The sequence below is a fragment of the Pseudomonas sp. HN2 genome (genome assembly GCF_020736465.1).
GTDB lineage: Bacteria > Pseudomonadota > Gammaproteobacteria > Pseudomonadales > Pseudomonadaceae > Aquipseudomonas > Aquipseudomonas moraviensis_A.
Genome location: NZ_CP085885.1, coordinates 5,335,760 through 5,391,680 on the forward strand (window position 1 = coordinate 5,335,760; position 55,921 = coordinate 5,391,680).

Consider the following 55,921-nt stretch of genomic DNA (forward strand, 5'->3'; position numbering starts at 1 on the left):
TGACGTACGGCCCGACCTTGCCGCCGCCCTGCTGCCACAGTTGCGCGAGCTTGCGCTGCTCGTCGCTCAGCGCCAGCTCCGGCGGTAGATAACGATTGGACAGACCGTTGCTGCGCAGCCATTTGTCGTCATGGACTTTCAGCGCTTCGTTGGCGGCAAAGCGCACCAGCCCGGCACAGTCCTGCTGATACCAGCGCGGGCTCGGGCCTTGGCTCAGTTGCTCTTGAGCGATGCGCACGAACCAGGCGCGGAATACCTGGGATTGCGCCGGATCGAGCGCCGGCGCATCAACTGCGCGCGCACCTGCGCTCAGAAACAGCGCGAGCAGGCCAAGGCTGCGGATCAGTGCGCTCACAGCGCTTTCCATTCCAGCGGCAGCCATTGCCAGTGGCCCTCCGGCTCACTGCCTTCGGGCAGCGTCAGGGCATATTTGCCGTAGCCACCCAGGGTGCGCAGTTTCGGCATCAGGTAGGTTTGCGCAGCGTTGAAGAACACCGGTTCCATGTCCTGCGGCAGGCTGTCGAGGGTTTCGCGCTGCATCAGTTGCGCCATCGCGTCGGGGCCGAAGTAGATCGGCATCAGCACATCCTTGGGCAGCACGTCGGCCATCGGCGGGAAACGCTTGTCGAGGGTGCCGAGGGCTTTGTCGACGAGTTTGTCGTCGAGAGAAAACAGCAGCGTCGAACCATGACGGGCGAGGCTGACTTTCATGAACGCTTTGCCGGAAATCGCCTCCGGGTTTTCAGCGGTCTTCGCCGCGTACGGACCGAAACTGGAACTGACCTGACGCTGCCAGACGTGGCTCGAGCCTTCCTGCTTGTCGATCACCGGGAATACTTTCTCGGCGACGTTGGCTTCGAACGCGCCGACCATCGAACCGAACAGTTTGCCGAGATCACCATCAAGCTTGCTGCTGTCTTCGTCTTTGAGGCTGGCAACCAGCAACGGCGTGTACAGCCGCGAGTCGGCGTACCAGCACAGGCCCGCCGCGCCAGCGACGTGTTCGGTGAGGGTTTGCGCCACCGCTTCGTCGGCGCCGAGTTTGATCAGGATCGGCTTCTGCGGTTCGGCCGCCACCGGCAGGGTCACGCAAGCGCTCGCCCCCAGCGGCATCGCTTGCCAGACCGGTTTGAAATCGAAGTCCGGCTGATTTTCCAGCTCATCCATGGCCAGATAGCTGTGCCAGCCCTTGTCATCCATGTCGAAACGCAACCCGGCGAAGTTCGGGATGAAGCGCTGATAGCCCATGGCGAGGACACTGGAATTGACGGACAGACGCTGTTTGGTTTCCGGGCTTTTCTCTGGCAGGCCGAACGCTTCCGGGAATAGCTTTTCGCCATTGAGCAATGCCGCCAGCGCTTGCGCGGAGACGCGGCCCGACTCTTCCGAGACGCCGCTTTCCGGGTCGTAGTACTTGGCTGGATTGGACAACACCACCAGTTTGTCGCCGCGGGACGCGAACAGCAGCGATTTGCTCGCGTTGTAGGTGAGCTGATACAGCGGCACTTCGTCGCTGCCGACTTTGAGATTGCCGAAGACGCTGAGCTGGGTGTCATCCAGCGCGACTTTGGCCAACGGCTCGAGCAACTTGGCCAGGCCGCCACGATCCATTACCAGCAGGAAATCCTTCAAGCGACCATCGGCGCCACGCCATAGCGCAACGTCGGCCGGTTGATCGAAAAGCTGCTCGATCAGGCTGTCCTGCAATTTGAGGTCATGCTCGTAGATGATCCGGCGCAGACTGCCGATCAGGCCGAGGCGGTCGGCGTGGGTTTCGTAATAGAAGACGAAATCTTCGGTCAGCGTCGCCTTGAGAAACGGCACCGTCAGCAGATCCTTGGGCAACTGGCTCAGTGAACGGGTTTCGAGCAAGGCGTCCGGACGGCCAAGGCCGAGCTTGTCACTGGCAAGTGTCGCCGGCGGCGCTTTGGGCTTGAGCAGCAGCCAGCCGAAACCGCCCGCCACACCGGCCACCAGGCACAGCCCGAGCACGACCAGCGGCCAGCGCCGCGAAGGTTTGGCCGCCGGTGTCGCGGCAGCTGGAGTCACAGTGTTATCGCTCATGTTCACAACATCCGAGTTCATCCGTGGCGGGATGCTTAATAGTTGAAAGTCTTGACCAGCAACAGATCACCGATCGCCCGCAGAGGCACGATGAAGGTTTCGCGTTTTTCGTCGACGTTGTTTTCGTTCAGCACCAGAGTGATCTGCGAGGTGATCACCTCGTTCTGGTTGCTGGTCTCCTCGAAGTTATAGCCGCCATCGCCGTAGTTGCCCCAATAGTTGACGTAGACCAGATAGGTGCCGTGCAGCGGCGCGGTCATGGTGAACATTTCCGGGCCGGGGCCGTCGACGCCATCCGGGTCGAGGCCGCCGCCATTGCTCAGTGCTGGCCGCGACCAGAACGCATGCTGACCGTCGGGTGTGACAATGTGCAGATCCAGCTCGGCTTTCGGGTCGTCCCATCCCAAGACAAGACGAATACGCGCCGGCGTGCGCAGATTATTTGCTTCATAAAATTGCACGCGCTTGAGCGACTGGCCTTCGGCGCTGATCACTTCGACGCTGTTGGAACCCGCACCGAATGCGTAGGGCCGAGCGAAACGCCCCTGATCATCGGTGTACAGATTCAATGGATTGCCGTTGACGGCGAGGCTGTGCGGCGGGCGCATGTGCCCCAGGGCCTTGAGCTGGCCCTGGATCATCGTGCGATTGCGCTGGATGCCGCGATCGATCGGCGGCGTCGGGTAGGCGACCTGCGGATTTTCCGAGCGATCGAGCAAGCCGTGATAACGCCAGCCGCCGACCGGCTCGGACAACTCTGCAGTCGGCGCCGCCCACAGCGCAGGCGCGCAGGCGAGGCCCATCAGCAGCAAAAGAAATGAACGCATGTGACGCCTCCTGCCATGCCTTGAACGAAACCTTGCACCCGATCCTCGGTACTTCACAGCGGTGAACTGCGTTTCGTCTGAATGACCCGCAACTGTCGGGCCGTAGAAGCTGCGAAGATTAGCGATTCGGCAGTTTTTTAACAATCGGATACATGTGTGATTGCTGTAGGAATTGCGCTTTCGAGAGGGCGTGAGCCGAATAGCGAAGTTATTCGGCTCACAAAATGAGCCGAACAAGCCTATATGGTCCTGAGTCACCAAAAATCATGTGGCGAGGGAGCTTGCTCCCGCTGGACTGCGCAGCAGGCCCCGACCGCCAACCACGGCTCACCTGTTGATCGCGGTGGCTGATTTTGGGGTTGCTGCGCAACCCAGCGGGAGCAAGCTCCCTCGCCACAGCGTCTATCCGGGTCTTGGCGGTGTCTGCGCAGCCCCCTCATTTGCCCATACCCCCCCTATCTGCTAGTGTCGCGCCGGTTTAACGTCTACCGGAAATTGCCGCCATGGCCCGCAAAAAAGCTGCACTGGATTTCGAACAATCCCTCGCCGACCTGCAAACACTGGTCGAGCGTCTGGAGAACGGTGAATTGTCGCTGGAAGACTCGCTGACCGCTTTTGAGCAGGGCATCGGGCTGACCCGGGACTGCCAGGCGGCGCTGGCCCAGGCCGAGCAGAAAGTGCAGGTGCTGCTGGAGCGCGATGGCGAGCTCGCCGAGGAACCCTTCGACGCGGATGAGCCAGAATGATTGCGGCGTATTCGGCGAGCAGTCAGGCCCGGGTCAATGCGGCGCTGGAGACCCTGTTCAACGCGCCGTTGCCGGAACTGGCGCGGCTCTACGAAGCGATGCGCTACAGCGTGATGAACGGCGGCAAACGCGTCCGTCCGTTGCTGGCTTACGCCGCGTGCGAAGCCCTCGGTGGTCAGGCCGAACAGGCCAGCGGCGCGGCGTGTGCGGTCGAGTTGATCCATGCCTACTCGCTGGTGCATGACGATCTGCCGGCCATGGACGATGACGATCTGCGTCGCGGCCAGCCGACCACCCACAAGAAATTCGACGAAGCCTGCGCGATCCTCGCCGGTGACGGCCTGCAGAGCCTGGCCTTCAGCGCCCTGCTCGATCCGCGCCTGAGCGATTGCAGCAGCGAAATCCGTCTGCAGATGGTCACCGCGCTGGCCCAGGCCGCCGGTCCGGCGGGCATGGTCGGTGGCCAGGCCATCGATCTTGGTTCGGTCGGTCTCAAACTCGATCAGAAGGCCCTCGAACAGATGCACCGGCACAAGACCGGCGCGCTGATTGAAGTCAGCGTCAAGCTCGGCGCCCTGGCCAGCGGCCGCGCCCAGCCCGATCAGCTACAGGCCTTGCAGACTTATGCACAGGCCATCGGTTTGGCGTTTCAGGTGCAGGACGACATCCTCGACGTGGAAAGCGATACCGCCACCCTCGGCAAACGCCAGGGCGCCGACATTGCCCGGGACAAGCCGACCTACCCTGCGCTGCTCGGCCTCGATGCTGCCAAGGCCTACGCTTTGGAACTGCGCGACCAAGCCCTGCAGGCACTGCGACCGTTTGACGCGGCAGCCGAGCCTTTGCGCGAGCTGGCCCGGTATATCGTCGAGCGACGCAACTGACGGCGTATCGGCCAAAAAATACCAACGCGTGGGCAGGGGGCGATGCATCAGGTAAACTGCCGCATCTTTTATACCTATAACGATTCGCCTGATGCCCACGACGTTTCATGAGATTCCCCGCAAGCGCCCGACCACGCCCCTGCTCGACCGCGCGAACACGCCGGACGGCCTGCGCCGGTTAGGCGAAGCCGAGCTGGAAACCCTGGCCGATGAGTTGCGCCTGGAATTGCTCTACACGGTCGGCCAGACCGGTGGGCATTTCGGTGCCGGCCTGGGCGTGATCGAGCTGACCATCGCGCTGCATTACGTCTTCGACACTCCGGACGACCGTCTGCTGTGGGACGTCGGGCATCAGGCGTATCCGCACAAGATCCTCACCGGTCGCCGCGAGCGCATGGCCAGCCTGCGTCAGAAGGACGGCATCGCCGCTTTCCCGCGTCGCTCCGAGAGCGAGTACGACACCTTTGGCGTCGGCCACTCCAGCACCTCGATCAGCGCCGCGCTGGGCATGGCCATTGCCGCCCGCCTGCAGGACAGCGATCGCAAGGCCATTGCCGTGATCGGCGACGGTGCGCTGACCGCCGGCATGGCGTTCGAGGCGCTCAACCATGCGCCGGAAGTCAACGCCAACATGCTGGTGATCCTCAACGACAACGATATGTCGATCTCGCGCAACGTCGGCGGGCTGTCGAATTATCTGGCGAAGATCCTTTCCAGCCGCACCTACGCAAGCATGCGCGAGGGCAGCAAGAAAGTCCTGTCGCGCCTGCCCGGCGCCTGGGAAATCGCCCGTCGCACCGAAGAATATGCCAAGGGCATGCTGGTCCCCGGCACCCTGTTCGAAGAGCTGGGCTGGAACTACATCGGCCCGATCGACGGCCACGATCTGCCAACCTTGATCGCCACCCTGCGCAACATGCGCGATCTCAAAGGCCCGCAATTCCTGCACATCGTCACCAAGAAAGGCAAAGGCTTCGCCCCGGCGGAAGTCGACCCGATCGGCTACCACGCGATCACCAAACTCGAACCACTGGACGCCCCGGCCGCCGCGCCAAAAGCCACCAGCGGGCCGAAGTATTCGGCGGTGTTCGGCGAGTGGCTGTGCGACATGGCCGCGGCCGACGCGCGCCTCGTCGGCATCACTCCGGCGATGAAGGAAGGCTCGGATCTGGTGGCGTTCAGCGAGCGTTTCCCCGAGCGTTATTTCGACGTGGCGATTGCCGAGCAACACGCGGTGACGTTCGCCGCCGGCATGGCCTGCGAAGGCGCGAAACCGGTGGTCGCAATCTACTCGACGTTCCTGCAACGCGGTTACGACCAGTTGGTGCACGACGTCGCGGTGCAGAACCTCGATGTGCTGTTCGCCATCGACCGGGCCGGTCTGGTCGGCGAAGACGGCCCGACCCATGCCGGCAGCTTCGACCTGTCGTACCTGCGCTGCATCCCGGGCATGCTCATCATGACCCCGAGCGATGAAAACGAACTGCGCAAGATGCTCACCACCGGCCACCTCTACAACGGCCCGGCGGCGGTGCGTTACCCGCGCGGCAGCGGCCCGAATGCGGTCATCGAAAAAGATCTCGAAGCAATCGAAATCGGCAAGGGCATCGTCCGTCGCCAGGGCAGCAAAGTCGCCATGCTGGTGTTCGGTGTGCAACTGAGCGAAGCCTTGAAAGTCGCCGAGAAGCTCGACGCTACCGTGGTCGACATGCGTTTCGTCAAACCGCTGGATGAAGCGCTTGTGCGCGAGATCGCCGGTAGCCACGAATTGATCGTGACCATCGAAGAGAACGCGATCATGGGCGGCGCCGGTGGCGCGGTCAGCGAGTTTCTCGCCCGCGAGAACATCCTCAAGTCGATGCTGCATCTGGGCTTGCCGGATATCTACGTCGAGCATGCGAAACCGGCGCAGATGCTCGCCGAGTGCGGGCTGGATGAGGCCGGGATCGAAGCGTCGATTCGCCAGCGACTGGCCTTGCTCAACAGCTGACGCAATCCCTTGTAGGAGCTGCCGAAGGCTGCGATCTTTTGATCTTGCTCTTCGGCAGCTCCGGAACCTTTAAAAAGCAAAATCAAAAGATCGCAGCCTTCGGCAGCTCCTACATGGTTTTGCAAAGACCATAGATTGCCATGAACCTCTCTCGCCTCGCCCTGCCCTTCCTCCTGCTGCCAACCGCCAGCGCTGTCGCCGACACCTTCGAGCGTGATCAGGCGCTGAAGCTGCCGGACACACTGATCAGCGCCAATCGTCAGGTCGAGGCGCGCAACGACAGCAGCGCCGCCAACACCGTGTTCACCCGTGAAGACATTGATCGCCTGCAACCAAGCGACGTGCCGGATCTGCTGCGTCGCGTGCCCGGCGTGCAAGTGGCGCAGACCGGCGGGCGCGGCAGTCTGCCGGGGATCTACATCCGCGGCACGCAGTCGGCGCAGAGTCTGGTGCTGGTCGATGGCCAGCGCATCGGCAACTCGACTTCCGGCGACAGCAATCTGCAGCATCTGAACATCGAGCAGATCGAGCGCGTCGAAGTGCTGCGCGGCTCGCGCTCGGTGATTCATGGCAGCGATGCAATTGGCGGGGTGATCCAGATTTTCACCCGGCGCGGCACTGGGCAAGGCTTGCAGCCACGCCTGCACCTCGGCTTCGGCAGCCAGCAGACTTGGCAGCGCAGCCTCGGTTTATCCGGCGGTGACGACAAAACCCGTTTCAACCTCGGCGCCAGCCTCGACGAAAGCGCCGGGATCGACCGCACCCACGACTCGTTTCCAAGCGATGGCGATCATGACGCCTACCGCAACAAATCCCTCAGCCTGAGCCTCAGCCACGCGCTGAACGAGGACATCGAAGTCGGCGCCAACCTGCTGGATAACCGTGGCAAGGGCGAATTCGACAACCCGTTCGGTCGCTTCGATATGGACACGTTCGAGTCGGTGCAACAGCAGCCGTACAGCGACTTCAATATCAGTAGCGTGAGCAGTTACATCGATGCGCGGGTCAACGAAACCTGGAAAACCCGCGTCGAATTCGGCCACAGCGAAAACCGCGAGAAGACTTTCGACAAGCTCAGTGACGAGCGCACGGTGTTCAACACCTATCGCGACTCAGTGAACTGGCAGAACGACCTGACGCTCGACGCGCGCAACAGCCTGATCCTCGGTGGTGACTGGTACGAAGACCGGATCAACAGCAGCACTGAGTTCGACAAGGACAGCCGCTGGAACCGCGCAGCCTTTATCCAGCATCGTTATCAGGCGGACAGTTTCTCCACCGAGATCGGCCTGCGCCACGACGACAACCAACAGTTCGGTACCCAGAACACCTGGAGCGGCACCTTCACCCTGCCCCTGAATTCGGATAACGATCTGCTGCTGAGCTACAGCGAGGGTTTCCGCGCGCCGACCTTCAACGACCTGTACTACCCGAATTTCAGCAATCCCGACCTGAAACCGGAGACCTCGAAAAGCTACGAACTTCAATGGCGCATCCAGTTGAGCGACAGCGCGCGGCTGGAAGCCTCGATTTACCGCACCGATCTGGAAGACGCGATCATCTTCGGCAGCAACTCACGCCCGCAGAACGTTGCGTCGGCGCGGATCAATGGCTTCGAAGCGGCGCTCAAGCATGAGCTGTTCGGCTGGCAGAGCAATCTTGGCGTGGCAATCATTGATCCGCGCGATCGCGATACCGGCCACACACTGGCGCGACGGGCGCGGCGCACGGCCAGTTGGGATGTGGATCGGCAGTTCGATCGTTTGGGGCTCGGCGCCAGTTGGCAATTGGTCAGCGGCAGTTACGATGATCTGAACAACACCCAATCGCTGGGTGGCTACGGCACATTCGGACTGCGCAGCAGTTGGGCGTTGAACCGTGAGATCAAGCTGGATCTGAAGGTCGACAACCTGCTGGACAAGGGTTACAGCCGGGCGAATTACAGCTATGACGGCGCGCAGTATGGCTATCGCGAGGAAGGTCGGGCGTGGATGTTCGGGGTGACCTGGACCCCTGAACTCTGAGCTGAGATTTTTTTGGCGGACTGGCCTCTTCGCGAGCAGGCTCGCTCCCACAGTAGATTGAGTGCGGCCACATTTTGTTTTCACCGCAAGTTCAGTGTGGGAGCGAGCCTGCTCGCGAATACAGGCGATACGATCTACCGATCCGGCGCGATCAATTGGCAAAGCTTGGCAGTCGCGCTGATCATCTGCCCGCTCGGTCGCTCGAGGCCTTTATCAGTGACCAATAGCAGCCTCCCCTGCCTGACCGCCGCCACCTGCGGCCAGACCTTCCATGCCCCAAGCTGGGCCTGATCACTGGCAACAATCACCTCGGGATCTCGCTGCAACACTGCCTCGATGCTCACCTGCGGCGCCGGCAGATTCAAGTCGGCGAACACATTGCGTGCGCCGCACACTTCAAGTGCATCGCTGATGATCTGTCCGCCTCCGACGGTGTACAGCGGCTTGTCCCAGACCTGATAAAACACACGCAACGGTACATCACGCTGATAACGCTGACGCATACCCTCCAGCTGCGCGCGCAATTCGGCCGCCCGTTTGGCCCCACGCTCAGGACGCCCGAGCTGTTCGGCAATGGCTTCGATCTGCGCGGCGAGTTGCGTCAACGTATGCGGCTCGGCGATGAAGGTGGGAATGTTCAGGCGCTTGAGCTGATCGCGCTGCCCTGCGCCAACGCTGCCGGGCCAGAGCAAGAGCAGATCCGGTTTGAGACTGAGCAAGCGCTCCATGTCCAGCTGGCCATAGCGGCCCACGGACGGAACATCAGCAATCGCCGCTGGACGCTCGCCCGCATCCAGCACGCCGACCAGCAGATCGGCTGAATCCAGTTCAACGACAATTTCAGTCAGCGACGGCGCGAGGCTGACTACCCGCAATCCGGCCAGCGCCGGGCTGCTCAGGGCGAGCAGCAGAACCGCCAGCCACAGGCGACGCATCAACCGAGTTGACGCGGGATTCGGTAGAGGTAGAACAGCACGGCGGTGGACAGCGCCAGCAGCATCAACGGCACGGCTTCGAGGCCGACGAATACCGCCAGTGCGCCGATCCACGCCGGCAAAGATGCCACCAGCAACGCTGCGCGCCGACGCGCCGCCAAGGCGATCCACGCAGCGGGTTCATCGGCAGTATCGAGGGCTTTTTGCGTGGCGATCAGCGCGTGTTTGTAGCGAGCGAAATATTTCAGGCTGCCAAACATCGAGGCGACGCCGGCGATGAACAAGGGCATCGCCAACACTGGCAACAGGCCCTGGCCTTCGCCAAACAGCGCGTTGAGCACGAACAGCGGCAACAGGGCCAACGCCAGGTATTGCCACCAGGCCACCGACAGCCGACGTCGCACCTGGCCGCGAGTCACGCGCGGTCGGCCTCGCCCTGATGCTCGTTGCCCATCATGTGGTCGAGCTTGCTGGCCTTGGTGGCCAGGTAGAGTTTGTTGTGCGGATTGTGGCCGGTGTGCAGCGGCACGCGTTCGGCGACGACGATGCCCATGTCGGTCAGCGCTTTGACCTTGCGCGGATTGTTGGTCATCAAACGCAGGGATTTCACGCCCAAATGCTCGAGCATCGGCAGGCACATGGCGTAATCACGCTGATCGGCGGCAAAGCCCAGACGCTCGTTGGCTTCCACGGTGTCGGCGCCGCCGTCCTGCAACTCGTAGGCGCGAATCTTGTTCAGCAGCCCGATGCCGCGGCCTTCCTGACGCAGATACAGCAGCACGCCACGGCCTTCGCGGGCGATCGCCTGCAACGCGGCTTCCAGTTGCGAACCGCAGTCGCAGCGCTGGCTGAACAAGGCATCGCCGGTCAGGCATTCGGAGTGCAGGCGGCCAAGTACCGGGGCGCCATCGGCAATTTCACCGAGGCTCAGCACGACGTGCTCACGCCCGGTGCTCTCATCGAGAAAGCCGTGCATGGTGAATTGCGCAAAAGGCGTTGGCAGCTTGGAAGCGGCGACGAAGACGACAGGCACCGATGTGCTCCTGATCTAGAAGACTGAAAATTCGCAGGCCGGCATTGTAACAGCAGGTTCCTGTGGACGCTCAGGCTGAATTATCGGGCATAACGATCAAAAAGTTTGATGACAGACTGCCCTGCATCGGTTCCTTGTAGGAGTGAGCCTGCTCGCGATAGCGGTTGATCAGACGACATCATTGCTGAATGTCAGTCCGCTATCGCGAGCAGGCTCACTCCTACAGGGGGTTTGTGTTGGGCCTCAGTTCGGGTTGAACGGATATGGCTGCTGCCACTTCGCGAAGATCGCCTTCAACTCTCCGCTCTTCACCAACTCCGCCATGCGCCGGTCATACAGCGCCATCAACGTCCGGGCCTGTGGGGTATCGGCGAAACCGAGAAACAGCGGCAATTCAGCCAGATGCGAATAACGGTACTGCGCCGGATCCGCCGCATCGCGCATGACCGCCTGAATCTCGGTCAGCGCGTCGATGTAGTAGTCGGCCCGCCCCTGCTTGAGCATCAGCAGAATGCCGGTGCGCCGTTCGATCTGGTTGAAGCGTTTGATGTTCGGCAGGTAGTTGTCGTAGCGGTAGCCGCGCACCCAGGCCAGGCGGTATTTGCCCAAGGTTGCCTGAGTCGGTGGCGGGCTGCTGGCCAGGCCAAGTGCGTAAACGTGATCGGAGTCGAAATTCCATTGCGGGTACAACACGTGCTCGGCTTCGTCGCGGTAGGAGCCGACCTGCGCGTCGACTTCCTTCAACTGCACCAGCCCGATCGAACGGGTGTACGGTACCGTGCGGATATCCAGCTTCACCCCGGCCGGCTCGAAGACTTTGCGCAGCACGTCCCAAGCCAGACCATGGCCATCGGCGGCGGTGTAGTCTTCCCAGTCTTCGCTGGCCAGATGGATGACCGCGGGTACAGGCGCGGCGGCGTGCGCATGGGCGAACGTGCCCAGCAGAGCCAGAACCAGCAGGGCCAACCCGCGTCGCAGCATTGCTTGTTTCCTCACGTGAATCGAATCAGGCGAATACCCAGACCAGCCCTTGCATCGCCAGCCAGGCGAAGACACCGGCGAGCACGTCGTCGAGCATGATGCCGACGCCGCCATGCACATGCTTATCGATCCAGCGGATCGGCCACGGCTTGAGAATATCGAAGAAGCGGAATACCAGAAAACCCGCGAGCAACCAGTACCAGCCTTCCGGCACCAGCCACAGGGTGATCCACATGCCGACCATTTCGTCCCAGACGATGCCTTCGTGGTCATGCACGCGCAGGTCGTCAGCGACTTTGCCGCACAGCCAGAAGCCGAACAGCATGGTGATGCCGAGCATCAGCCAGTAACCCCAGTCGGGCAGCATCTGCCACAACGGAATGAACGGCAGCGCCACCAGCGAGCCCCACGTGCCCGGCGCCTTGGGCAAGGTGCCGGAGCCGAAGCCGAACGCGAGGAAATGCCACGGATTGCGCCAGACCGAAGGAGGCACGAATTCGGCAGGGACCTGTTTCGGGTGATCTGTCACGGTGTCTCCTGAAAGTGTTGGTAGCCGCGGATTTGCGGAGTGATGTCGCGCCCGTCACGATCCAGCAGGACCACGCCCTGGCCCGACGCCACGCGCCCGATCACATGGATCGGCCAGCCATCGCCCAGCAGTGCCGGCAACGCGGCGGACGGCAAGGTGAAGGCCAGCACGTAGTCGTCGCCCCCGCTCAATGCCGCGCGCTCGGCACCGCGCTGACCGAGAAACGCGACTAAAGCATCCGACAACGGTACGCGCTCGCGTTCAATTTCAAGTCGCACCCCGGAGGCCAGCGCGATATGCCCGCAATCGGCGAGCAGGCCGTCGGAGATGTCCAGCGCCGCCGTGGCCTTGCCGCGCAGAGCCTGACCGAGCGCCAGTTGCGGCTGTGGTGACCAGTAATGATCGAGCAGCGGCTGGCCGACCTCGGGCGCGGCAGCACGCTGGCCCAGCACCAGCGGCAAGGCGCCGGCCGCATTGCCCAGTTCGCCACCGACACAGAGCAGATCACCGGACTGCGCGCCGCTGCGGGTCAACGCCTGCCCTGCAGGTACGCGGCCGAACACGGTGACCGTCAGGCTCAAAGGCCCGCGCGTGGTGTCACCGCCGACCAGTGCCACGCCGCAGCCTTGCGCCATCTGGTTCAAACCACGGGCGTAGGCTTGCAGCCAATCGGCAGTCACCGTCGGTAAAGTCAGGGCAAGAGTAAAGGCAACGGGCGCGGCACCCATGGCGGCCAGATCGCTGACCGCGACGGCCAGCGAACGCTGACCGAGCAGAAACGGATCGCAGGGGTCGGCGAAATGCACACCGGCCACCAGCGTATCGGTGGAAACGGCCAGCTGTTCCCCTGCGGGAACTGCCAGCAAGGCGCAGTCGTCGCCGATCCCCAAAGCAACGGCCTCGCCGCCCTGCGCACAAGGCGCGGCGGCGAAGAAATTGCGGATCAGCTCAAACTCGCCCATGGCCGAGAAAAAGTATTCAAGCGCCGATCAGCGCTTGAACGCCTTCACTTCAGCTTCACGCAGGCGCGGGGCCAGCTTGTCGAGCACGCCGTTGACGAACTTGTGGCCGTCGGTCGAACCGAACACTTTGGCCAGCTCGATACCTTCGTTGATCACAACACGGTACGGCACGTCGACGCGCTTGAGCAGCTCCCAGGTCGACAGGCGCAGAACCGCCAGTTCAACCGGGTCCAGCTCTTCGATCGTCAGATCCAGGCACGGCGTCAGGGCGGTGTCGATTTCGGTCTTGAACTGCGGAACCCCGTGAAGGATTTCGCGGAAGTAGGCACCGTCGACATCGGTGAAATCGTTATCAACGCGAAACTGCGCTTCGATCTCGTTCAGCGATTGCTTGGCCATGTGCCATTGGTACAGCGCCTGGGTCGCGAGCTGACGGGCTTCACGACGCTTGGCGCTTTTCGACGGCTTGCCGGCATCCGCAGGTTTCGGATCGCGCGGGTTGAAACGATCGCTTTCGTCGCTAATCACTTGGCCTCCAACTGCGCCAGCAGGCTGACCATTTCCAGAGCGGACAGGGCAGCTTCGGCACCTTTGTTACCGGCCTTGGTGCCGGAACGCTCGATGGCTTGCTCGATGGAATCAACGGTCAGTACGCCAAACGCGACCGGTACGCCGAACTCCATGGAGACCTGGGCCAGGCCTTTGGTGCACTCGCCAGCCACGTATTCGAAGTGCGGAGTACCGCCACGAATGACCGCGCCGAGGGCGATGATGGCTGCGAACTCGCCTTTCTGGGCGACTTTCTGCGCAACCAGCGGGATTTCGAAGGCGCCCGGTGCGCGGATGATGGTGATGTCGCCTTCGCTCACGCCGTGGCGAACCAGGGCATCAACGGCACCGCTGACCAGGCTTTCAACCACGAAGCTGTTGAAACGGCCCACTACCAGAGCGTAGCGGCCTTTAGGGGCGATGAAGGTACCTTCGATGGTCTTCAGGGTCATTCGTCAGTTCTCTTAAAGAGCCGGGACGCGTCTCGTACGCATCCCTCAGTGATATAAGCCGCGATTTCATGGCCGGAAACACCGCATTGCTGCTCGATGATGAACGTGTGGCGAGCAATCTCCCTCACCACAATCGATCTACGTCAACAATGCCGAATTCACAGGGTCATTATTCGGAGGGCACGTATTCTACAACTTCCAGATCGAAACCGGATATCGCATTGAACTTCATCGGTGCCGACATCAAGCGCATTTTGCGCACGCCGAGGTCACGCAGGATCTGCGAACCGGCACCGACAATGCTGTAGGTGGTCGGTTTTTTCGGCGCTGCCTGCTCACCGGTTTCACGGATATGCGCCAGCAACACGTCGCCATCGAGCGGGTGACCGAGCAACAGCACCACACCGCTGCCGGCCTCGGCGACCGCAGCCATGGCGGCGCGCAGGCTCCAGCGGCCCGGTTGCTTGACCATCAACAGGTCGCGCAGCGGGTCCATGTTGTGCACGCGAACCAGGGTTGGCTCTTCGGCGCAGACAGTGCCCAGCGTCAGGGCCATGTGCACGTCGCCTTCCACCGAATCACGATAGGTCACCAGGTTGAATTGGCCCAGTTCGCTGTCCAGCGGCTGCTCGGCAATCCGCTGAACGGTACGTTCGTGGATCATCCGGTAGTGAATCAGGTCGGCAATGGTGCCGATCTTGATGTTGTGTTCAGCGGCGAATGCTTCGAGTTCAGCGCGACGGGACATGGTGCCGTCGTCGTTCATCACTTCGCAGATCACTCCGCTCGGCTCGAAACCGGCCATGCGCGCCAGGTCGCAAGCGGCTTCAGTGTGGCCGGCGCGCGCGAGGGTGCCGCCGGCCTGGGCCATCAGCGGAAAAATGTGGCCCGGGCTGACGATGTCTTCAGCCCTGGCGTCTTTGGCGGCAGCCGCTTGCACGGTGCGCGCGCGATCTGCAGCGGAAATACCGGTGGTCACGCCCTCGGCGGCTTCGATCGATACGGTGAACTTGGTGCCGAAACCGGAACCGTTGCGCGGCGCCATCAGCGGCAGCTTCAACAATTCGCAACGCTCGCGGCTCATCGGCATGCAGATCAGGCCACGGGCGTGCTTGGCCATGAAGTTGATGTGTTCGGCCTGGCAGCATTCGGCGGCCATGATCAGATCGCCTTCGTTCTCGCGGTCTTCGTCATCCATGAGGATGACCATCTTGCCTTGGCGGATGTCTTCAACCAGCTCTTCGATGCTATTGAGCGCCACAAGGCACCCCCTTCTTTTAAATTATTTGAGGTAGCCGTTTTGGGCCAGAAAGCTTTCGGTGATGGTGCTGCCGGCGGTCTTCTCAGCGGCTTTGTCGCCCAGCAGCAAACGCTCCAGATAACGCGCCAGCAAGTCGACTTCCAGGTTCACCCGGCGGCCCGGCTTGTACGCAGCCATGATGGTTTCGCTCAAGGTGTGCGGAATGATCGTCAGCATGAATTCGGCGCCATCGACTTCGTTCACGGTCAGGCTGGTGCCGTCGACGGTGATCGAGCCTTTATGGGCGATGTACTTGGCCAGTTCCTTCGGCGCGCGGATGCGAAATTCCACGGCGCGGGCATTGTCACTGCGCGAGACCACTTCGCCGACACCATCGACGTGACCGCTGACCAGATGCCCGCCGAGACGAGTGGTCGGGGTCAGGGCTTTTTCAAGATTGACCGGGCTGCCGCTTTTCAGGTCATTCATGGCGGTGCAATCGAGGGTTTCGCGGCTGACGTCGGCGGCAAAGCCGTCACCGGGCAACTCGACGGCGGTCAGGCAAACGCCGTTGACCGCGATGCTGTCGCCCAGTTTGACGTCGCTCAGGTCGAGCTTGCCGGTTGCGACGTGCACCCGCACATCACCACCCTTTGGGGTCAGTGCGCGGATACTGCCGATGGATTCGATGATGCCGGTGAACATGGGGTTCTCCTTGAGAACGGGGGCCAGCGCTAACGCGATGGCCGGGAATTATACGCGGGCTGAAGGGACAGGGATCGCAGTGACTCGCCAGTCATCGCCCACCGCGCGGATTTCAGTGATTTTCAGCTCCGGCGCGTCCTTCATCTGCGCCAGCGGCCAGTCGAGCAATGGACGCGCCGTGGAGCCGAGGAACTTGCCGGCGATGAAGATCACGAATTCGTCGACCAGACCGAGTTGCGCAAAGGCGCCGGCCAGACGCGGACCAGCCTCGACCAGCACCTCGTTGGTGCCACGATCGGCCAGTTCGATGAGCAACCGATGCAGATCGACCTGGCCGTCTTCACCCGGCACGATCAGGCATTCCGGGCCGTTGGCGTATTGCTCTTCGACCGCAACACAGGTGGCGACCAGCGCCGGCCCGGCCTTGAAAAACGGCGCATCCAGCGGCACCCGCAGGCGGCCGTCAATGAGCACGCGCAGCGGCGGACGACTCATGGCCAGCGCAGTTTGTTCGCTGTCGAGACCGAGTTCGTCAGCGCGCACGGTCAACCGCGCACCATCGGCCAGCACCGTGTCGGCGCCGGTCAGCACCACCGCCGCTGCTGCACGCAACCGCTGCACCGCAGAACGCGCCGCCGGGCCGGTGATCCACTGGCTCTCGCCGCTTTCCATCGCTGTGCGACCGTCGAGGCTCATGGCCAACTTGACCCGCACGAACGGCAAGCCGTGCTCCATGCGTTTCAGAAAACCTTGATTGAGCTTGCGCGCTTCCGCTTCCAGCACACCACTTTGCGTGGCGATACCGGCCTCGGCCAGGCGTTGCAAACCGCGTCCGGCGACCTGTGGATTGGGATCACGCATCGCCGCCACGACCCGGGCAACGCCGGCGGTCACCAAGGCATCGGCGCACGGCGGCGTGCGCCCGTGGTGGCTGCAGGGTTCGAGAGTCACGTACGCCGTCGCGCCCCGGGCCTGCTCGCCGGCGGCGCGCAGGGCGTGGACTTCGGCATGGGGTTCGCCGGCGCGCTCATGCCAACCTTCGCCGACAATCTGCCCGTCACGCACCAGCACACAACCGACCCGTGGATTGGGATGGGTGGTGTAGTGGCCCTTGCGCGCCAGTTCCAGCGCGCGCGCCATGAAATGCGCGTCGAGGATCGCCTGCTCGGCGGCGATGGTCATTCTTTCACCGGTTCGCGGGCGAGGCGGTCGATCTCTTCGCGGAATTCATTGAGGTCCTGAAAGCGCCGGTACACCGAGGCAAAACGGATATACGCGACCTCATCGAGTTTTTGCAGCTCGGCCATCACCAGTTCGCCGACCACGAGGGATTTGACCTCGCGCTCGCCGGTGGCGCGCAACTTGTGCTTGATGTGGACCAGAGAGGATTCGAGGCGCTCGACGCTCACCGGACGTTTCTCCAGCGCGCGCTGCATGCCGGCGCGGAGTTTTTCTTCGTCGAACGGTTGGCGGCTGCCATCGGTTTTGATCAGGCGCGGCAACACCAGTTCGGCCGTCTCGAACGTCGTGAAACGTTCGCCGCAGGCCAGGCATTCACGCCGGCGGCGCACCTGTTCGCCCTCGGCGACCAGACGCGAGTCGATGACCTTGGTGTCGTTGGCACCGCAGAAGGGACAGTGCATGGTGGCTGGCAACAAAAAATGGGAGGGCCATGGTAGCGCATCCCCGTGGCAAGACAAGCCATAGGCTTTACGGTATACAGAACGGCATGATCGTCTGATCCATGGAATTCATTCTGCCGGAGCCTCCAATGCCGTTACGTCCGCTCGTTTTGCTCAGTCTTTTCAGCCTGCTGGTGGCCTGTGGCAGCGACGCACCCAAGCCGCAACCGCCGACGCCAGGCCCTGCGCCGCAGCAGGCGCAGAAAAAAGCCAAAGAAGCCGCCGAACTCGGCCCGCTGCCGGCGCATCAGCGCGAACTGAGCGGCACCCTGCAAGGCGTGCCGGCCGGCGCCGAAGTCGAACTGGCGCTGCTGGTGATCGACGAAAAGGACCGCCCGCAGCAACTGCTCGCCAGTTCCAGCCTGATCGGCAACAACCAGATCCTGCCGTTTCACCTGCGCTTCAACCCTGAGGCGTTTCCGGCTGGCGCACGGGTTGAGCTGCGTGGGCGCGCCAGCCAGTCCGGGCAACTGATTCTGCACCTGCCGTCGCAGACCATCACCCAACCGACCACTCAGGCTTTGGGCCAGCTGCAATTCGTCAAAGCGCCATGAAGGCACCGCTCGACCTGCAACAGGCCTTGGGCGAATTGCTCGGCGACGCCAGACTGAAAGCCTGCGCGTTGCCCGGCACCGATTTGCAGCTGTGGCTGATCGACGGCGACAACATGGCGCGCGAGTTCAGCCAGGAAGAAACCCAGCGCATCCTGCATGAACCGCCCTATTGGAGTTTTTGCTGGGCCAGCGGTCTGGCGGTGGCGCGCTATCTGGCGCGGTTCCCCGACTGGGTGCGGGGCAAGCGCGTGCTGGATTTCGGCGCCGGTTCCGGGATTGCCGGGATCGCGGCGCTGAAGGCCGGCGCGCTGGAAGTGGTGGCCTGCGATCTCGATCCGTTGGCGATCGCCGCGTGCCGGGCGAATGCCGAGCTCAATGATGTGCAGATGAACTACTCGACGGATTTCTTTGCCGAGGCCGATCGCTTCGATCTGATTCTGGTCGCCGACGTGTTGTACGACCGGGCCAATCTGCCGCTGCTCGATGCGTTTCTCAGTCGAGGGCGTGAGGCGCTGGTGGCGGATTCGCGGGTGCGCGATTTTCGGCATCCGCTGTATGAGCGAATTGAAATGCTCGAGGCGATGACCTTGCCGGATCTGGCCGAGCCGGAAGAATTCCGACATGTCAGCCTCTACCATGCGCGGCGTGACTGACGCCGCCAAAAGATCGCAGCCTTCGGCAGCTCCTACTCTGGATAGCGTTCCCATGTAGGAGCTGCCGAAGGCTGCGATCTTTTGCGCCACCCCTTATAGTGCGTTCATTGACGCTTAGAGAGATCCCCCATGAGTCAGCAAACGCCGTACATCTTCGACGCCACGACTGCCGATTTCGACCAGTCGGTGATCGAAGCCTCCTTCAACAAACCGGTGCTGGTGGATTTCTGGGCCGAATGGTGTGCGCCGTGCAAGGCGTTGATGCCGATGCTGCAAGGCATTGCCGAGAGCTATCAGGGCGAGCTGCTGCTGGCCAAGGTCAATTGCGACATCGAGCAGGACATCGTCGCCCGCTTCGGCATTCGCAGCCTGCCGACCGTGGTGCTGTTCAAGGACGGTCAGCCGGTCGATGGCTTTGCCGGCGCTCAACCGGAATCTGCCGTGCGCGCCCTGCTCGAACCGCATGTGCAAATGCCGCCACCGGCTGCTGCCGACCCGTTCGAACAGGCTCAGGCGATGTTCGACGACGGTCGTTTCGCCGAGGCCGAAGCGGCGCTGGTCGCCATGCTCAATGAAGACAATACCAACGCCAGGGCGCTGATCCTTTACGCACGCTGCCTGACCGAACGCGGTGAGCTGGGCGAAGCGCAAACTGTGCTCGACGCGGTCAAGAGCGATGAGCACAAAGCCGCACTCGCTGGGGCCAAGGCGCAGATCCAGTTTCTCGGCCTCGCCCGGGACCTGCCGGACGCCGCCGACCTGAAGAGCCGCCTGGCGCAAAATCCGCAGGACGATGAAGCGGTGTATCAACTGGCGATCCAGCAACTGGCACGCCAGCAATACGAAGCGGCGCTGGACGCCCTGCTCAAACTGTTCATCCGCAACCGCAACTATGGCGAAGGCTTGCCGCACAAGACCTTGCTGCAGGTGTTCGAGCTGCTGGGCAATGATCACCCGTTGGTGACGGTGTATCGCCGCAAGATGTTTGCTGCGCTTTATTGAGAGCAAAAGATCGCAGCCTGCCGCAGCTCCTACACCGGGACGGTGTACGCCTTTGTAGGCGCTGCCGAAGGCTGCGATCTTTAGCGGTTCACTCGATCCAGCTGTAGAGCGGCGTATCCCCGCCGCTCGCCACTTTCACATCGGAACTGTGGCGCAAACGCACGAGCAAACGCTTGCCCGCCACCGCACTGCCGGTCAGCGCTTCCAGTTGATCGAGCAGAACCGGCCCACTGAGTTGCCCGGCCTTGCGCAGCAAGTCTTTGGCCACCTGCCACAGCGCATCGTCCTGATTCACCGGTTTCGCCGCCGGAGCTGGCGCAACCGCCTCAGACTGCGCAACCGGCGCCTGCCCACTCAGCGCCGAACCCAGCCTCGCCCAATCGCTGTCATCCAGCTCCACCGTCAAATCCACCGGCACCTCGCCGACCGTTCCGCGTATTCGCAACATCGAGTTCGCTCCCGCAATTTTCTGACCTGCATGCTCCCACGGGACTTGTGCAACGCCAAGTAAAGGGCGCCAAACACATCTGGTAATTCCCGGTTAATCGGCTAAATTAATCTCTTTTTGCGGGAAGGATTCCCAATGTCTTCAGGACGAAAACTGGCCTCTAAAGGAGGCCCGACCTCTACAGGTGGCGTGATACTTGAAGGAAATGAGAACCTCAATATCGAAGGAAGAATAATCGCTTCCATTGGACAACTCGCCAGTTGTCCGGTTTGTGGGCCTGGCAAAGGCCCCATCGTAGCAGTGGGTGAACGAACGCTGATTTTACCTGCCGGACCAGCTGCGCTAGAGGGTGACTACGTCGCCTGCGGTTGTCCGCCCATGACAAATAAGCTGCTCACTCAGCAACACAGTGGTTTTGCAGGAATTGGCCGGCCCGCTCCAATTGACATGGGGCCACCGATTGCTGCCCTGACCTCTTATCGCTACTTGCAGGTCATCATCGAACGCCTCGATGACACGGAAAAGCCAGGTTTGGCTTACAAACTCAAGGACAAGGCGAAGGTTGCCGTTTTACAAGACAGCACTTGCAACCTCACAGGCGAAGGCTGCGAACACCCGGTAAAAAACGCTTCGGATTACGACACCCTGTTGGTAGGGGAAGATTCCGAATGGACTTTCTATGCCTATGAAGAGCCCCTGACACAGGATTTGTCATGAAATCGGAAATCAAACTCATCTTTAAAGACTTTCTGATGCAGCCACCGCCAGGCGTAAAATTTCAGCTGCTTATTGACGGTCAGGTCGTAGATGACAACATCGTTCAAAACGATGACAGGCCTCGCATTTATTCATTAATGTCCAAAAACGGCCAGATCGCTATAACGCTCGCGGGCAAGGAACTATCGTCGATCAAGACCCGAGACACCCACGAAGTGACGGTTCAGATTGTGGGGAACTCCGGTACAAAAAAAGGTATGCACACTGCGACGTTGAATCCAGGGAAGTCTCTTTCGGTCGTAGCGATATCACCGTGGGTAAAAGTCCCGCTAACGACCAGCGGCGCTGTCTCGAACGACGCGTTCTACGAAGTCGAATATGGTGTGAAACGTACCAATGAAACCCGAACGGTGAAAGTCGTCATTCAGGACATGCCGCGCAGGATACTGATGGAGGCGCTGTCACACCGGGGATCAACACAATGGGCAGGGAATAAAAGCAAAAAGTCGCTACCACACCCTACTCTCAGGCAGAGCGTGGAATTTCCACCAAACACAAATAAATGCAATCTGTTCGTCTACGACGTGCTGACCGCAATTGGGGTCAACGTGGCGTTGATTGAACATGGCAAATCGAAATACCTGCCATATTTCTCCAAGGTTAGCCCTCCGCTCGCGGGTGAATGGGCGAATGGACAACGATTGCTCAACAGCTGGAAAGTCGAGCGCACGCCGTTGCCCGGGGACGTCGGCGCTTACGCAATGAATTATTCCGACGCCAGTGGCCATGTCGGCTTCGTTCTAACGAAGGGCGTATGCATTTCTGCAGGGTGGGAAAAAGTTGAAGTTAACGACGCAGGTTTTCGCCATGCGACCGGTAATGCAAATCCCAGCGACCATGACTTCACTATTTTCCGACGCTACAAACACAGCACGCCACAATGAAACGCCCTTATTCGCTCCTCCTCATAATTCCGTTTTTGCTCATCGTGGCATGGCGCATCTGGTTGCCTGCCGATCTTTCGGCTTGTCCCGCTGATGTGGAAACGGCAGGTCCACTGACCTTTGTTATTCGTGATTACTTTGAGCGCAATAGCCGGACCGACTGGCAAGACATGGATGATCGTTTCGACATACTTTCAACCCCCGAAGGCCAGAGCATAGCGAGTCAACCGAATTCACACACTTGCGAAGCATTGCGGGTACTGCAGAGTCCGGCGTTCAGTCAGAGTGAAAAAATCTTCACCATGGCACTGATGTTCAGACTGCCAATCGACCAGTACATGGCCCTGATGGATCGCAGTCATCAACTCTACACGCAGGGCAAAATGGATAAGGAGGTGCTGACTCTGGTGGTATTTCCGCGCGGAACAGCCATCAACTACTGGTGGCTTCCGGCTTGGCGACAGCGTTTCAGTCGCGATGCCCCGAGCGTGCTCGACGCAAATCTGATCAACGATGTTCTTTCGGGACGCTATTGGTTCGACTATCCCGGCGCAGGCTTCTGATTCTGCAAGCATGACATCCAATCCCAGCACCGCCCGCGAACTCATCCCGGGCGGTGCTTAGCCATGTCTTGCGCAATCCCAAGCGCACGGGCACACTCTGCGCACTTTCGTTATAAGATTACATAACAAACTTTTCATTTTTTGGAGTCCGCCATGCGTCGTTTGCTGCTCGCTTTGCCGTTTGCCCTGTTGCCGCTGGCCGCTGCCCATGCGGTTGATGAGCACGATCACGACCATGAGCACGGCAGCCTCGGCGCCCATGAGCATGGTGTGGGTCGCCTGAATGCCGCGCTCGACGGTCAGACCCTGGAGCTGGAACTGGAAAGCCCGGCGATGAACCTGGTCGGTTTCGAACATGCGGCCACGTCGGACGCGGACAAGGCCAAAGTCGCTGCCGCCCGGGCGCAGCTGGAAAAACCATTGGCGCTGTTCAGTCTGCCCGCTGCGGCCGGTTGCAAAGTGGTCAGCCAGGAACTGGAAAGCCCGCTGTTCGGCGACAAGCCGGACACCGACGATCACGACGAAGATGAAGCGGACAAGGACGGTCACGAGCATCACCACGACCACAGCGAAATCCATGCGCATTACCAGTTCAACTGCGCCACACCGGGGGCGCTGAATACGCTGGATCTGGCGAACGTCTTCAAGACCTTCCCGGCGACGCAGAAGATTCAGGTACAACTGATCAGCGCCAGCGGCCAGCAAGGCACGGAAGTGACGGCGAAATCGGCTGCGCTGAAATTCTGAATATTGTAGAGACCCCCTGTAGGAGTGAGCCTGCTCGCGATGAGGCCAGCACATTCAGCATCTATGCTGACTGACCCACCGCCATCGCGAGCAGGCTCGCTCCTACACAGTGGCCACGCAACTACCCGATCGGTTTCAAATGACCCAAGCACTCATCGAACTTTCCGACCTTGGCTTCAACTGGCCCGGTCACCCGACGCTGCTGGACATCCCGGCGTTTCGTCTGGAAGCCGGCGAAACCCTGTTTCTCAAAGGCCCCAGCGGCAGCGGCAAGACCACCCTGCTCGGCCTGCTTGGCGGGGTGCAGAAGCCCAATCGCGGCAGCATTCGCCTGCTCGGCCAGGAGCTGACCGAACTCTCCGCCGGCAAGCGCGATACGTTCCGTGTCGATCACACCGGCTACATTTTCCAGCAATTCAATCTGCTACCGTTTCTCTCGGTGCGCGAGAACGTCGAGTTGCCGTGTCACTTCTCGAAACTGCGCGCGCAACGAGCGAAACAGCGCCACGGCAGCGTCGATCAAGCCGCCGCCACGTTGCTCGCCCACTTGGGTCTGAAAGACCAAAGCCTGCTCAGTCGCCGCGCCGATTCCTTGTCCATCGGCCAGCAACAACGGGTCGCTGCCGCCCGCGCATTGATCGGCCAACCGGAACTGGTGATCGCCGACGAACCGACCTCGGCGCTGGATTACGACGCCCGCGAAAATTTCATTCGCCTGCTGTTCGCCGAATGCCGCGAGGCCGGATCGAGTCTGTTGTTCGTCAGCCACGATCAGAGCCTGGCGCCGCTGTTCGACCGTCACCTGTCCCTGGCCGAGCTTAACCGCGCCGCCACGTCTGCCGAGGTCTGAGATGTATCTGTTTCGTCTGGCCATGGCCAGCCTGGCCAACCGCCGTTTCACTGCCCTGCTCACCGCTTTCGCCATTGCTCTTTCGGTGTGCCTGCTGCTCGCCGTCGAGCGCGTACGCACCGAAGCCAAAGCCAGTTTCGCCAGCACCATCAGCGGCACTGATCTGATCGTCGGCGCCCGCTCCGGCTCGGTCAATCTGCTGCTGTATTCGGTGTTCCGCATCGGCAATGCCACCAACAACATCCGCTGGGACAGCTTTGAACACTTCGCTAGCAACCCGAAAGTGAAGTGGGCGATCCCGATGTCCCTCGGTGACTCCCATCGCGGCTATCGTGTGATGGGCACCACCGAAGCCTATTTCGAGCACTACCAGTACGGGCGCCAGCAACATCTGGCGCTGGCAGACGGACGTGCGTTTGCCAATGATCCTTTCGAAGTGGTGCTCGGCGCCGAAGTCGCCGAAGCGCTGCATTACAAGCTCGGCGACAAACTGGTACTGGCCCACGGCGTGGCGGCGATCAGCCTGGTCAAGCACGACGACAAACCGTTCACCGTGGTCGGCATCCTCCAGCGCACCGGCACCCCGGTAGACCGCACGCTGCACATCAGCCTCGGCGGCATGGAGGCGATTCACATCGACTGGCACAACGGCGTGCCGGCGCGCGGCAACGGGCGGATCAGCGCCGATCAGGCACGCAATATGGACCTGACGCCGCAAGCGATCACCGCGTTCATGCTCGGTCTCAACAGCAAGATTTCCACCTTTGCCTTGCAACGCGAGATCAACGAATACCGCGGCGAACCGATGCTGGCGATCCTGCCGGGCGTGGCCTTGCAGGAATTGTGGAGCCTGATGAGCACCGCTGAAAAAGCCCTGTTCGTGGTTTCGCTGTTTGTTGTGCTGACCGGGTTGATCGGCATGCTCACGGCGATTCTCACCAGCCTCAATGAGCGTCGCCGCGAGATGGCGATTCTGCGCTCGGTAGGCGCGCGACCGTGGCACATCGCAAGCCTTTTGGTGCTGGAAGCCTTTGCGTTGGCGCTGACCGGGGTGATCGCCGGGCTGGCGTTGTTGTACATCGGCATCGCCGCTGCGCAAGGTTACGTGCAGGCCAACTACGGCTTGTACCTGCCACTGGCGTGGCCGAGCGAGTATGAATGGACGCTGCTCGGTGGCATTCTGGCGGCCGCGCTGCTGATGGGCAGCGTGCCGGCCTGGCGCGCGTATCGCCAATCCCTGGCCGATGGCCTGTCGATCCGTTTATGAGGATGTTCACCATGCCCCGCGCCCTGCTTGCGCTGCTGATGCTGGTCGCCCTGCCCGTGTGGGCCGCGGCGCCGAAAGACCTGACCTGGTCGGAAATGATCCCTCCGGACGCTGCGCCGGAAGTGCCGAACATGACGCCGTTGCATGACCTGTCGAAGATGGGCGACGCACTCTCCGCCGAATCCGCGCCGGCGGCCAAGCAGGACATGCCGAACGCACCGGTGGTGAAGAGCCTCGACGGGCAGAACATTCGCCTGCCGGGTTACATCGTGCCACTGGAAGTCAGCGAAGAGGGACGCACCACGGACTTCTTGCTGGTGCCGTATTTCGGCGCCTGCATCCACGTACCGCCACCGCCGTCGAACCAGATCGTTCATGTGAAAAGCGAGCTGGGGGTGAAGCTCGATGAGCTGTATCAGCCGTACTGGGTTGAAGGACCGTTACAGGTGAAAGCGTCGAGCAGTGAACTGGCCGATGCCGGGTATCAGATGGAGGCGGAGAAGATTTATGCGTATGAGCTGCCGGAGTAGACTCCGGTAGATTTCAAGATCAAAAGATCGCAGCCTTCGGCAGCTCCTACATGGGATCGCATTTCAACTGTGGGAGCTGCCGAAGGCTGCGATCTTTTTGGGGGTATTACGGTTTCATTGAGCTGAGTCAAAACACCGTATCAGACGGCTTCGTACCCTAGGACATCGAACATTTTTCATGTCTTTCGGAGCCCCCATGAACAAGTCCTTGCTCAGCGCCTCGCTGTTTGCCCTTGCGCTCGCAGCCCCGCTCGCCCACGCCCACGAGGCGGGTGACATTCTCGTGCGTGCCGGCGCGATCACCGTCAACCCGAAGGCCGACAGCTCCAGCGTCAAGGTCGATCAGGGGCCGCTGAGCGGCACCAATCTGGGCGGCAAGGCGACCATGAGCAGCGACACCCAGCTGGGTCTGAACTTCGCCTACATGCTCACTAATAACATCGGCATCGAACTGCTGGCAGCCACGCCGTTCGAGCATGACGTCAAGCTCAAGGGCACCGCCCTGCCCGCTGCCAATGGCAAGCTCGGCACCCTGAAACACCTGCCGCCGACCCTTAGCGTCGTCTACTACCCGCTGGATTCGAAATCAGCGTTCCAGCCTTATGTCGGCGGCGGCATCAACTACACCTGGATCTACGACGAACACGTCGGCAGCGAAGCCAGCGCCAACGGCTTCAGCAACTTCAAGGCGAAAAATTCCTGGGGCCTGGCCTGGCAGGTCGGCGCCGACTACATGATCACCGACAACATCATGCTCAACGCCCAGGTGCGCTACATCGATATCGACACCCGCGCGACCGTCGAGAACAACGCCGTCGCACCCGGCACCCGTGCACGGGTGAATGTGGACGTCGATCCGTTCATCTACATGGTCGGTCTGGGCTATAAGTTCTAAGTCGATTTTTTACCGAACGTTCACGTGGTGGTGAATGAGGCTTGGTGGCGGGCAGACACAGAACTGACGACGACCGTACGCAGTCGATCGGGGGATAAGATTCCCTCGTCACAGGGATAGCGATATTCCGGCCGTGAAAAAGGCGCCTGTTGCAGGGCGCCTTTTTCATTTGGTGCTGAGTCGCGTGGTGGGTTCGAGATCGGGGCCCCTCACCCCAGCCCTCTCCCGAGGGAGAGGGCGCCGATTTGTGTGTTGTTCAAAACCTGAGTTCGGCTCGGTATTTCAGGTCGGCGTACTTCTCACAAACACCTCAGTCAGTTCCCTCTCCCCCTGGGAGAGGGCTAGGGTGAGGGGCTTCTCAGGAGCGCCCAAGCAACCGCGCCAAGCCCACACTCATCGGCGTCTGCGCCGGCATTTCAAAGCGCTGCAGCAAGCGTCGGTTATCCGCCCGTGAATGGCGGATATCACCCGAACGTGCCGGCCCGTAACTCACGGGCGGCAGCTCGCCGACTACCGACTTCAACGCTTCGAGCATCTGCTTGAGGCTCATCGCCTGATTCCAGCCAACGTTGACCGCGCCTTCCTGCACTTCGGGCTTTTCAATCGCCTGCACCAGCAAATCGACCAGATCGCCGACATACAGGAAATCGCGGGTCTGCTCGCCATCGCCAAACACGGTGATCGGCAAACCTTTGGAGGCGCGTTCGCTGAAGATGCTGATCACCCCGGAGTACGGCGAGGACGGATCCTGGCGTGGGCCGAAGATGTTGAAGAAGCGAAAAATCGCCGGCTCCAGGCCATGCTGGCGACGATAAAAATCGAAGTACTGCTCACCGGCCAGTTTGTCCGACGCATACGGCGTCAGCGGGGCTTTCGGGGTGTCTTCGTCGATCGACTCGCCTTCGCCATTGTTGCCGTACACCGCCGCGCTGGAGGCGTACACCACACGCTTGACCCCGGCCAGACGCATGGCTTCGCAGACATTCAGGGTGCCGATGAAATTGCTCTGGTGGGTTTTCACCGGATCGTCCACCGAGGCCTGCACCGACGCCACGGCAGCCAGATGCGCGACAGCGCTGCAGCCCTGCATGGCGCGGGCCACCGATGCGGCATCGGCAACGTCACCAACCAGCAATTCGACCTTGGGATTGTCCAGCGGCAGGTTGCTGCGTTTTCCGGTCGACAGATCGTCGAGCACGCGCACCGAATAGCCCTTGGCGAGCAGGGCATCGGTCAGGTGCGAACCGATGAATCCGGCTCCGCCAGTGATTAAAACCGTTCCTTCAGCCATGTCGGTAGAACCTGTCCAGTAAGCCCGGGAGGGCGGCACGCCAGGCGCGCGGCTTGATCCCGAAAGTGTGGAGAATTTTCTTGCAGGCCAGTACTGCATGTTGTGGCTCTTCGGCAGCATCCGGGCGCGCGGCGTGTGCCTGCGCAGTCGGTGCTTCGATCGCCAGCGCGTGCAGGCTGCGTGCTTCGGTGAGAATCGCCTGGCCCAGCGCCAGCGGCGTGGTCGCTTCGTGGCCGGCGTAATGGTAAGTGCCCCACAGCGGCGCGGCGCAGTCGAGTTGCTTGAGTACGGAAATGATCACCCGCGCCGCGTCATCGACCGGCGTGGGGTTGCCGCGACGGTCATCGGCCAGCAGCAATTCTTCCGGTTTTTCCGCGCGGGCGAGAAAGCGTCCGAGAGTGCCGTCGGGGCTGTCGTCGAGCAGCCAGCCAAAGCGCAGCAGCACATGTTGCGGGCAGGTCGCACGCACGCTCTGTTCAATGCGCCACAAGGCCTGACCGCGCAGGCCCAGCGGCACCGGTTCGTCTTTTTCGCTGTAGGCCGTGGCCCGCGAGCCGTCGAATACCCGATAGCTCGACGGCTGCACGAGGACAATGTTGTGGTGCTGGCACAGTTCGGCCAGACGCTCGATGGCGCGTTCCTGGCCGGTCATGCGGCTTTCGCTGACGCTTTCGGCCTGGAACCAGTCGAAATAGTAGGCGAGGTTGATCAACGCATCGGGACGGGTGTCGTCGAGCAGTTGTGTGAGGCTCGCGGCATCCCAGCCGTTTTCGGGCGGGCGGGGGGCGAGGAAACCGATGTCTTCTTCCGCACCGAGGCGAATCAGCGCCTGCCCAAGGGCATTTCCGCCGCCCAGTAACATAAGGCGCATTCGCATAGAGTCAGCAGGCCCAGTCTGATTGGAACGATGGCTTTGACGACGGCACGCGTGGCGCCGTGGTCGATCATTGCCGGAATCGTTGCATTTTGCGGGTTTAGTGCGCAACCGTCACCCGTAAAGTGTAGATGCCGGGATTTGTATCGCCCCCACTGGTGCTATCGCGAGCAGGCTCACTCCTACAGGGGACCGCATTCCAAGGTGGGAGCGAGCCTGCTCGCGAAGGGGTCCGAACGGTACTTGCATCTTCCCGCCCCCGCCCGCATAACTTCTGTCATGAATCTGCCCCTCCCCGCCAACAGCGCTCTGGCAGGCTTTCACCCCGCCGTCAGCGCCTGGTTCAGCAAGACTTTCCCGGCGGTCACCGCCGCTCAGGCCCGTGCGTGGCCGTTGATCCAGCAGCGCCGGTCGACGCTGATCGCGGCGCCCACCGGCTCGGGGAAAACCCTGACCGCGTTTCTCGCCGTGCTCGATGAGCTTGTGCACCGCGGCCTCGAACACCCCGACGGCCTGCCCGCCGAAACCCTGGTGGTCTATGTCTCGCCGCTGAAAGCGCTGTCCAACGACATCCAGATCAACCTGCAGAATCCGCTGGCCGGCATTACCGCGCAATTGCGCGAACTGGGCCTGCCCGAGCTGACGATCACCACCGCCGTACGCACCGGCGACACGCCGCAAAAAGATCGCGCCGCCATGCGCAAGAACGCACCGCACATTCTGGTCACCACGCCGGAATCGCTGTACGTGCTGCTCGGCTCGGAATCCGGGCGCAAGATGCTCGGCACCACGCGCACGGTGATCATCGACGAAATCCATGCCATGGCCGCCGGCAAGCGCGGCAGTCATCTGTCCTTGAGCCTGGAGCGTTTGCAAACACTCTGCGCCGAGCCGCTGACCCGGATCGGCCTGTCCGCCACGCAGAAACCGGTGGAGGCGGTGGCACAGTTTCTGGTCGGTCACGAACTCCCCTGCGAAATCGTCGACATCGGCCACGCCCGCCCACGAGACCTGGGCATCGAGGTGCCACCGGTGCCGTTGTCGGCGGTGATGGCCACCGATGTCTGGGGACTGGTGTATGACCGCCTCGCCGAACTCGCTCGCGAGCACCGCACCACGCTGATTTTCGTCAACACCCGACGCCTCGCCGAACGCCTGAGCCGGCATCTGAGCGAACGCCTCGGCAAGCAGGCGGTGGCGGCGCACCACGGCAGCCTCGCCAAGGAGTTTCGCCTCGACGCCGAACAGCGCCTCAAGCGCGGTGAGTTGCAGGTACTGATCGCCACCGCGTCGCTGGAGCTGGGCATCGATATCGGTGAAGTCGACCTGGTCTGCCAGATCAGCTCGCCGCGTTCGATTGCCGCGTTTCTGCAACGGGTTGGCCGCTCTGGCCACCAGGTCGGCGGCACGCCCAAGGGCCGTCTGTTCGCCACCACCCGCGACGACCTGATCGAGTGCGCCGCTCTGCTCGACTGCGTGCGCCGGGGCGAGCTCGATACGCTGCACATCCCGGAAAAACCGCTCGACGTGCTGGCGCAGCAGATCATTGCCGAAGTCAGTTGCAAGGAATGGTCGGAGGACGCCTTGTTGGCGATGTTCCGTCGCGCCTGGCCTTACCGCGATGTCGACGAAAAACATTATCAGGCCCTGCTGAGCATGCTCGCCGAAGGGTACAACGGCCGTCAGGGCATCCGTAGCGCATACCTGCATCGCGACGTCGTCAATCGCACTTTGCGCGGCCGGCGCGGCGCGCAACTGACCGCCGTGACCAGTGGTGGCACCATCCCGGACAACGCCGACTACAGCGTGCTGCTCGAACCGCAGGGCTTGAGCATCGGCAGCGTCAACGAAGATTTCGCTGTGGAAAGTATCGCTGGCGACGTGTTCCAGCTCGGCAATACTTCGTACCGCATCCTGCGGGTGGAGAGCGGCAAGGTCCGCGTCGAGGATGCGCAGGGCATGCCACCGACCATTCCGTTCTGGCTCGGCGAAGCCCCGGGGCGCAGCGATGAACTGTCGGCCGCCGTCGCGCGCCTGCAAGGGCATCTGGATGAGCTGCTCAGCGCCAGCCCCGGTAATCTGCAACCGGCGTTCGACTGGCTGACCGCGACACTTGGCCTCAGCCTCGCCAGCGCCGAGCAACTGGTCGAATATCTCGCTCGCGCGCGGCAAACCCTCGGCGCCCTGCCCTCGCAGGACACGCTGTTGATGGAGCGGTTTTTCGACGAGTCCGGCGGCACCCAACTGATCATCCATACGCCGTTCGGCAGCCGCATCAACCGCGCCTGGGGCCTGGCCCTGCGCAAGCGTTTCTGCCGCACCTTCAACTTCGAGTTGCAGGCCGCCGCCAGCGAAGACGCGATCGTGCTGTCGCTGTCCACCAGTCACAGCTTCGAGCTTGATGAAGTCTGGCGTTATCTGCACAGTAATAGCGCCGAACACACGCTCATTCAGGCCGTGCTCGATGCGCCGTTATTCGGCGTGCGCTGGCGCTGGAATGCCGGGGTGGCGCTGGCGTTGCCGCGCTTTACCGGCGGACGCAAAGTCGCCCCGCAGCTGCAACGGATGAAAAGCGAAGACCTGATCGCCAGCGTGTTTCCCGACCAGATCGCCTGCCTGGAAAACCTCGCCGGCGAGCGCGAAGTCCCCGAGCACCCGCTGGTGGAACAGACCCTCGACGATTGCCTGCACGAAGCGATGGACAGCGAAGGCTGGCTGACCCTGCTGCGGCGCATGGAGCGTGGCGAGGTGCGGCTGATCAGCCGCGACCTGCCGGCACCGTCGCCGCTGGCGGCGGAAATCCTCAGCGCCCGGCCCTACACGTTTCTTGATGACGCGCCGCTGGAAGAACGGCGCACGCAAGCAGTGATCAACCGGCGCTGGAGCGATCCGCAATCGACCGACGACCTCGGCGCGCTGGACGCCGATGCGATCACGGCGGTGCGCGAAGAAGCCTGGCCGTCGCCCAATTCCATGGATGAAATGCACGAAGCACTGATGAGCCTTGCCTGCATCAGTGACGCCGAAGCGCGAGCCAACACGGCTTGGCTGGATTGGTTGCACGCGCTGATGGCCAGCGGGCGCGCCTGCCTACTGCGGATCGACGCCGAGCACCAGTTATGGCTGGCCCGCGAACGCTTGAGTTGCCTGCAGGCGCTTTATCCACAGGCCACGTTGGCGAGCGCAGCAGTGGCGCTACCCGGATTCGACGAGGCGTGGACATTCGATGAAGCGCTGGTCGAAGTGATCCGCGCCCGCCTCGGTGCCTTTGGGCCGACCCCTTTGCCAGCCATTGCCGAGCCGCTCGCCCTGCCCGCCGCGCAAGTGAGTCAGGCCCTCGCCCGACTGGAGCGTGAAGGTTACGTCTTGCGCGGGCAGTTCACGCCGAACAGCGCGATTGAAGAATGGTGCGAACGCCATCTGCTCGCGCGCATCCATCGCTACACGGTCAAGCGCCTGCGTCGGGAAATCGAACCGGTGGCGTTGCAGGACTTCACGCGCTTTCTATTCGACTGGCAGCATTTGTCACCGACCACCCAAGGTCAGGGCAGCGCAGTGTTGCCAGCGATTGTCGGCCAGTTCGAAGGTTACCCGGCGGCAGCTTCGGCGTGGGACAGCGACATCCTGCCGGCACGCCTCAAGGACTATTCGCCGAGCTGGCTGGATGAGCTGTGCCGCAACGGCAAACTGGTGTGGACGCGTATCAGCGCGCGACAGAAAGTCAGCGGCTCGGCATTGCGCAGCACGCCGATTGTCCTGCTGCCGCGCAGTCAGGTGGGTTTGTGGAGTGCGCTGGCTGAGCAAACCCCAGTGAGTGAGTTATCGCTGAAAACGCAGAAAGTCTTCGAGGCGCTGAGTCAGCATGGCGCGCTGTTTTTTGATGAGCTGATTCATGAAGCGCGCCTGCTGCGCAGCGAACTGGAAATCGCCCTGCAGGAACTGGTCGCCGCCGGGCTGGTGAATGCCGACAGCTTCGCCGGCCTGCGCGCGCTGATCACCCCGGCAAGCAAGCGTCAGCAGCGCAGCAGTCGACGCGGGCGCGGCGCGTTTATCGGCGGGATGGACGATGCCGGGCGCTGGGCGTTGCTGCGCCGTGGTTCGTCAGCAGACACAGCCGAGACGCTCGAACATGTGGCCATGACCCTGCTGCGCCGCTACGGCGTGGTGTTCTGGCGCTTGCTGGAACGAGAAGCAGACTGGCTGCCGAGCTGGCGGGAATTGCTGCGCACCTTCCATCGACTGGAAGCGCGGGGCGAGATTCGTGGCGGGCGCTTTGTCAGTGGTCTGGCGGGCGAGCAATTCGCGCTGCCGGAGGCGATTCCCCTATTGCGCGAAGTGCGCCGGCGCCCGCAGGACGGCAGCCTGGTGGCGGTATGTGGAGTTGATCCGCTGAACCTGGCGGGGACGCTGTTGCCCGGGGTGAAAGTGCCGGCGCTGGTGAGTAATCGGCTGGTGTATCGCGATGGCGTGCCCGTGGCGGCTGTGATTGCCGGCAAACAGCAGATCTGGGTGGAACTGGATCAAGTGGCCATGGAGCAGATAGGCCGGAAGTTGATCCGCAATTGAGGGCGTCTGTTGTGGCGCCATCGCGAGCAGGCTCACTCCTACATTCTGGAATGCATTACCCTGTAGGAGTGAGCCTGCTCGCGATGAGGCCGGGACATTCAACGCAGAGCTCAGATCAGGTCCGCGACTCCTGCGGCACCTCAGCCGCCACCACCGCCCCCTCCTGCTGCCGCTTCGGCAAAAAGACCTGCTGTGGATAAGTCTGCGCAAAATGCACATTCGCGGTGTTATCCACAAGCTTCTTCAAGCGCTGGTTGAACGCCCGGCTCACCGCATATTGCCCACCGGATACCGTGCGAAATTGCGCCGTCAGTACCACGCCGTTGAGATCCATCCTGTCCACCCCGAACACATCCAGCGGCCCTTGCAGGTTGTACTTGAGGAACGGGTCTTCGCGGATCGAATCGCCGGCCTCGCGGATCAGCTCGATGGCCTTGTCGACGTCGGTGTCGTAAGTGAACTGCACCGAGAAAAACGCGAAGGCAAACTGGCGTGATTGGTTGGTCACAGCCTTGATCTGACCGAATGGCACCGAGTGCACAAAACCCTTGCCGTCACGCAGGCGCAGGGTGCGGATGGTCAAGCCTTCGACAGTGCCGGCATGGCCGGAATCCAGCACCACCCAGTCGCCAATCGACAGGGTGTCTTCGATGATGATGAACAGCCCGGTGATCACATCCTGCACCAGTTGCTGCGAACCGAAACCGATCGCCAGACCGACCACACCGGCACCAGCCAGAAGCGGCGCGACGTTGATGCCAAGATTGGCCATGGTAGTGATCGCGCAGATCACCACGAGGATGATTTTGATCGCATTGCGCAACAACGGCAGGATGGTTTTCACCCGCGTGCTCGGCTGGCGTGCCGCGCGTTTGCTGACCGGCGGTTTCAGCGCTTCCTGAATCGCCGTGTCGAGCACGACCCACAGCAACCACGTCACCAGGAAGATCAGGCCGATACTGCTCAAGGCATTGCTGATCGCCCGGCCCACCGTGCTGCTCTGGGCGAAATCGAGCAATGACACGCCCCAGATCCGCCCGAGAATATCGATGAACACAATCGCCATGACGATGCGCAGCAACGCGTGCAACAGGCTGAGAAAGCGTTCCTTGTAGGCACTGCTGCGCTGGAGCGCCTCGGCCTTGCGCGACTTGAACAGGTGCTGCAACACGGTGCTGAGAAATACTGTGGCGATCAGCAGCACGGTGGTGAACAAGGCGCAGCGCAGGGCTTTCTGATTGTCCTCGCCGATGCCGATCAGACTGACCGCCGAGACCAGCACCATCAGCACGATCGGCCAGTACCACAACCCGGAAAATATCCGCAGCGACTCTTGCAGCGACGGTTGTTTCAAACGCTGGGCCAACGGGCGATTGCGGATCAGATGGGCCACCGGCCGGCGCAGGCGGATCACCAGCAAACCGAAAATCACCGAGGCGATCAGCCCGGTGAACACGGCGATACTGCTGGTGATATTGCCGCCCAGTTGCCGGGCGATCTGCGGGCTGGTCAGGGCATCACTGAGAGCAGCGAGAAAACCGATCAGGAACAGCGGTCGCGGACAGTATTCACGGATGATTCGCGCGGCGGTGCGTTTGTGGCCGACGTTGAACATCACCACGACGCACAACAACATCGACGTGGAAAAGATACCGCTGCTGGTGGCGTAGGCCAGACATAGCGCCAGCGCGCGCCCCACCGAACCTTGAAGAAAATGGCTGACATACAGCGTCAGCGGCAGGCAGATCAGTGCCGGCACGGTGTACGGCAGCACATAGCCGAGCAGGTCCTGACTGCGCTGGCGAGTGCGCAACCAGCGCCCTTCGCGCAGACGCTTGGCCAGCAGACTGCCAAGCACGGTCAACAGGGCGAAACTGCCCAGCCACACACCCGACAGCGTGAGGAAATCCCCGGCCACGCTCCAGCCCGAACGGTTCGACGGCTGCTTGACCAGCCGATCGACCTCATCCGCCGCGCGGTCGGCACGCAGGCGCCAGGCATCAACCAGATGTTCATTGAGGTCGAGTTTTTCCTGCACGTCGTCAATGCTCGAACTGATCGCCCCGAGCAGACCGCCCTGCACCAGCGGTTCCGGTTCGGCGGGCTTTTCCGCCGTGTCAGCGGGAGCCGGAACGCCCGGCAGCGCGGCGGCCTGCGATGTGTTGACGCCGAAGCACAACAGCGCTCCCAGCAGAATGGCGATCCTGAAATTGCGCAAAACTCCGGTCTCCCGTGGCTGAACAACCTGTAAGGAACTGATCGGTAATTGCGCGGCAAGTTCAAGAGCCCCCTCACCCCAGCCCTCTCCCCCAGGAGAGGGAGCCGACCGAGTTGCATGACCAAACTCACCAACTGCACGTCTTGAGTCGGACTCAAGTCCTGAAGACCATGAAGATCTGCTCCCTTCACAGTCGTACGCGATTTCAGGAGACATGAAGATCTGCTCCCTTCCCCCTCGCCCCATTGGGGGAGAGGGCTGGGGTGAGGGGGTAAGCTTTTGATCTTTGCTTTAAACGCGATCACGACAGGCGACCGTCCGTAACACCACCGAAACTTTCCCGCCCCCGGCGCAGTCATCACAGAACATCGGCAACACGAGGACTTTCTACGGGAGGATGGGATGGCGACGATTCACATCGGTATTTCAGGCTGGCGCTACGCCCCGTGGCGCGGGGATTTCTACCCGAAGGGACTGGCGCAGAAGCGCGAATTGCAGTTCGCCTCCCGCGCGGTCAACAGCATTGAAATCAATGGATCGTTCTACGCCCTGCAACGACCCGAACGTTACGCCCAGTGGTACGCCGAAACCCCCGATGACTTCGTATTCAGCGTCAAGGCGCCGCGCTTCATCACCCACGTGCGCCGCCTGCGCGACATCGAAAAGCCGCTGGCGAATTTCTTTGCCTCAGGCGTGCTGGAGCTGAAGGAAAAACTCGGGCCGATCCTTTGGCAGTTTCCGCCGAACTTCAAATTCGACGCCGAGCGCTTCGACCAGTTTCTTGCGCAACTGCCCCACGATACCCAAGCCGCAGCCGCCCTCGCCCGCCAGCACGATTCGCATCTGCCCGGCCATGCCAGCGTCAAAGCCTGGCGCAAGAAGCCGCTGCGCCATGCGGTGGAAATCCGTCATGAAAGTTTCATCGACCCGCAATTCGTGCGCCTGCTCAAACGCTACAACACCGCACTGGTCATTGCCGACACCGCCGGCAAATGGCCGTACCGCGAAGACCTCACCAGCGACTTCGTCTATCTGCGCCTGCACGGTGCTGAAGAGCTCTACGCCAGCGGCTATTCCGAACAAGCACTCAAGCGCTGGGCCGAGCGCATCGACGCCTGGCATCACGGCAAACAGCCGGAGGACGCACATCTGATAGCCCCACGCCTGAAACCCCGCGCACGCAAATCCCGTGAAGTGTTCTGCTACTTCGACAACGACATCAAAGTCCGCGCGCCCTACGACGCCCGCAATCTGTTGCAGCGCTTCGACCTCGACAAAGACCTCGCCACAACTCCCGGGCAAGTCGCCGCTGAAGGAGTTCTGTCATGAGCATTCCCGAACCGGTCGGTTTTACCGACGAAGGCTCCGTGGTCTCACCCTCGGTGCGTACCTTCACTGTCCTGACGGTCAACACCCACAAAGGCTTCACCGCGCTGAACCGGCGTTTCATTCTGCCGGAGCTGCGTGAAGCGGTGCGCAGCGTCGCCGCCGACGTGGTGTTTCTGCAGGAAGTCCACGGCACCCACGAGCAGCATCCGAAACGCTACGACAACTGGCCGACGATGCCGCAATACGAATTCCTCGCCGACAGCCTCTGGCCGCAGTTCGCCTACGGGCGCAACGCGGTGTACCCGGCCGGCGACCACGGCAATGCACTGCTGTCGAAATTCCAGATCATCCGCCACGACAACCTCGACGTGTCGATCAGCGGCCATGAAAACCGTGGCCTGCTGCATTGCGTGCTGCGCCTGCCCGGAGACGGCACCGAGGTGCATGCGATCTGCGTGCATCTGGGCCTGCGCGAAAGCCATCGCAATGCACAACTGGATCTGCTGCTGCAACGTCTCGCCGAATTGCCCGCCGATGCGCCGGTGATTGTCGCCGGCGACTTCAATGACTGGCGCCAGCGCGCCGATGCGCAGCTCAAGCCGTGTGGCCTGCGCGAAGTATTCGCCGAACACCACGGCAAACCGGCGCGCAGCTTTCCCGCGCGACTGCCAGCGCTGCGGCTCGACCGCATCTACGTGCGCAACCTCAAGGCCAGCCGGCCGAAAGTTTTGACCAACCGGCCCTGGTCGCACCTTTCCGACCACGCACCGTTATCGGTGGAGATTGAACTATGAACAGTGCGCCACTGGAAAAATCCGCCGTCGAACCGGTCACGCTGAACCCGCCGGTGCGCGAGCCCGGCCACGTTGACGTCGAGTATCAATGGCACAGCAACAACCGCGTAGAACTGCTGGAGAACGGCGAGGAATATTTCCCCCGCGTGTTCGAAGCGATGCGCGCGGCCAAGAGCGAAATTCTGCTGGAGACCTTCATCGTTTTCGAAGACAAGGTCGGCGCCGAGTTGCAGCAGATCCTCATCGAAGCCGCCCAGCGTGGCGTGCGCACCACGGTCAGCCTCGACGGCTTCGGCTGCGGCGAGCTGAGCACTGGCTATCTGTCAGCATTGAGCGATGCCGGCGTGCATCTGCAGATCTTCGATCCAGCGCCCAAGCACCTGGGCATCCGCACCAACTGGTTTCGCCGTTTGCACCGCAAGATCGTGGTGGTCGACGGTTTGATCGCGTTCATTGGCGGGATCAATTTTTCCGGCGATCATTTGGCCGATTTCGGCCCTGAAGCCAAGCAGGATTATTCGGTGGAGATCCAGGGCCCCGTGGTCGCCGATATCCATCACTTCGCCCTGCTGCAAAGCGGTCGTCCGGGACGCGCGCGGTTCTGGTGGCAGCGCCGGCGCCAGCGTCTGGCGGAAATGGCTTTCACCGATCACGACGGCCAGGTACGGCTGGTGTTCCGCGATAACGATCAACACAACACCGATATCGAAGACGTTTATCTGCAGGTTCTGCGCAAGGCCAAGCGCCGGGTGATCATCGCCAATGCCTACTTCTTCCCCGGCTACCGTTTGCTGCGCGAAATCCGCAACGCCGCCCGCCGAGGCGTCGATGTGCGGCTGATCCTGCAGGGCCAGCCGGACATGCTCGTCGCGAAACTGGCAGCGCGCATGACCTACGATTATCTGCTGCGCGCCGGCGTGCAGATTCATGAATATTGCCAACGCCCGCTGCACGGCAAAGTCGCGCTGGTCGACGATGACTGGAGCACCGTGGGCTCGAGCAATCTCGACCCGCTGAGCCTGTCGCTGAATCTGGAAGCCAACGTGCTCATCCGCGACCGCGCCTTCAATCAGCACCTGTACGAACGCCTCGAAGACCTCAGCCAGAACCACTGCAAGGCCATGGACGCCAAGCTGTTGCCGCGTGGACGGATCTGGCACATGACTGTGGGCTTTCTGGTGTTCCACTTCCTGCGGCACTTCCCGGCCATGGCCGGTTGGCTGCCGGCGCATAAACCGCGTCTGAAGCCTTTCCGAGGTGCGCGTCCATGAGTCATTCCGAAGTCCATTCCGATAGCCATTCGGCACCCGCGGCGCCGTCGAAATGGAGCCGCTGGAAACGTCCGCTGACCCTCCTGTTTTTCCTCGCGCTGATCGTCCTGCTGACGATGTTCGCCACGCGCATCGAATGGGCCGAGGTGCTGGAAACCCTCGCCGATTTCAAGGTGCGCACGCTGATCATCGCTGCCAGCCTGACCCTGCTGAGCTTTCTGGTGTACGCCAGTTTCGACCTGATCGGCCGCACCTACATTCGTCAGGACCTGACGTGGAAGCAGATCCTGCCGGTGGGCATCATCAGCTACGCCTTCAACCTCAACCTCAGCGCCTGGGTCGGCGGCATCGCCATGCGTTATCGGCTGTATTCCCGGCTCGGCGTAAGCAAGGGCAACATTGCCAAGATCCTCGGCCTGAGCCTGGCGACCAACTGGTTCGGCTACATGACCATCGCCGGCGTAGTCTTCAGCAGTGGGCTGGTGCGCATGCCGCCAGGCTGGAAACTCAGCAGTGACGCGCTGCAACTGGTGGGTGCGTTGTTGCTGTTGGTCAGTGCCGGGTACCTGGCGGCGTGTCAGTTTTCCAAGCGCCGCGAGTGGTCGATACGCGGCGTGGAAATCAACCTGCCGTCGCTGCGCATGGCGGTCCTGCAATTGCTGTTGGGCGCCTTGAACTGGTCGCTGATGGCGGCGGTGATCTTCACTTTGCTGCCAAGCAAACTGGATTATCCGCTGGTGCTGGGCGTGCTGTTGATCAGCGCGATCGCCGGGGTCATCACGCACATTCCAGCAGGGCTGGGTGTCCTTGAAGCGGTGTTTGTCGCGCTGCTGCAGCACGAAGCGTCGCGCGGCAGTCTGGTGGCGGGATTGCTGGCGTATCGGGCGATTTATTTTCTGTTGCCGCTGCTGATTACGGTGGTGATGTATCTGGTGGTGGAGGCCAAGGCCAAGGCGCTGCGGATTGAGAAGAAACCGTCCTGAGAGAGTTGTTGAATGGGAAATTGCAATCGCGAGCAGGCTCACTCCTACAGGGGGAACGCATTCCAAAAGTAGGAGTGAGCCTGCTCGCGATAGCGTCCGCAAGACCACCGAAAATCATCTGGATTGGATAATGCTCAACCGCTCCCCCACTACCATCTCGGTAATCCAGTCCACCAGGATCGACGTGTAGGCCTGCTGCGACACCGGATCACTCAATGCGTGATCGGCGCCATCGATGATCCGGTGCGTCAACGAGTGAGTCTGCTGACACGCTGCGCGGTAACTCATGATCGTCGCGTGAGGTACGAAGTCGTCGGTTTCCGATTCCACCAGCAGCACGTCACCGGTGAATTGCGAACAGGCGTGCAGGGCGCGATTGCTGTCGGCACGCACCAGCGTATTGCGATAATCGCGCAGGTCGGCCTTGTCCAGATCGCGCTTGGGCGTGTGCCACTGTTCATCGCGGTACAGCGCCGGCACGCGCAGCGCCAGCCAGCGCACCGGGCGCAATGAGGTCAGGATCGAAGCCAGATAACCGCCATAACTGGTGCCGACCACGGCGATCGCCGAGGTGTCGAGGGCCGGGTGCGCCAGCAGGCGATCATAGGCTGCCAGCAAGTCACGCAGATTATCCTCACGGGTCACCCGGGACAGGGGAATGCCGGTGCCGCCGGTATGCCCGCGCAGGTCGAAGGTCAGGCATACGCAACCCAGGCCGGCAATGCCTTTGGCCCGTTCCAGATCGCGCTCCTGACTGCCGCCCCAACCATGGACGAACAACACCCCCGGGACTTTCGATTTGGGACTGAGAAAAGTCCCGCTCATCTGTTCGTCATCGATGTCGATTTGAATGCTTTCGCTTCTAGCCGTCATAGGATTGGACCGTCACATATTTGAGAAGAAACGCGCTGTTTTCCGCCGGGCCGCGATAGACCTCGATGGCGTCCGCCGGCAGCGCCTGATCGATATAGGTTTCAACCGACGACACGCGGATGGCGCGCATCTGTGGATCGTTGACGAAGCTTTGCAGCGCGGCCACTTCAGCACTGCTGGCGCCGCCCATGCGCCAGGATTGTTCGAGCACGCCGCTGCGCTGGTTGCCGTCGGCGTCCAGGCCTTGGGCGATATCGTAATTGCGCCGCGAGGCGAAGAAGCGTGGGTAGGCTTCGTCAGCAGCGCTGTCGAATACCTGCGCCTGTTCGATGGCCAGGCGCACATCATCGGGCAGATCCAGCGCGAGCAATTGGTCATAGCCGCCCTGCACCACCAGCAGGTTCGAACCGCCGTAGACCTCTTCGCCATGACCGTCCTCGGTCAAGTATTGATCACCGCAGTAACTCAAGACCTTGCCGCCGATAAACGACTGGCCGACGCTATGGGTGACCACGTTGCGCAAGTCCTGCTCCAGCACTACGCCGTCACTGAACAAGCTTTGTGCTTCGGGGCGCGCGAGGATTTCATCGAACGCGTCGAGGCTCTTGATCACTTCCTGGCCGCGACCGGCGCAGGCGTGAATCGGCTTCAAGCGAATCGGCCCGGCGTACAGCAGATGCTCGGCGGCGGGCCGCGCATCTTCCAGGGCGAATACGCTGAGACCATCAAGTACGACGTTGCGCACCCGCTCCGAGAACAGCGGCGACCAGCCCTGCGGCGCCTGCGCCAGATGGCTGCGCAGGCCGTGGCTGATGGCTTTGGTGCAGATGAAATCGTATTCGACGTAGCCGCCCCACAAGTCATCAGGGCCTTTGATGCCCAGCGCTTGAGCATGGGCGGCGCCGACGATGGTTTGCGTCGGCAGCAGGTACAGTTCGCGGCCTGAATGTTTCGCCGGATCGTAACTGCCGCCGAATTTGCAGCCGAGAATCTGCGCCAGCCAGCGCGCCAGGGCCTTGTTGGTCTCGACTTCATGTTGCGGCGCCTCGGCACGCACCGAATGGGCCACGACGATTTTCTTGCTGGGTGTCGGGGTCATGCGTTCCCCTTGCATCAGTCGATGGGTTCACTCACGGAAATTGCAGAGATCAGGCCAATCATCGATCTCAACAAACCGCCCGGTAATCGGGTGTTTGCCGCCGAAGTGCTGGCATCGCGCCTGTTTCAAACTGCACGACAGCGGGTAAAACTCCGGCAAATTGCACGATCCCGCGCCTCAGCCCATTCCCTGTAGGAGTGAGCCTGCTCGCGATAGCGGTGGATCAGTCACCATTCGTGTTGAATGAGATACCGCTATCGCGAGCAGGCTCACTCCTACAGTAGTTCATCGTTGCCTGGGCTATCGCGTCAGGCCGAACCTTGCGCGGTAATCACTTGGCCCCAGCCCGGTGATCTTCTTGAAGATCGCGCGAAACGCGCCTGGATCCTGATAGCCCACCGTCCAGGCAATGTGATCGATCGTGCCATTGGTGAATTCGAGCATTTCCCGCGCCTTGCCCACCCGCAGGTGCTGGCAATACTCGGTCGGTTTCAAGCCTGTCGCGGCGCGGAATCGGCGTAGAAATGTGCGCTCTTCCAGTCCCGCGCGCTCGGCCATCGCCGCCAGCGAAACCTCCGTCGCCCCGGTGCTTTGCAGCCAGTGCTGGACCTTGAGAATGGCCGCGTCGCCATGACTGAGGATCGGTGCGAAATTGCTTCCGCATTCACTGGCGCTGTCGCTGTGTTCCATCACCAGAAAACGCGCGGTTGCGGTGGCGATGCTCGGGCCGAGCAAGCGATCGACCAGGCGCAATCCCAGTTCCGACCAGGCCATCAGCCCGGCCGTGGTGATCAGGTCGCCGTCGTCGACAATCGGCGTGTCGGCCTTCAGTTTGATGTGCGGATAACGCTCGGCGAACGCCTGGGCCGAGGTCCAGTGGGTGGTGGCGCTGCGCCCGTCGAGCAAGCCGCTTTCGGCCAGCATCAACGAGCCTACGCAGACGCCACCGAGGGTTGCGCCGCCTGCATGCTGATCGCGCAGCCATTGCGTCAGGCTCGCGGTCATCTGCGCTGCATCGAACCCGCCGAGGGACGGCGGAATCAGCACGGCAAGCAAAGCGTCCTCGGTACCCGGATGACTGTCATAGACCCGCGCCGGCAACTGCTCGCCTGCAACCTGCCAGTGACTGACCCGCAGCACGGGCAACCGCGCAGCCTGATGCTCGGCGGCGATACGGTTGGCCACCGCGAACAGATCGGTCAGACCGTGCACCGCCGCCAGTTGCGCGCCGGGGTAGATCAGCACGCCCAGCTCAGCGGTGGCGGCTCTTTGTGCAGCCATTGTCAGTTTTCCCCCGTCTATTGTCGGTGCGGCCAATCCTCGGATCCTCGGCCAGCGTCAATACTGAGGCCACACCCAATCACCGTCTCGAGGACAATCCCATGGCCAAGCAAGCGCTCATCGTAGTCGATATCCAGAACGACTACTTCCCCCAAGGCAAGTGGCCGCTGGTCGGCGCCGACGCCGCTGCCGACAACGCCGCGCGGCTGATCGCAGCCTTTCGCGAAGCGGGCGATTCCGTGGTGCACATTCGTCACGAATTCACCTCCGACGATGCACCGTTTTTCACTCCCGGCTCCGAGGGCGCCGAACTGCATCCGAAGGTGCGCAACCGCGCCAACGAGCCGGTGGTACTCAAGCACTTCGTCAACTCGTTCCGCGAAACCGAACTGAAATCGGTGCTCGACGAACAAGGCATCACTGACCTGGTGGTGATCGGCAGCATGAGCCATATGTGCATCGATGGCATCACCCGCGCGGCGGCGGACATGGGTTACGGCGTTACGGTGATACACGATGCCTGCGCCAGCCGTGATCTCGAATTCAATGGCCTGACGGTGCCGGCCGCCCAAGTGCACGCAGCCTTCATGTCGGCGCTGAGTTTCGCCTACGCCACTGTCGTTTCGACTGACCAATTCCTGCACAGCAACGCCTAGCAACAACTGCACAACCCAAAGGCCCGCCGCGTTGCGGGCCTTTTTGCGTCTGTCATGAAAATCTCACGCGTGAGTCATTGATGGCACTTTGCATTGGTTGTAGTGTGGCCCACGCGTGAGATGCTCATAACCGGATTCCAGCCATGACAAGCCGCACTCCGACGCCTGCCGCAGCCAGCCCCAGGGGCGAGCGTGCCAGGACGTCAGCGAAAAAACCCTCGAGCATCTACATGAAGCAGATGCGCGCAGGCCTGGCCGCAGCCGGTTATGTGAAACACGAGACTTGGGTGCTTCCGGAAAACCGAAGCTTGCTCAAGCAAATGGAGCAACAGCTACGCCAACCGATCCTGGCTGGCTCTTTCATGTCGGAGAAATACATGAGCGCAGGCAACAACTGGACCATCGATAGCCTCTTCAATGCCCTCAAGGCGCTGGACGAGGTGGCTTCGCAAGAGATCACGCTGTCGCTGATCCAGAGCTCCGAGCCGAGCATCAAGCTGGAAATGAACGAATTCGGCGGCCTGCCGATTCACATCGCCCTGGCCGGCCAGCAGATCATCGTCGACACCGTGCTGGTGGACATTGACTCGATCAGCAACGTCCAGGCGTTCAACGATGCCGTGCTGCGCAGCCGCGAGATGTTCCCGCTGTCGTCGATAGGTATCGAGTCGATGCCCAACGGGCAGACCGTCTACAACATGTTCGGCGCCCTCAGCGCTGATTCGAGCCTGACCAACGTGGTCACCGAGGTGAAAACCCTGGTCGACAACGTGCAGCGCGCCAGCGAAGCCTTCGAACACTTCTTCAAGTAATCAACAGGGAATATCCAATGACTCAGTCCATCTGGAGCAAGTTGTTCACCGCGCTGCGCGGCGGCGCCAACGAAGTCGGCGAAGCCATCGCCGATCAGCAGGCCCTGCGTATCCTCGATCAGGAAATCCGCGACGCCGACAGCGCGCTGTCGAACGCCCGCCGCGAACTGGTGACGATCATGGCCAAACACAAACTGGCCGCCGACCGCGTCAGCGAGTACGACGCCAAGATCAAGGATCTCGAAGCCAAGGCCGTTGCCGCACTGAATGCCGGCCGTGAAGACCTGGCACTGGAAGTGGCCGAAGCGATTTCGACCCTGACCAACGACCTCGCTGCCGAGAAGAAGCTCAGCGATGAATTCGGCGCCTACGCCGACAACATGCGCAAAGACATCAGCAAAGCCGAATCGCGGATCAAGAGCCTGCGCCAGCAAGTCGACATGGCCAAGGCTCGCGACAGCGTGCAAAAGGCCCAGGTCAGCGCATCCATTGCCAGCGGCGGCGCCAACGGCAAACTCGAGACCGCCGTCGGCACCCTGAATCGCCTGCAAGCCAAGCAGCAGCAACGCGCTGCCGAACTGAGCGCAGCGGACGAACTGGCCGACGCCTCCAGCGGCAACGACCTTGAACGCAAACTGCGCGACGCCGGCATCACGCCGAACGAAGGCAGCGCCAACGCGATTCTTGAGCGGCTGAAGCAGAAGTCCACGCAGTAAGCTGTTGCGCAACCCTTTGTAGGAATGAGCCTGCTCGCGATGCGGCCAAAACATTCAACTTCAGTGTTGACTGACCCGCCGCCATCGCGAGCAGGCTCACTCCTACATTGTTTGCGCTGAGCTATTGCCCCTGCTCGTACACCCCTGCGCCCGGTACACTACCGCCACTTTTTCAACCCCGAACACCTCCACCCGCTTCAAGGAACGTACCCATGGGATGGTTTAAAGACTTGCTCGGCACCAGCACCTGGCAGACCGCTGCGCCAACCACCACCGGCGCCAGCGGCCCTCTCGGCATGGCGCAAGGCAAAGGCGTGCGCTTTGACACGACCCTGGCGCTGCTGCTGGAAGGCTCGACGTCGGTGCGGGTGCCGTTCGATCAAGCGGTGTGGAGCGCCGGCTGGGTCGATCTCGGCCAGTCCAACAAATTGCACCGCTATTACATGAACGACGAGGATTTCTGGGTACAGATCCACGTCACCGATGAAGACCAGATCGAGTCGGTCACCCTGTTCAATTACCTCAGCTATGTGACGGTCAACAGCGACGCCGAACTGCAGCGTCTGGCCGGCCCCAACAGCCTGATCGGCCTGCCGACCTACACCCGTGACGGTGTCGAATACACGCGCGAATGGGGCACCGAGCTGCAGCAGACCGAACTGGTGCCAATGACCGAACACGTGGTCAACCCGGACGAGTCCTACACCATCAAGCACCACGCGATGCTGTATGCCCGCGACACCGGCCTGACCGATCGCCGCGAACTGCTGTTGTTCTCCGTCGAACAGGATGAAGAAGGCACCGTCAGCCTGAGCACCTCGCTGGGCATCTCGCTGTACACGACTGATTTGAGCGCCATCTAAAAAAGGAAGTTTTTCATGCTGGAAGTGTTGGCCGTTTCCCTGAACAAAACCGCGCTGGTCGGTTTTGTCGTCTACCTGATCGGCGCCGTGTTGCTGTTCATGCTGTTTCAATTCGTCTACACGCGCATCACCGCGCACAAGGAATTCGAGCTGATCCGCGCCGGCAATACTGCTGCGGCTATCGCCCTGGCCGGCGCGATAATCGGCTTCGCCATTCCCGCGAGCAACGTGATTGCCTACTCGGTCAACGTGCTCGACTTCGTGCTCTGGGCGGTTATCGCTGCCGTTGTGCAATTGTTGGCGTTCGTGGCTACCGGGCTGGTGCTCAAGGGCACGTCCCAGCGCATCGCCAACGGCGAAGTGGCGGCCGGCATTTATGTGGCTGCCGTGGCGATCAGCGTCGGCATGCTCAATGCCGCGTGCATGACCCCGTCCCACTGACCGGCAGGAAGCCTCTCGATGAAACGCAGCAAATACGTGCAGTTGTCCCTCGCCGCGTCAGTGGCAATGGCCATTTCCGGTGAAGCGGCAGCAGTGGATCAGCCGCGCAGTTTTCAGAGCGTTGAACAGTGCGTTGACGCCGAAGTGGCCGCCGACGTCTGCTCCAGCGCCTACGTCGCCGCCTTTGGCGAACACCGACGCATCGCCCCGGCCTACGACGACAAGACCCAATGCGACGCAGACTTTGCCGCTGGCTGGTGTCAGAAAAATTCCGATGGCCGCTTCGTCCCCAGACTCGGCGGTTTCAAGGTGCCGCAGAAGGGTGAAGAGCCGCAAAATCTGGATGCCATTGCCGATGCGCAAATGCCGGCGGGCGACACCACCAGCAGCAGCGCAAGTCACGGCGGCTCGCACTCTTCCGGCGGTTCAGGTGGCGGCGGCAATGGCTGGCTGAGCGGTTGGCTGATCGGCAACGCAATGAGCAACAACGCCGATCGCAGCGTTTACCGCGATCGTGAAACGCGCCAGCCGTACAACACTTCAACGCAGTACCGCAAAGCTGAAACGACCACGCGCAGCCAGCCGGATTACGAAAGCAGCAAGAGCAAACCGGTAAACGTTGCTGCGTCGACCTCGCGCGGCGGCTTCGGTAGCCAGTCCAGCGCCCGCAGCGGCTGGGGTGGCTGGGGCAGCAGTTCCGGACGCTCGAGCAGCTGACATGAAAAAGATCCACTGCGCCGAGCGCCCCGACTGGAAGCACACCGCCGAAAGCCTCGGTTTCCTGTTCCACACCATCGACGACGAACCGTACTGGGACGAAAGCGCCTACTACCAGTTCAGCCTCGCGCAGATCGAGAACGATCTCGAAGACCCGACCGCCGAACTGCATGAGATGTGCATGGATCTGGTTGAGCGCGTGGTAAACAGCGAGGCGTTGCTCGATCGCTTGAGCATTCCGGCGGCGTACTACGACATGATCCGCACCTCCTGGCGCGAAGGTCATCCGCATCTGTACGGTCGCATGGACTTTTCCTACAGCGGCAGCGGCCCGGCGAAACTGCTGGAGCTCAACTACGACACGCCGACCAGCCTTTACGAAGCGGCGGCATTTCAGTGGGGCTGGCTGGAGCAGTGCATCGAGCGCGGCACGCTGCCACCGCATGCCGACCAGTTCAACAGCATCGACACCAGGCTGCACCAGGCTTTCGCCGAACTGCAGTTGAAGCGGCCGTTCTACTTCGCTTCGATGAAGGATTCGGTCGAGGACAAAGGCACCACTGACTACCTGCGGTTGATCGCGGAAAAGGCCGGCATCGAATCACGCCACATCGATATCGAAGACATCGGCCTGACGGCTGAAGGCCGGTTCGTCGATCTGCAGGATCGCTGGATCCCGCACCTGTTCAAGCTGCACGCCTGGGAATTCATCTTCCACGAACCGTTCGGCACAGCGATCGCCGAGTGCGACACGCAGTTTTTCGAACCGGCGTGGAAGGCGATTCTGTCGAACAAAGGTGTGCTGCCGTTGCTGTGGGAACTGCACAAGGGTCATCCGAATCTGCTCGCCGCGCACCTCGATCCGAATCCGCAGAGCGCCGTGCCGAAAGGCTGGGTGCGCAAGCCGTACTTTTCCCGTGAAGGCGCCAACATCGAGCTGCAAACGGCCCAGGGTCTGATCGTCAAAGAGGATGGGCCGTACACCGATGCGCCGTTCATCCTGCAGGAGTTCGCGCCGCTGCCGAAGTTTGGCGACAGCTACACGCTGATCGGTTCGTGGGTGATTGGTGACGAGGCGGCGGGAATTGGTGTGCGCGAGGACAACAGTCTGATCACCAAGGACTCCAGCCGCTTCCTGCCGCACCTGATCCTCGACTGAAACGATTCCCCATGTAGGAGCTGACGAGTGCAACAAGGTTGCGATCTTTTGACGTTGCTTTTAAAGATCAAAAGATCGCAGCCTCGTTGCACTCGTCAGCTCCTACAGGTGATAGGGGTCGCGCTGAAATTGCCTCACAAAAAAGGCCCGTCGTTTAAGCGACGGGCCTTTTCATTGGAAGCGTTTACAGCGGCAAATCAGAACGGAATATCGTCATCGAAGCTGTCGAAATCCGGAGCCGGTTGCGGTGCGGCCTGCTGCGGCGCTGGTGGAGCCGAACGCTGCTGCGGAGCCGACTGCTGCGGGCGTGGGGCCTGCTGACGTGGCGCCTGCTGCTGGTAATTGTTGCCGCCGCCTTGCTGGTCGCCCTGTTGTGGACGGCCGCCGAGCAGTTGCATGGTGCCTTGCATGTCCACCACGATTTCAGTGGTGTAACGCTTGATGCCGTCCTTTTCCCACTCGCGGGTCTGCAGCTTGCCTTCGATGTAGACCTGCGAACCCTTGCGCAGGTATTCGCCAGCGATCTCGGCAACCTTGCCGAACATCGACACACGGTGCCACTCGGTCTTTTCGACCTTCTGACCGGTCTGCTTGTCGGTCCATTGTTCGCTGGTGGCCAGACTCAGGTTGGTCACGGCGTTACCGTTAGGCAGGTAGCGAACTTCGGGATCCTGGCCGCAAGTGCCGACCAATATGACTTTGTTAACCCCACGGGCCATAACGTTCTCCTAAGCGTCGCACGCAGCCCCGGCCGGGTTGTTGACCAGGCGTTCGAGGGTGGTGCGATCCACTAATTCTTTGTCCAGTTTGATGTAAACAGCCGCCTCTTCGGCGACTATCACTGCATCTGTTACCCCTACCAGGGCCTTGAGGCGCTCGACCAGACCCGCTTCGCGGATCGCTTCGGGCGACAACGGCAAGCGCAGGCTCGTCACGTAGGGAGGTTCGCGCATGGTAACAGCAAAGGCCAGCCAAAGTGCAGCCAGCGCGGCGCATCCGAGGAACACAACCGACAGACCGCCATGCTGGAACAACCAGCCGCCGAGTATCCCGCCGAGTGCCGAACCGAGGAACTGGCTGGTGGAGTACACGCCCATGGCCGTGCCCTTGCCGCCTGCCGGTGAAACCTTGCTGATCAGCGACGGCAACGATGCCTCGAGCAGGTTGAACGCGGTGAAGAACACCACCGTGCCGATCACCAGGGCGCGCAGGCTATCGCCGAACTGCCAGAAGAATAGTTCAGTCAGCATCAGTGTCATGACGGCGCCGAGCAAAACTCGTTTCATTTTGCGTCGCTTCTCGCCGTAGATGATGAACGGGATCATGGCGAAGAACGAAATCAGCAATGCGGTGAGGTAGACCCACCAGTGCTGCTCCTTGGGCAAACCGGCTTTTTCCACCAGCGCCAGCGGCAGAGCAACGAAGCTCGACATCAACATGGCATGTAACACAAAGATGCCCAGATCGAGGCGCAGCAGGTCCGGGTGCTTGAGCGTCGGCATCAGTGCCTGTCGCGCCACGCCGGATTCACGATGCTGCAGTGGACCGGTGGACTGCGGCACCATGAACATGATGATCAGGATGCCGACCAGCGCCATCGCGCCGGTGGCAAGGAACAGTCCCGACAACCCGAAAGCGCTGGTCAGCAACGGCCCCACGACCATGGCTACGGCGAACGACAGGCCGATGGTCATGCCGATCATCGCCATGGCTTTGGTGCGATGCTGTTCGCGGGTCAGGTCGGAAAGCAGCGCCATGACCGCCGCGGAAATCGCCCCGGCGCCCTGCAGGATCCGTCCGGCAATCACGCCCCAGATCGAATCGGCCTGGGACGCGAGAACACTGCCGAGAGCGAAGACAATCAGACCGAGGTAGATCACCGGTCGACGACCGATGCGATCCGAAATGATCCCGAACGGGATCTGGAAAATCGCCTGGGTCAGACCGTAAGCGCCAATCGCCAGCCCGATCAGGGCCGGGGTCGCTCCCGCCAGATCCATGCCATAGGTCGCCAGCACCGGCAACACCATGAACATGCCAAGCATACGGAAGGCGAACACCAGGGCCAGACCGCTCGCCGCGCGGGTCTCGCTGCCACTCATGCGTTCGCTGTGGGGATCGTGCATGGAAAAACCTCGTGTGAACCGGCGGCGATTCTACCAGTCCCATCGGAAGACGGGGTATATCGCGACGCTATGACGCGTATAGATGAAACTCTCTTCATGAACGGCAGAACGCCCTTCGTTGGATAGTGTGCATCCATCCAGTATTTGCCCGTATACTCCTACGTTTTCGACGCCCGCCGAGCGAGGCCACTTTGGACAAGATCCTGATACGTGGGGCCCGTACCCACAACCTGAAGAACATCGACCTGACCCTGCCACGGGACAAACTGATCGTCATCACCGGCCTGTCCGGATCCGGCAAGTCATCCCTGGCGTTCGACACGCTGTATGCCGAGGGTCAGCGCCGCTATGTCGAATCGCTGTCGGCCTACGCCAGGCAGTTCCTGTCGATGATGGAAAAACCCGACGTCGACACCATCGAAGGCCTGTCGCCGGCGATCTCCATTGAACAGAAGTCGACCTCGCACAACCCGCGCTCCACGGTCGGCACCATCACCGAAATCTACGACTACCTGCGTCTGCTCTATGCCCGCGTGGGTACGCCGCGTTGCCCGGATCACGACATTCCGCTGGAAGCGCAGACCGTCAGCCAGATGGTCGATCTGGTGCTGGCGCAGCCGGAAGGCAGCAAACTCATGCTGCTGGCACCGGTGATCCGCGAGCGCAAGGGCGAACACCTGTCAGTCTTCGAAGAATTGCGTGCGCAAGGTTTCGTCCGCGCCCGGGTCAACGGGCGCATTTGCGAACTCGACGAGCTGCCGAAGCTGGATAAACAGAAGAAGCACTCGATTGACGTCATCGTCGATCGCTTCAAGGTTCGCGCCGATCTGCAGCAACGTCTGGCCGAGTCCTTCGAGACCGCGCTGAAACTGGCTGATGGCATTGCCCTGGTGGCGCCGATGGACGACGAGCCGGGCGAAGAAATGATCTTCTCCGCACGCTTCGCCTGCCCGATCTGCGGCCACGCGATCAGCGAGCTGGAACCCAAGCTGTTTTCCTTCAACAACCCGGCCGGCGCCTGCCCGACCTGCGATGGCCTGGGCGTGAAGCAGTTCTTCGACATCAAGCGTCTGGTCAACGGCGAGCTGACCCTCGCCGAGGGCGCGATACGCGGCTGGGACCGGCGCAACGTCTATTACTTCCAGATGCTTGGCTCACTCGCCTCGCATTACAAGTTCAGCCTGGACAAGCCTTTCAACGACCTGAGCGCCGAGCAGCAGAAGTTCATCCTGCACGGCAGCGGCTCGCAGAACGTCGACTTCAAGTACCTGAACGACCGTGGCGACATCGTCAAACGCTCGCACCCGTTCGAAGGCATCGTGCCCAATCTGGAGCGCCGTTACCGCGAAACCGAATCGGCGAGCGTGCGCGAGGAGCTGGCCAAGTTCCTCAGCCATCAGGCCTGCCCGGATTGCCGCGGCACGCGTCTGCGCCGTGAAGCGCGGCACGTGTGGGTCGGTGAGAAAACCTTACCGGCAGTGACCAATCTGCCGATCGGCGATGCCTGCGAATATTTCGCTGCACTGAAGATGACCGGGCGGCGCGGAGAGATCGCCGACAAGATCCTCAAGGAAATCCGCGAGCGTCTGCAGTTCCTGGTCAACGTCGGCCTCGACTATCTGTCGCTGGATCGCAGCGCCGACACACTCTCCGGCGGCGAGGCGCAGCGGATTCGTCTGGCCAGCCAGATTGGCGCCGGACTTGTTGGCGTTCTATACATCCTCGATGAGCCGTCCATCGGCCTGCATCAGCGCGATAACGACCGACTGCTCGGCACGCTCAAGCATTTGCGCGATATCGGCAACACGGTGATTGTGGTCGAGCACGACGAAGACGCGATTCGCCTGGCTGACTATGTTGTCGATATCGGCCCTGGCGCAGGTGTGCACGGCGGGCAGATTGTTGCCGAAGGCACGCCGGACGAAGTCATGGCGCACCCGGATTCGCTGACCGGCAAATACCTGTCCGGCCGGGTGAAGATCGAAGTGCCGGCCAAACGCACGCCGCGCAACAAGAAGCTCAACCTGTCGCTCAAAGGTGCGCGTGGCAACAACTTGCGCAATGTCGATCTGGATATCCCGATCGGCCTGCTGACCTGCGTGACCGGCGTATCCGGCTCGGGCAAATCGACGCTGATCAACAACACGCTGTTCCCGCTGAGCGCCACGGCACTCAATGGCGCGACCACGCTGGAAGCGGCAGCACACGACAGCATCAAAGGTCTGGAGCATCTCGACAAAGTCGTCGATATCGACCAGAGCCCGATCGGTCGTACACCGCGTTCCAACCCGGCGACGTATACCGGGCTGTTCACGCCGATCCGCGAACTGTTTGCCGGCGTGCCCGAGTCACGCTCTCGTGGTTATGGCCCTGGGCGTTTCTCGTTCAACGTCAAGGGCGGGCGTTGCGAGGCGTGTCAGGGCGATGGCCTGATCAAGGTGGAGATGCACTTCCTGCCGGACATCTACGTGCCCTGCGATGTGTGCAAGAGCAAGCGCTACAACCGCGAAACCCTTGAGATCAAATACAAGGGCAAGAGCATCCACGAGACCCTCGAAATGACCATCGAGGAAGCTCGGGAGTTCTTCGACGCGGTGCCGGCACTGGCGCGCAAGCTGCAAACGCTGATGGATGTCGGCCTGTCGTACATCAAACTCGGGCAGTCGGCGACGACCCTGTCCGGCGGTGAAGCACAGCGGGTCAAGTTGTCGCGCGAGCTGTCCAAGCGCGATACCGGCAAGACCCTGTATATCCTCGATGAGCCGACTACCGGTCTGCACTTTGCGGATATCCAGCAGTTGCTCGACGTTCTGCATCGCCTGCGCGATCACGGCAACACCGTGGTGGTCATCGAGCACAACCTCGATGTGATCAAGACCGCTGACTGGCTGGTGGACCTCGGTCCTGAGGGCGGTTCCAAAGGGGGTCAGATCATTGCCACCGGCACGCCCGAGGAAGTCGCCGAGATGAAGCAGTCTCACACCGGCCATTACCTCAAGCCGTTGCTGATCCGCGATCGGGCTTAACTGCAAGGCATGAAAAAGCCCCTGTCACCGTTGAAGTGACAGGGGCTTTTTTTGTAGCCGTTGCAATCAGGACGCGTGGGATTGCAGGTAGTTCTCGAGACCGATCAGCTTGATCAGACCCAACTGCTTTTCCAGCCAATAGGTGTGATCTTCTTCAGTGTCGTTGAGCTGAACCCGCAGAATCTCGCGGCTGACGTAGTCTTGGTGCTGCTCGCAAAGCTCGATGCCTTTGCAAAGCGCAGCGCGGACTTTGTATTCGAGGCGAAGATCAGCTTCGAGCATCTCCGGCACCGTAGTGCCGACATCCAGATCATCCGGACGCATGCGCGGCGTGCCTTCGAGCATCAGGATCCGCCGCATCAATGCATCGGCGTGGCCTGCTTCTTCTTCCATCTCGTGGTTGATGCGCTCGTAGAGCTTGGTGAACCCCCAGTCCTCATACATCCGCGAATGAACGAAATATTGGTCACGCGCGGCCAGTTCGCCGGTCAGCAACGTATTGAGGTAATCGATTACATCTGGGTGGCCTTGCATCGCCCTACATCTCCCTTCCTGAAAGTCTGTAGTTTGAACCAACCTGACCGGAAGGTCACCCGCTTCGCGCAATAAAAGCGAAGATATTCCGAGAAAAGCAGGCCAAATAACGCAAAAACCGCCCAAATGAGGGCGGTTCTGCTTCTCGTTTAGACTTCGTTAAGCTGTACGTTGAGCAGGTTTGCGATTGCTTCTCCATACGCCCGATCGGCTTTGTAGAAATGCTGCAACTGACGATCGACGACGTCGCTGGAAACACCTGCCATCGCACCCGCGATGTTGCTGACCAGCAGCGCTTTCTGCTCCTCGCTCATCAAGCGGAACAAGGCACCGGCCTGGCTGTAGTAATCGGTATCTTCGCGGTGATCATAGCGATCTGCGGCACCGCTCAAGGCCAGTGCTGGCTCTGCGTAATGTGGTGCTTGTTTCGGCGACTCGATGTAGCTGTTCGGTTCATAGTTCGGCGCCGCACCACCATTGCTGCCGAACGCCATGGAGCCGTCACGCTGATAAGTGTTCACCGGACTGCGTGGAGCATTCACCGGCAATTGCTGATGGTTGGTGCCAACGCGGTAGCGGTGCGCGTCAGCGTAGGCAAATACGCGGCCTTGCAGCATGCGGTCCGGGGACAAACCCACGCCTGGCACCATGTTGCTCGGGCCGAATGCAGCCTGTTCAACTTCGGCGAAGTAGTTCAGCGGGTTGCGGTTCAACTCCAGCTCACCGACTTCGATCAGCGGAAACTCTTTCTGTGACCAGGTTTTGGTGACGTCGAACGGGTTTTCGTAATGAGCGGCCGCTTGCGCTTCAGTCATGATCTGAATGCACACGCGCCATTTCGGGAAATCACCGCGCTCGATGGCCTCGAACAGGTCACGCTGCGCGTAGTCCGGGTCGGTTCCCGCCAAACGGGCGGCGTCGGCGGGCGCCAGGTTCTTGATGCCTTGCTGCGTCTTGTAATGCCACTTGACCCAATGACGCTCGCCTTTGGCATTGATCAGGCTGTACGTATGGCTACCGAAGCCGTGCATGTGACGGTAGCCGTCCGGAATGCCGCGATCAGAAAACAGAATGGTGACCTGGTGCAGCGCTTCAGGCGAATGCGACCAGAAATCCCACATCATCTGCGCACTTTTCAGGTTGCTTTGCGGCAGACGCTTTTGCGTGTGGATAAAGTCCGGAAACTTCAGTGGATCACGGATGAAAAACACCGGCGTATTGTTGCCGACGATGTCCCAGTTGCCTTCTTCGGTATAGAACTTCAAGGCGAAACCGCGCGGATCGCGCTCGGTGTCGGCCGAACCACGCTCGCCACCTACGGTGGAAAAGCGCAGGAAGGTTGGCGTTTGTTTACCTACCGATTCGAACAGTTTTGCGCTGGTATATTCGGTGATGTCGCGAGTGACGGTGAACGTACCGTAAGCGCCCGAGCCTTTGGCGTGCACGCGGCGTTCAGGAATGTTTTCACGGTTGAAGTGCGCGAGCTTTTCGAGCAGGTGGAAATCGTCGAGCAGCAGCG

The 55,921-nt window shown here is 61.4% G+C and carries 54 protein-coding genes (2 of these 54 cut by a window edge); 28 read left to right on the forward strand and 26 right to left on the reverse strand.

Going from position 1 to position 55,921, the window contains the following annotated elements:
* The 3 genes in view from LIS66_RS23660 to LIS66_RS23670 are tightly spaced (at most 35 nt apart) and all read right to left on the reverse strand, a layout consistent with a single transcriptional unit that may run on beyond the window.
* Positions 1-367, reverse strand: partial view of a DUF1175 domain-containing protein gene (locus tag LIS66_RS23660; RefSeq protein ID WP_227974545.1) — the 5' portion only. Its footprint begins 284 nt before the window's first position; 367 of the gene's 651 nt are visible here — the first part of the coding sequence; it begins with the start codon at positions 365-367; its stop codon lies off the left edge, out of view.
* Positions 352-2,064 carry a DUF2138 domain-containing protein gene (locus tag LIS66_RS23665; RefSeq protein WP_227973149.1) on the reverse strand — a complete coding sequence of 571 codons (1,713 nt, stop codon included), beginning with the start codon at positions 2,062-2,064 and terminating at the stop codon, positions 352-354. Before LIS66_RS23665 ends, LIS66_RS23660 begins: the two co-directional genes overlap by 16 nt.
* A 35-nt stretch (positions 2,065-2,099) precedes the next feature.
* Complete coding sequence (locus LIS66_RS23670; protein WP_227973150.1) at positions 2,100-2,891, reverse strand: YfaP family protein; 792 nt, start codon at positions 2,889-2,891, stop codon at positions 2,100-2,102.
* A gap of 503 nt (positions 2,892-3,394) precedes the next feature.
* On the opposite strand from LIS66_RS23670, the gene LIS66_RS23675 reads away from it, so the two are divergent.
* From LIS66_RS23675 to LIS66_RS23690, 4 genes are all read left to right on the forward strand, one after another.
* Positions 3,395-3,637, forward strand: coding sequence for an exodeoxyribonuclease VII small subunit (locus LIS66_RS23675; RefSeq protein ID WP_016772991.1), 243 nt, complete (start codon positions 3,395-3,397; stop codon positions 3,635-3,637).
* Positions 3,634-4,521 carry a (2E,6E)-farnesyl diphosphate synthase gene (gene ispA, locus LIS66_RS23680; RefSeq protein ID WP_064364018.1) on the forward strand — a complete coding sequence of 296 codons (888 nt, stop codon included), beginning with the start codon at positions 3,634-3,636 and terminating at the stop codon, positions 4,519-4,521. The genes LIS66_RS23675 and ispA overlap by 4 nt, the downstream gene beginning before the upstream one ends.
* A 91-nt stretch (positions 4,522-4,612) precedes the next feature.
* A complete protein-coding gene (dxs, locus tag LIS66_RS23685; protein ID WP_123420063.1) occupies positions 4,613-6,511 on the forward strand; it encodes a 1-deoxy-D-xylulose-5-phosphate synthase in 1,899 nt (632 codons plus the stop codon).
* A gap of 140 nt (positions 6,512-6,651) precedes the next feature.
* Complete coding sequence (locus LIS66_RS23690; RefSeq protein WP_227973151.1) at positions 6,652-8,535, forward strand: TonB-dependent receptor domain-containing protein; 1,884 nt, start codon at positions 6,652-6,654, stop codon at positions 8,533-8,535.
* Positions 8,536-8,669: 134 nt separating this feature from the next.
* Here LIS66_RS23690 and LIS66_RS23695 read toward each other — a convergent pair whose 3' ends face one another.
* The 12 genes from LIS66_RS23695 to nrdR all read right to left on the reverse strand — a co-directional run bounded on the left by LIS66_RS23695 (position 8,670) and on the right by nrdR (position 17,564).
* Positions 8,670-9,470: a cobalamin-binding protein gene (locus LIS66_RS23695; protein WP_227973152.1), complete on the reverse strand. Its 801-nt coding sequence runs from the start codon at positions 9,468-9,470 to the stop codon at positions 8,670-8,672.
* The gene (locus LIS66_RS23700; RefSeq protein WP_227973153.1) at positions 9,470-9,889 is read right to left on the reverse strand and encodes an MFS transporter; all 420 of its coding nucleotides are present in this window, start codon (positions 9,887-9,889) and stop codon (positions 9,470-9,472) included. Before LIS66_RS23700 ends, LIS66_RS23695 begins: the two co-directional genes overlap by 1 nt.
* Positions 9,886-10,503, reverse strand: a complete 618-nt coding sequence (gene ribA / locus LIS66_RS23705) for a GTP cyclohydrolase II (RefSeq protein ID WP_041477692.1) — start codon at positions 10,501-10,503, stop codon at positions 9,886-9,888. Before ribA ends, LIS66_RS23700 begins: the two co-directional genes overlap by 4 nt.
* A gap of 243 nt (positions 10,504-10,746) precedes the next feature.
* The gene (locus LIS66_RS23710; RefSeq protein ID WP_065615593.1) at positions 10,747-11,484 is read right to left on the reverse strand and encodes a substrate-binding periplasmic protein; all 738 of its coding nucleotides are present in this window, start codon (positions 11,482-11,484) and stop codon (positions 10,747-10,749) included.
* 25 nt (positions 11,485-11,509) lie between these two features.
* Positions 11,510-12,013, reverse strand: a complete 504-nt coding sequence (locus tag LIS66_RS23715; RefSeq protein ID WP_039761886.1) for a phosphatidylglycerophosphatase A — start codon at positions 12,011-12,013, stop codon at positions 11,510-11,512.
* Positions 12,010-12,975: a thiamine-phosphate kinase gene (gene thiL, locus LIS66_RS23720; protein ID WP_227973154.1), complete on the reverse strand. Its 966-nt coding sequence runs from the start codon at positions 12,973-12,975 to the stop codon at positions 12,010-12,012. Before thiL ends, LIS66_RS23715 begins: the two co-directional genes overlap by 4 nt.
* Positions 12,976-13,002: 27 nt before the next feature.
* Positions 13,003-13,503, reverse strand: coding sequence for a transcription antitermination factor NusB (nusB, locus tag LIS66_RS23725; RefSeq protein ID WP_042610619.1), 501 nt, complete (start codon positions 13,501-13,503; stop codon positions 13,003-13,005).
* Positions 13,500-13,976, reverse strand: coding sequence for a 6,7-dimethyl-8-ribityllumazine synthase (ribE, locus tag LIS66_RS23730; protein WP_042610620.1), 477 nt, complete (start codon positions 13,974-13,976; stop codon positions 13,500-13,502). The genes nusB and ribE overlap by 4 nt, the downstream gene beginning before the upstream one ends.
* Before the next feature lie 169 nt (positions 13,977-14,145).
* Positions 14,146-15,237 carry a bifunctional 3,4-dihydroxy-2-butanone-4-phosphate synthase/GTP cyclohydrolase II gene (gene ribBA, locus LIS66_RS23735; RefSeq protein ID WP_064364013.1) on the reverse strand — a complete coding sequence of 364 codons (1,092 nt, stop codon included), beginning with the start codon at positions 15,235-15,237 and terminating at the stop codon, positions 14,146-14,148.
* A gap of 21 nt (positions 15,238-15,258) precedes the next feature.
* Positions 15,259-15,921: a riboflavin synthase gene (locus LIS66_RS23740; protein ID WP_039761896.1), complete on the reverse strand. Its 663-nt coding sequence runs from the start codon at positions 15,919-15,921 to the stop codon at positions 15,259-15,261.
* A gap of 48 nt (positions 15,922-15,969) precedes the next feature.
* On the reverse strand, positions 15,970-17,103 hold the full coding sequence (gene ribD / locus LIS66_RS23745; RefSeq protein ID WP_227973155.1) for a bifunctional diaminohydroxyphosphoribosylaminopyrimidine deaminase/5-amino-6-(5-phosphoribosylamino)uracil reductase RibD: 1,134 nt from the start codon (positions 17,101-17,103) through the stop codon (positions 15,970-15,972).
* Positions 17,100-17,564, reverse strand: coding sequence for a transcriptional regulator NrdR (nrdR, locus tag LIS66_RS23750; RefSeq protein ID WP_003228656.1), 465 nt, complete (start codon positions 17,562-17,564; stop codon positions 17,100-17,102). Before nrdR ends, ribD begins: the two co-directional genes overlap by 4 nt.
* A gap of 128 nt (positions 17,565-17,692) precedes the next feature.
* Here nrdR and LIS66_RS23755 point away from each other — a divergent pair, with 128 nt between their 5' ends.
* The 3 genes from LIS66_RS23755 to trxA all read left to right on the forward strand — a co-directional run bounded on the left by LIS66_RS23755 (position 17,693) and on the right by trxA (position 19,812).
* Entirely contained in the window at positions 17,693-18,157 is a 465-nt protein-coding gene (locus LIS66_RS23755) for a YbaY family lipoprotein (RefSeq protein WP_042610623.1), read from the forward strand.
* Complete coding sequence (locus LIS66_RS23760) at positions 18,154-18,810, forward strand: class I SAM-dependent methyltransferase (RefSeq protein WP_227973156.1); 657 nt, start codon at positions 18,154-18,156, stop codon at positions 18,808-18,810. Before LIS66_RS23755 ends, LIS66_RS23760 begins: the two co-directional genes overlap by 4 nt.
* A gap of 129 nt (positions 18,811-18,939) precedes the next feature.
* On the forward strand, positions 18,940-19,812 hold the full coding sequence (gene trxA, locus LIS66_RS23765; RefSeq protein ID WP_123420070.1) for a thioredoxin: 873 nt from the start codon (positions 18,940-18,942) through the stop codon (positions 19,810-19,812).
* An 88-nt stretch (positions 19,813-19,900) separates the two neighbouring features.
* On the opposite strand, the gene LIS66_RS23770 is transcribed toward trxA, so the two are convergent.
* Positions 19,901-20,260 (reverse strand): hypothetical protein, encoded by a 360-nt coding sequence (locus LIS66_RS23770; protein ID WP_227973157.1) that lies wholly within the window; start codon positions 20,258-20,260, stop codon positions 19,901-19,903.
* Between the two features lie 135 nt (positions 20,261-20,395).
* Here LIS66_RS23770 and LIS66_RS23775 point away from each other — a divergent pair, with 135 nt between their 5' ends.
* From LIS66_RS23775 to LIS66_RS23810, 8 genes are all read left to right on the forward strand, one after another.
* Positions 20,396-20,977 (forward strand): PAAR domain-containing protein, encoded by a 582-nt coding sequence (locus LIS66_RS23775; protein WP_225930982.1) that lies wholly within the window; start codon positions 20,396-20,398, stop codon positions 20,975-20,977.
* Positions 20,974-21,921 carry a CHAP domain-containing protein gene (locus LIS66_RS23780; RefSeq protein ID WP_227973158.1) on the forward strand — a complete coding sequence of 316 codons (948 nt, stop codon included), beginning with the start codon at positions 20,974-20,976 and terminating at the stop codon, positions 21,919-21,921. Before LIS66_RS23775 ends, LIS66_RS23780 begins: the two co-directional genes overlap by 4 nt.
* The gene (locus tag LIS66_RS23785; RefSeq protein ID WP_227973159.1) at positions 21,918-22,484 is read left to right on the forward strand and encodes a hypothetical protein; all 567 of its coding nucleotides are present in this window, start codon (positions 21,918-21,920) and stop codon (positions 22,482-22,484) included. Before LIS66_RS23780 ends, LIS66_RS23785 begins: the two co-directional genes overlap by 4 nt.
* A 153-nt stretch (positions 22,485-22,637) precedes the next feature.
* Positions 22,638-23,231: a DUF2796 domain-containing protein gene (locus tag LIS66_RS23790; RefSeq protein WP_227973160.1), complete on the forward strand. Its 594-nt coding sequence runs from the start codon at positions 22,638-22,640 to the stop codon at positions 23,229-23,231.
* Between the two features lie 139 nt (positions 23,232-23,370).
* The gene (locus tag LIS66_RS23795; protein WP_042610630.1) at positions 23,371-24,081 is read left to right on the forward strand and encodes an ABC transporter ATP-binding protein; all 711 of its coding nucleotides are present in this window, start codon (positions 23,371-23,373) and stop codon (positions 24,079-24,081) included.
* 1 nt (position 24,082) lies between these two features.
* Complete coding sequence (locus LIS66_RS23800) at positions 24,083-25,348, forward strand: ABC transporter permease (protein WP_083353661.1); 1,266 nt, start codon at positions 24,083-24,085, stop codon at positions 25,346-25,348.
* A gap of 11 nt (positions 25,349-25,359) precedes the next feature.
* Complete coding sequence (locus LIS66_RS23805) at positions 25,360-25,878, forward strand: DUF3299 domain-containing protein (RefSeq protein ID WP_024014502.1); 519 nt, start codon at positions 25,360-25,362, stop codon at positions 25,876-25,878.
* A 196-nt stretch (positions 25,879-26,074) separates the two neighbouring features.
* On the forward strand, positions 26,075-26,773 hold the full coding sequence (locus LIS66_RS23810; RefSeq protein WP_016772968.1) for an OmpW/AlkL family protein: 699 nt from the start codon (positions 26,075-26,077) through the stop codon (positions 26,771-26,773).
* A gap of 358 nt (positions 26,774-27,131) precedes the next feature.
* Here the strand turns inward: LIS66_RS23810 and LIS66_RS23815 are convergent, their stop codons facing one another.
* Together LIS66_RS23815 and LIS66_RS23820 are read right to left on the reverse strand one after the other, a co-directional pair.
* The gene (locus LIS66_RS23815) at positions 27,132-28,064 is read right to left on the reverse strand and encodes an NAD-dependent epimerase/dehydratase family protein (RefSeq protein ID WP_227973161.1); all 933 of its coding nucleotides are present in this window, start codon (positions 28,062-28,064) and stop codon (positions 27,132-27,134) included.
* Positions 28,057-28,941 carry a sugar nucleotide-binding protein gene (locus LIS66_RS23820; RefSeq protein WP_042610634.1) on the reverse strand — a complete coding sequence of 295 codons (885 nt, stop codon included), beginning with the start codon at positions 28,939-28,941 and terminating at the stop codon, positions 28,057-28,059. Before LIS66_RS23820 ends, LIS66_RS23815 begins: the two co-directional genes overlap by 8 nt.
* A gap of 276 nt (positions 28,942-29,217) precedes the next feature.
* Here LIS66_RS23820 and LIS66_RS23825 point away from each other — a divergent pair, with 276 nt between their 5' ends.
* A complete protein-coding gene (locus LIS66_RS23825; protein ID WP_227973162.1) occupies positions 29,218-33,504 on the forward strand; it encodes a DEAD/DEAH box helicase in 4,287 nt (1,428 codons plus the stop codon).
* A gap of 115 nt (positions 33,505-33,619) precedes the next feature.
* Here the strand turns inward: LIS66_RS23825 and LIS66_RS23830 are convergent, their stop codons facing one another.
* Positions 33,620-35,722 (reverse strand): mechanosensitive ion channel family protein, encoded by a 2,103-nt coding sequence (locus LIS66_RS23830; RefSeq protein ID WP_227973163.1) that lies wholly within the window; start codon positions 35,720-35,722, stop codon positions 33,620-33,622.
* A 402-nt stretch (positions 35,723-36,124) separates the two neighbouring features.
* Between LIS66_RS23830 and LIS66_RS23835 the strand changes: the two genes are divergently transcribed.
* The 4 genes from LIS66_RS23835 to LIS66_RS23850 are packed head-to-tail and all read left to right on the forward strand — an operon-like array spanning position 36,125 to position 40,099.
* The gene (locus tag LIS66_RS23835; RefSeq protein ID WP_116658404.1) at positions 36,125-37,051 is read left to right on the forward strand and encodes a DUF72 domain-containing protein; all 927 of its coding nucleotides are present in this window, start codon (positions 36,125-36,127) and stop codon (positions 37,049-37,051) included.
* A complete protein-coding gene (locus tag LIS66_RS23840; protein ID WP_042610638.1) occupies positions 37,048-37,845 on the forward strand; it encodes an endonuclease/exonuclease/phosphatase family protein in 798 nt (265 codons plus the stop codon). Before LIS66_RS23835 ends, LIS66_RS23840 begins: the two co-directional genes overlap by 4 nt.
* A complete protein-coding gene (gene clsB, locus LIS66_RS23845) occupies positions 37,842-39,116 on the forward strand; it encodes a cardiolipin synthase ClsB (RefSeq protein ID WP_042610639.1) in 1,275 nt (424 codons plus the stop codon). Before LIS66_RS23840 ends, clsB begins: the two co-directional genes overlap by 4 nt.
* Complete coding sequence (locus tag LIS66_RS23850) at positions 39,113-40,099, forward strand: lysylphosphatidylglycerol synthase domain-containing protein (protein ID WP_227973164.1); 987 nt, start codon at positions 39,113-39,115, stop codon at positions 40,097-40,099. The genes clsB and LIS66_RS23850 overlap by 4 nt, the downstream gene beginning before the upstream one ends.
* Before the next feature lie 114 nt (positions 40,100-40,213).
* Here the strand turns inward: LIS66_RS23850 and LIS66_RS23855 are convergent, their stop codons facing one another.
* From LIS66_RS23855 to LIS66_RS23865, 3 genes are all read right to left on the reverse strand, one after another.
* Positions 40,214-40,972: an alpha/beta hydrolase family protein gene (locus LIS66_RS23855; protein ID WP_083353669.1), complete on the reverse strand. Its 759-nt coding sequence runs from the start codon at positions 40,970-40,972 to the stop codon at positions 40,214-40,216.
* Positions 40,962-42,071: a DUF3182 family protein gene (locus LIS66_RS23860; protein ID WP_116658405.1), complete on the reverse strand. Its 1,110-nt coding sequence runs from the start codon at positions 42,069-42,071 to the stop codon at positions 40,962-40,964. The genes LIS66_RS23855 and LIS66_RS23860 overlap by 11 nt, the downstream gene beginning before the upstream one ends.
* A 300-nt stretch (positions 42,072-42,371) precedes the next feature.
* Positions 42,372-43,352, reverse strand: coding sequence for a GlxA family transcriptional regulator (locus tag LIS66_RS23865; RefSeq protein ID WP_227973165.1), 981 nt, complete (start codon positions 43,350-43,352; stop codon positions 42,372-42,374).
* 101 nt (positions 43,353-43,453) lie between these two features.
* Between LIS66_RS23865 and LIS66_RS23870 the strand changes: the two genes are divergently transcribed.
* From LIS66_RS23870 to LIS66_RS23900, 7 genes are all read left to right on the forward strand, one after another.
* Complete coding sequence (locus LIS66_RS23870; RefSeq protein ID WP_042610644.1) at positions 43,454-44,008, forward strand: cysteine hydrolase family protein; 555 nt, start codon at positions 43,454-43,456, stop codon at positions 44,006-44,008.
* Between the two features lie 230 nt (positions 44,009-44,238).
* Positions 44,239-44,820 (forward strand): YjfI family protein, encoded by a 582-nt coding sequence (locus LIS66_RS23875; RefSeq protein ID WP_227973166.1) that lies wholly within the window; start codon positions 44,239-44,241, stop codon positions 44,818-44,820.
* 17 nt (positions 44,821-44,837) lie between these two features.
* Positions 44,838-45,536: a PspA/IM30 family protein gene (locus LIS66_RS23880; RefSeq protein WP_227973167.1), complete on the forward strand. Its 699-nt coding sequence runs from the start codon at positions 44,838-44,840 to the stop codon at positions 45,534-45,536.
* Between the two features lie 212 nt (positions 45,537-45,748).
* A complete protein-coding gene (locus LIS66_RS23885) occupies positions 45,749-46,399 on the forward strand; it encodes a DUF2491 family protein (protein WP_227973168.1) in 651 nt (216 codons plus the stop codon).
* A 15-nt stretch (positions 46,400-46,414) separates the two neighbouring features.
* The gene (locus LIS66_RS23890) at positions 46,415-46,840 is read left to right on the forward strand and encodes a DUF350 domain-containing protein (RefSeq protein WP_227973169.1); all 426 of its coding nucleotides are present in this window, start codon (positions 46,415-46,417) and stop codon (positions 46,838-46,840) included.
* Between the two features lie 18 nt (positions 46,841-46,858).
* Complete coding sequence (locus tag LIS66_RS23895; RefSeq protein ID WP_227973170.1) at positions 46,859-47,557, forward strand: DUF1190 domain-containing protein; 699 nt, start codon at positions 46,859-46,861, stop codon at positions 47,555-47,557.
* A gap of 1 nt (position 47,558) precedes the next feature.
* Positions 47,559-48,716, forward strand: a complete 1,158-nt coding sequence (locus LIS66_RS23900; RefSeq protein ID WP_227973171.1) for a glutathionylspermidine synthase family protein — start codon at positions 47,559-47,561, stop codon at positions 48,714-48,716.
* 197 nt (positions 48,717-48,913) lie between these two features.
* Here the strand turns inward: LIS66_RS23900 and LIS66_RS23905 are convergent, their stop codons facing one another.
* Positions 48,914-49,435: a single-stranded DNA-binding protein gene (locus tag LIS66_RS23905; RefSeq protein WP_042610650.1), complete on the reverse strand. Its 522-nt coding sequence runs from the start codon at positions 49,433-49,435 to the stop codon at positions 48,914-48,916.
* Between the two features lie 9 nt (positions 49,436-49,444).
* Positions 49,445-50,842, reverse strand: a complete 1,398-nt coding sequence (locus LIS66_RS23910; protein WP_042610651.1) for an MFS transporter — start codon at positions 50,840-50,842, stop codon at positions 49,445-49,447.
* Positions 50,843-51,033: 191 nt separating this feature from the next.
* Between LIS66_RS23910 and uvrA the strand changes: the two genes are divergently transcribed.
* The gene (gene uvrA / locus LIS66_RS23915) at positions 51,034-53,868 is read left to right on the forward strand and encodes an excinuclease ABC subunit UvrA (protein ID WP_042610652.1); all 2,835 of its coding nucleotides are present in this window, start codon (positions 51,034-51,036) and stop codon (positions 53,866-53,868) included.
* Between the two features lie 66 nt (positions 53,869-53,934).
* On the opposite strand, the gene bfr is transcribed toward uvrA, so the two are convergent.
* Together bfr and LIS66_RS23925 are read right to left on the reverse strand one after the other, a co-directional pair.
* The gene (gene bfr / locus LIS66_RS23920) at positions 53,935-54,402 is read right to left on the reverse strand and encodes a bacterioferritin (RefSeq protein WP_042610653.1); all 468 of its coding nucleotides are present in this window, start codon (positions 54,400-54,402) and stop codon (positions 53,935-53,937) included.
* A 149-nt stretch (positions 54,403-54,551) separates the two neighbouring features.
* On the reverse strand, positions 54,552-55,921 hold the 3' portion of the coding sequence (locus LIS66_RS23925; protein ID WP_227973172.1) for a catalase. The gene runs 85 nt beyond the window's last position; the window shows 1,370 of its 1,455 coding nt (coding positions 86-1,455); its start codon lies beyond the right edge, outside the window — the gene reads right to left on this strand; it ends in the stop codon at positions 54,552-54,554.

Excerpts from the sequence above, each read along its gene's own strand:
- LIS66_RS23865 (WP_227973165.1), bottom strand. The coding sequence starts at position 43,352 with ATGGCTGCACAAAGAGCCGCCACCGCTGAGCTGGGCGTGCTGATCTAC.
- LIS66_RS23890 (WP_227973169.1), top strand. The coding sequence starts at position 46,415 with ATGCTGGAAGTGTTGGCCGTTTCCCTGAACAAAACCGCGCTGGTCGGT.
- LIS66_RS23905 (WP_042610650.1), bottom strand. The coding sequence starts at position 49,435 with ATGGCCCGTGGGGTTAACAAAGTCATATTGGTCGGCACTTGCGGCCAG.
- LIS66_RS23910 (WP_042610651.1), bottom strand. The coding sequence starts at position 50,842 with ATGCACGATCCCCACAGCGAACGCATGAGTGGCAGCGAGACCCGCGCG.
- LIS66_RS23855 (WP_083353669.1), bottom strand. The coding sequence starts at position 40,972 with ATGACGGCTAGAAGCGAAAGCATTCAAATCGACATCGATGACGAACAG.
- LIS66_RS23825 (WP_227973162.1), top strand. The coding sequence starts at position 29,218 with ATGAATCTGCCCCTCCCCGCCAACAGCGCTCTGGCAGGCTTTCACCCC.
- ispA (WP_064364018.1), top strand. The coding sequence starts at position 3,634 with ATGATTGCGGCGTATTCGGCGAGCAGTCAGGCCCGGGTCAATGCGGCG.
- LIS66_RS23870 (WP_042610644.1), top strand. The coding sequence starts at position 43,454 with ATGGCCAAGCAAGCGCTCATCGTAGTCGATATCCAGAACGACTACTTC.
- LIS66_RS23820 (WP_042610634.1), bottom strand. The coding sequence starts at position 28,941 with ATGCGAATGCGCCTTATGTTACTGGGCGGCGGAAATGCCCTTGGGCAG.
- LIS66_RS23880 (WP_227973167.1), top strand. The coding sequence starts at position 44,838 with ATGACTCAGTCCATCTGGAGCAAGTTGTTCACCGCGCTGCGCGGCGGC.
- LIS66_RS23875 (WP_227973166.1), top strand. The coding sequence starts at position 44,239 with ATGAAGCAGATGCGCGCAGGCCTGGCCGCAGCCGGTTATGTGAAACAC.
- LIS66_RS23740 (WP_039761896.1), bottom strand. The coding sequence starts at position 15,921 with ATGTTCACCGGCATCATCGAATCCATCGGCAGTATCCGCGCACTGACC.
- LIS66_RS23795 (WP_042610630.1), top strand. The coding sequence starts at position 23,371 with ATGACCCAAGCACTCATCGAACTTTCCGACCTTGGCTTCAACTGGCCC.
- LIS66_RS23815 (WP_227973161.1), bottom strand. The coding sequence starts at position 28,064 with ATGGCTGAAGGAACGGTTTTAATCACTGGCGGAGCCGGATTCATCGGT.
- ribE (WP_042610620.1), bottom strand. The coding sequence starts at position 13,976 with ATGACCCTGAAGACCATCGAAGGTACCTTCATCGCCCCTAAAGGCCGC.
- ribD (WP_227973155.1), bottom strand. The coding sequence starts at position 17,103 with ATGACCATCGCCGCCGAGCAGGCGATCCTCGACGCGCATTTCATGGCG.
- LIS66_RS23755 (WP_042610623.1), top strand. The coding sequence starts at position 17,693 with ATGCCGTTACGTCCGCTCGTTTTGCTCAGTCTTTTCAGCCTGCTGGTG.
- LIS66_RS23790 (WP_227973160.1), top strand. The coding sequence starts at position 22,638 with ATGCGTCGTTTGCTGCTCGCTTTGCCGTTTGCCCTGTTGCCGCTGGCC.
- LIS66_RS23810 (WP_016772968.1), top strand. The coding sequence starts at position 26,075 with ATGAACAAGTCCTTGCTCAGCGCCTCGCTGTTTGCCCTTGCGCTCGCA.
- LIS66_RS23800 (WP_083353661.1), top strand. The coding sequence starts at position 24,083 with ATGTATCTGTTTCGTCTGGCCATGGCCAGCCTGGCCAACCGCCGTTTC.
- LIS66_RS23835 (WP_116658404.1), top strand. The coding sequence starts at position 36,125 with ATGGCGACGATTCACATCGGTATTTCAGGCTGGCGCTACGCCCCGTGG.
- LIS66_RS23805 (WP_024014502.1), top strand. The coding sequence starts at position 25,360 with ATGCCCCGCGCCCTGCTTGCGCTGCTGATGCTGGTCGCCCTGCCCGTG.
- LIS66_RS23710 (WP_065615593.1), bottom strand. The coding sequence starts at position 11,484 with ATGCTGCGACGCGGGTTGGCCCTGCTGGTTCTGGCTCTGCTGGGCACG.
- LIS66_RS23840 (WP_042610638.1), top strand. The coding sequence starts at position 37,048 with ATGAGCATTCCCGAACCGGTCGGTTTTACCGACGAAGGCTCCGTGGTC.
- LIS66_RS23780 (WP_227973158.1), top strand. The coding sequence starts at position 20,974 with ATGAAATCGGAAATCAAACTCATCTTTAAAGACTTTCTGATGCAGCCA.
- thiL (WP_227973154.1), bottom strand. The coding sequence starts at position 12,975 with ATGGGCGAGTTTGAGCTGATCCGCAATTTCTTCGCCGCCGCGCCTTGT.
- LIS66_RS23850 (WP_227973164.1), top strand. The coding sequence starts at position 39,113 with ATGAGTCATTCCGAAGTCCATTCCGATAGCCATTCGGCACCCGCGGCG.
- trxA (WP_123420070.1), top strand. The coding sequence starts at position 18,940 with ATGAGTCAGCAAACGCCGTACATCTTCGACGCCACGACTGCCGATTTC.
- LIS66_RS23760 (WP_227973156.1), top strand. The coding sequence starts at position 18,154 with ATGAAGGCACCGCTCGACCTGCAACAGGCCTTGGGCGAATTGCTCGGC.
- LIS66_RS23860 (WP_116658405.1), bottom strand. The coding sequence starts at position 42,071 with ATGACCCCGACACCCAGCAAGAAAATCGTCGTGGCCCATTCGGTGCGT.
- LIS66_RS23785 (WP_227973159.1), top strand. The coding sequence starts at position 21,918 with ATGAAACGCCCTTATTCGCTCCTCCTCATAATTCCGTTTTTGCTCATC.
- LIS66_RS23690 (WP_227973151.1), top strand. The coding sequence starts at position 6,652 with ATGAACCTCTCTCGCCTCGCCCTGCCCTTCCTCCTGCTGCCAACCGCC.
- LIS66_RS23885 (WP_227973168.1), top strand. The coding sequence starts at position 45,749 with ATGGGATGGTTTAAAGACTTGCTCGGCACCAGCACCTGGCAGACCGCT.
- LIS66_RS23695 (WP_227973152.1), bottom strand. The coding sequence starts at position 9,470 with ATGCGTCGCCTGTGGCTGGCGGTTCTGCTGCTCGCCCTGAGCAGCCCG.
- LIS66_RS23775 (WP_225930982.1), top strand. The coding sequence starts at position 20,396 with ATGTCTTCAGGACGAAAACTGGCCTCTAAAGGAGGCCCGACCTCTACA.
- LIS66_RS23665 (WP_227973149.1), bottom strand. The coding sequence starts at position 2,064 with ATGAGCGATAACACTGTGACTCCAGCTGCCGCGACACCGGCGGCCAAA.
- clsB (WP_042610639.1), top strand. The coding sequence starts at position 37,842 with ATGAACAGTGCGCCACTGGAAAAATCCGCCGTCGAACCGGTCACGCTG.
- LIS66_RS23895 (WP_227973170.1), top strand. The coding sequence starts at position 46,859 with ATGAAACGCAGCAAATACGTGCAGTTGTCCCTCGCCGCGTCAGTGGCA.
- LIS66_RS23675 (WP_016772991.1), top strand. The coding sequence starts at position 3,395 with ATGGCCCGCAAAAAAGCTGCACTGGATTTCGAACAATCCCTCGCCGAC.
- LIS66_RS23670 (WP_227973150.1), bottom strand. The coding sequence starts at position 2,891 with ATGCGTTCATTTCTTTTGCTGCTGATGGGCCTCGCCTGCGCGCCTGCG.
- bfr (WP_042610653.1), bottom strand. The coding sequence starts at position 54,402 with ATGCAAGGCCACCCAGATGTAATCGATTACCTCAATACGTTGCTGACC.
- nrdR (WP_003228656.1), bottom strand. The coding sequence starts at position 17,564 with ATGCACTGTCCCTTCTGCGGTGCCAACGACACCAAGGTCATCGACTCG.
- dxs (WP_123420063.1), top strand. The coding sequence starts at position 4,613 with ATGCCCACGACGTTTCATGAGATTCCCCGCAAGCGCCCGACCACGCCC.
- LIS66_RS23770 (WP_227973157.1), bottom strand. The coding sequence starts at position 20,260 with ATGTTGCGAATACGCGGAACGGTCGGCGAGGTGCCGGTGGATTTGACG.
- LIS66_RS23900 (WP_227973171.1), top strand. The coding sequence starts at position 47,559 with ATGAAAAAGATCCACTGCGCCGAGCGCCCCGACTGGAAGCACACCGCC.